A 57,671-nucleotide genomic window follows, 5' to 3' on the forward strand; every position below is an offset into this window, starting at 1 on the left:
GACATTGTGCATTACATTCACACTGAATTTGGTGTTCATTACCACTTAAATCATGTCTATAAAATTCTAAAGCAACTTGGCTTTAGTTGGATCACAAGCCGCTCTAAACACCCAAAACAATCATTACAGAGCCAAGAGGCTTTTAAAAAACTTCCAGCTGGAAACGATCCTTCACACACCAGGACACCTTCCTCTTGATCGGATCGACGTATGGTTTCAGGACGAAGCACGATTTGGCCAGCAAAATCAGACTACGCGCATTTGGGCTGAAACAGGTACTCGGCCACGGATTGTAAAACAACAGCAATTTGACTATGGATATTTATTTGGCGCGGTATGTCCAGTGACAGGCCAAACAGAAGCGTTAGTTAGCCCATTCGTAAATAAAGAAGCAATGACGCAGCATATGCGCCAGATATCACACGCGACACCTGTTGGAAGGCATGCTGTCGTGATAATAGATGGCGCAGGCTGGCACACATACGATACAGCTGCAGAATTTAAAAACCTAACCCTGATAAAGCTCCCATCTTATTCACCAGAGCTAAATCCAATAGAGCAAGTATGGAGCTGGATACGACAGCATTGTTTATCCAATAGAGTGTTTTCGGGCTATGACGAAATTGTCGATGAAGTTTCAAAGGCATGGAATCACTTTATTTCAATCCCGGATCGAGTAAGGAAAATGTGCAATCGGGAATGGATTAAATTGATTTAATCTTTATACGGAATGGTATTATTTCACCTCGCGCTAATTCGTCTTTTATCAATGAGCTTTACCTCTTCATTGTGCATGACGAATTACCACGCTGTTGGGTTTCGCTTCGCTCTACCCAACCTACGGCAGATTTCCAAACTTTACTCTTGCAACTTTCCCCTCGCTAACTTTACTCTTTCTAACTCACTCACACTGCTGTATCTCTTTTACATCACCGCGGCCATCGCTTAGATAGCATTGTTCTAGTAAAGAGCAATAGCAGATCTCGGTTTTGATGCTATTACGTTGCTTGTTTACTTTGTCCCATTGAGTTTCATTAAATCCCGTTTGCTTGAAACCAAAAAGTTTAAGTTTGCTGCCAGATGCCAGCAACCGGTTATCACTAGCACTCGTCATAATCCAGCCAAATGCTTCGAAAATATTTATATCGGGAGAATTATCTTGCAGAGTTTGTAGCTGTGTTTCATATGCTTGTGTATCAAAACAGCATGCAGAAATTACTTTATAGATATCTAAATATGATTGGTCGTTATAATGATACTTCACATACTTTACTATCGCAGGTCCTGAGCCTGAATTAGTGAGTACAAAGGTGATTTCAGATTGATTTTTTTCTTCATTAAAATTCCCCGTCATCACTTCGAGCCATGGCCAGGTTGCGGCTTTTACTTGTCGTTCTGCGGCGCTGGCTTGCAAGTAAGTGGCATAAAAGGAGGCTGCGGAGATAATAATGGCGCAGAGTGCGAGAAATAGGTTTAGCCGCTCGTTGGTAAACCATCCATTGCGCTGAGTGTTTTGCTGGGTGGTCTTTGTTTGCTCTTCAACGTTGGAGTCTTGCTCTGATTTAACGGTTGAACAGCTTGCGTCCTGTTGCTGATTATCCATAATTTTTAATTGTTGTTTTTATAGACTAATAAAGATACAACTTTAATTGGATAGATAAAAGAGACAGGGAGTAAAACTCCCTGATTTGGTATTAACTATTTGAGATAAATACGGTGAGCTTTTCACCCACTCTTAAGCTATCTCTTGAAAGGTTATTCCATTGTTTGAGTTTAGTGATACTGACTTTGTATTGCTTTGCTATCTTCCAAAGGCTATCGCCAGATTTCACCTTATATTCGATTTGCTGATCAGCCAATTGTGGCAATATCAGTTTTTGACCAATACGGATAGTGTTTGTTTTTAGGTTATTGAAGGTTTTCAGTTGGCTAACTGTTACTTTATAGTTTTTTGCAATCACACTTAAGCTATCACCGCGTTTAACAGTGTAATGTTGCCACTGGCTATAATCATTGCTCTTTTGATTAGCTAATAGAGTTTGATAACTTGCTTGCTGATCTTTGGGAACCACAATATGTGGCGCATCAATCACTGCTGGGTATCGGATAACACCATGGTTTAGCTCTTCAAGCTCTTGCCATTTCGCTTTGTCTGCCAAGATCACTGCACCAGTTACTGGTAAGGTCGCAATAGCCTGCTCATTCTTAATGGCAGGGAATATCATTTTTTGGTGCTTTAATAATTGTGCTGCGGCCAGTAACTTAGGCACGTATTGTTTGGTTTGCGATGGTAGTTTTAAGTTAAAGAAGTCCGTCGACTTACCTTGTTTTTTATTACGAGCAATTGCCTGTAATACACGCCCTTCACCAATATTGTAGGCAGCAATAGCATGATACCAATCGCCATCAAAGCGTTTATAAAGGTATTCCATAAAATCCAAAGCAGCGCGGGTGCTGTCGATCACATCTTGGCGACCATCATACCAAGGGGTAATTTTTACTTTAAAGTATTTGGCGATTGAGGGGGTGAGTTGCCATAAACCCGATGCATGTTTGTGCGAATAGGCACTGGCATCAAAATCGCTCTCTATAAGCGGCATTAGAGCGAGTTCTATTGGTAAGTCACGGTTTTCTACTTCTGTGACGATATGATACAAATACGGCGCTGCACGGCGGCTTATTTCTTCCATGTAATTAGGATGAGTAAGGTACCAAGCAATGCGCTTTTGCACATCTGGGTGACTTGAATCGCTAAACTGTAGTTGAATGCGAATACGCTGCCATACGTCATCAAGTTCACTTGGTTTGAGCGGTGTCACCGCGTCTACTTGTGCTGTTTTAGCTTCTGCAACCACAGTGCCTGGATTGGCTTTGATGATGGGCTTCTTTTCGGGAAGTGACTCAGGGGCAGTCTGACAGCCTGTTACAATAAAAGAAACAACAACAAGGCCTAAAAATCGATTTAAAAACACGTATTAAAATACTCCGTTAACTTAGGTGCGGGTAAACTAAAGCGCCTAAGCTTAACATAGGGTGAGCTAAAAATGACCATTAGATTAACAGCTCGCTAACTTACTCACCCAATTGAAATTAAAACGAAATACTAACTTGTAACCCAGCATAACCATGGTTTTGCGCTTCCCAATAGCGGCTGTCTATTTCTCGGGCTCTGGCATAAATCTCTATTCTGAATGGCTTTGAGTCCACGCCCATGCCCACACCAACATAGCCATCAATATTATTGTGGTCGTCATCATAGCGGTCTCTGTAGTCGTGGTCATCTCGGTCGTCGTATACAGCAAGCTCAATTAAATCTAACCCCACTTCGCCATAGACAAAAAAGTCACTGAAATAGCCAAATTTGATGCCGCTATCTAAGGTGAGAAATGTCTCCCGATCACCTTTTTTAGTAAATACTTCTGCTGAGCCCAGTGCCGTTGTAAATGCTGCGCCGAAATTACTGTAGTTATTTTTAGCCATAACTTCGATGCCGGCTGAGGTGATTGAATCAGTACTATTATGCTCTGACTTAACAAACAGGTTCATATTAGGGCTGTCATAAATACCAGCAAAGCTTGTAGCAGGAATGAAGGCAAGTGAAGAAAACAGTGCTAAGGCAAGGTATCGCATATTGGTTAGTCCATTAAACGTTAATGGGTTGATGATACCAAACAGCGCCTTAGCAAATTGTAAGTAAGTGTTCTAACTATGTAAGTTAGCCGAACACGCAGCGGAAGCAGGCTCCTTGCTGGCGTTTGATATATACCAGATCGCCGCCATGATTGAGCATGATCTGGCGTGATAAACTTAAGCCTATTCCTGAGCCTTGTTGCTTGGTGGTAAAAAATGGCACAAAAATCATCTCAATCACATGATCGCTGATACCTGTACCATTGTCACTGACCTCTAAATACAGTTGCTGATTAGCATTTTGTGCAATGCTTACCTCAATGCACTTTGCTGACTTTGAAGTATTTAACTGCTTAAGGACATCAAGGGCATTGGTAAGCAGGTTTATTATTACTTGTTCAACTTGGCCTCTATCTATCATTACTAACTGTTGGCTTTGCACCGATAAATTCAACGTAATATTAAGTTGCTTAGCTTGTTGTGAGTGCAGAGCGACAACTTGCTTGGCAAGATCTGCCAGAATATGTGGCTGTAAGTGTGGGGCGGGTAAGCTACTAACCTTTTTAAATTGCGCTATAAATTCCCCTAAATGCTCGGTTCGTGATGCGAGTGTTGTTAGGGCGAGTTGCAAGTCTTGTTTATCTTCCTGATCATCAAAACTAAGCTCAGTTGGCAGCAGCGCCGTACAAGTTTGTGCTAAAGAAGAGAGTGGCGTAATCGAATTAGCAATTTCATGGGTTAGTACTTTGGTAAGGCGCTTATAAGCTTGTTGCTCTTTTAATTGCAGCTGATCATGAATCGATTGCAAACTGATCACTTTACGAACTTTACCTTGGATTTCGGCAATACTGATCTGCACAGATAACGTATCGTGCTGCTCACCATTTTGCCATGGCACGGTATTACGGCTATTTTGTTTTGCGTCTTGAACGAGGTTTGCGATTACACCTAAATCATCGATGTGCTTTACAGCCTGCCCAAGCAAGCGACTGACCGCAGGGTTACTTTCAATAATATTGCCTTGTTCATCACATACTAATACTGCTAAATCGATATGAATTAATAGTGCTTGTAAGAACTGGGCTTGTTGCTCTGCATTAAAACGCGCAGCCTGAATTTGTTGTTTAACCTGCTCAAATTGCTGCTGCATAGGGTGTTGGTCGCCAAAGCCTAATGTGCTGTCTCCATTCGCTAAAGCGCGAAAAACCATATCTGCACGCCTTGTTTGGCGTTTAAATAAATTAAAAATTTGCGCGGCACATACTAAATTTAAAATAACTAAAAGTGCCGAAATTGCAGAAAACCCGCTTTGCTCTACTTGCCAAAACAAAGTAATTGATAAACCTATTAGTGCAGCTAATAGGCTGGCTAAGATAATAAAGTTTCGCATCGATTAAAGTCCGTATTTTTCTAAACGACGATACATGGCTCCGCGTGTTAGGCCGAGCGCTTTTGCTGCATGACTCACGTTCCCTTGAAAATGCTTTAAAGCTGCACGAACGGTTCTTTGCTCGATGATTTCGAGATCAAAAGTGTCGTAGTCAGTGGCGTTTGAAGAGAGCTCAGTTGTGCTAACAGCAGCATTTGGTGAGCTTATCACCGAGCTTATATCGAGCTCTGAGCCTTCTGATAGGATGACAGCTCGCTCAATTGCATGGGCAAGTTCACGGACATTGCCAGGCCAATGATACTGGCTTAAACGTGTCATATCAGATGCAGCAATCGAGAGCTCACGTTTGTATTTATGTGCAAAGTGCTGCAAGTAGTAGTTACACAGTAATGGAATGTCTTCACTGCGCTCACGCAGAGCTGGCAAACGGATCTCTACGGTATTAACACGGTACAGTAAGTCTTGCCTAAACTTGCCTTCAGTAACTGCTTGTTCGAGGTTTTCATTGGTTGCACAGATCAAACGAATATCAATATCGATGACTTTAGAGCCACCAACCGGTGTTATTTGCCTGTTTTGTAGTGCCGCAAGTAGTTTAACTTGTTGGTTAAGCGGTAAATTACCTAGCTCGTCTAAAAATAAACTACCACCATGGGCCAGCTCAAATCGGCCAATGCGATCTTCTTTCGCGCCAGTAAACGCCCCTTTTTTATGGCCAAATAGTTCGCTTTCAAACAGGCTTTCGGCTAGTGAGCCCATGTCTAGGCTTATGAAGGGTTGGCTTTGGCGCTGGCTTGCATTGTGGATTGCATGGGCAGTGAGTTCTTTACCTGTGCCACTTTCGCCACTAATCAATATGTTGGCATCTGTGTTGGCTGCTTTGTCGATAACCGAAAAAACCTGCTGCATGGCATCACTTTGGCCTAAAAACTCAAATGGTTGATTGCCGATTGACTGCTGCAAGGCTTGTTTTTGCTTTGTGAGTTTACCAACTTGCTGTTTGTCTTTAGCGTGTGAAAATGCCGCTGCAACAGCACCGAGTAATTGCTCATTTTGCCAAGGCTTGGCAATAAAGTCAGAGGCACCGGCCTTAATTGCTTCGACCGCTAGCTGAATATCGCTGTAGGCCGTCATAAGCAGTACCGCAATGTTAGCGTCTTGGCTCATGATTTTTTTTAGCCAGTAGAATCCTTCTTTGCCACTAATTGAGTCTTGCGTGAAGTTCATATCGAGTAACACTACATCTATGGCCTGATCCGCCTCATGCTGTGCGTTAATGATAGCTTCGATATCAAAGGGGTTATCTGTGGTTTTTACAACCTGATAATGCTGCTTTAAAAGTAATCGTGCGGCGATAAGTACGTCGGGGTTATCATCGACGATAAGAATTGATCCTGCTTGTTTCATAGCTATTTATTATTATTCCTTTATGGGAACACTAAGACTAATTGAAAATAGTAACAGTGTCCATTTATGGACGATATATGGGTTTTGAAGTGTTCTATAAACGGACACTTGATTATATGCATGTTTATTGGTTTTTATATAAGTTATTGTAATTTAATAAAAATAAAAGTTGGCACAAGAGTTGTTTTATCTATAGGTAATTAGCACCTAGATAACTTAAAGGCGTCAACATGGATAAGAAAATTACACGCTCAAATAACAAAGCATTTTTTAAGAAATCAGTAATTGCAGCAGCATGTTTAGCTGTTGCGGCAGCAGCTTATGGTTTCACGCAAACTGAGCAAACAGGTCGTAGTCAGCAAGTAACCGCGACAAGCTTAACGATTAGCACAGTACAACAAGGTGAATTTGTTGATGCTTTAAGTCTTCGTGGTCAGGTTATGCCTCGCACGACTATTTACCTCGACACCATTGCCGGAGGCCAAGTTGAAGAGCGACTTGTTGAGCAGGGTGAATTTGTTAAAAAAGGCCAACCACTTGTGCGTTTAAGCAATACCAATTTGCAGCTTGATGTAATGAGCCGTGAAGCACAGGTGACTGAGCAGCTTAACTTTTTACGTAACACGCAAATGAATATGGAAACCAGCCGTTTAAACTTACGCCGTGATTTGCTTGAAATCGATCTTAAAATCACACATTTATCGCGTCGCTTAAAACAGACTCAGCCGCTAGTGAAAACAGGTGTGTTAGCTCAAGAGCAATTATCTGAAATTCAAGAAGACTTAGCGTATTACAAAGCGCGTAAAGAACTAACCCTTGAGCGCCAAAAGCAAGAAAACAGCATTCGTGAAGTTCAGGTAGCCCAGCTAAAAGACAGTGCCGACATGTTAGAGAAAAACCTACAGTTTGCACGTAAGAACCTTGAAAACCTACTCGTAACAGCACCTGCTGATGGTTATTTAAGTGAACTTGATGTTGAAATTGGTGAATCAAAAGGCCGTGGTGCTCGCCTAGGGCAGATTGATATTCCTAATGAATACAAGCTAGTTGTGAGACTAGATGAGTTTTACCTGAGCCAAGTTCAAACAGGTATGCAAGTGCTTATTGAGCATGAACAAGGCGAAATTGCGGCAACAGTTAGCAAAATTGATAGTCGTGTTCAGCAATCACAGTTTCAGGTTGAAGTCGATTTACCCAATGGTACGAGCAACATAAAACGCGGACAAAGCCTTGATGTGCAGCTGATGCTAGGTGATAGCAAAGGCACTGCCTTATTACTTGAACGCGGCGCATTTTTTACCAGCTCAGGAGGTAACTGGGTTTATGTCATGGAAAAAGATGGCAATCGTGCAGTACGAAAAGACATTCGTCTTGGCAAAAAGAATCAAAACTATTATGAAGTGTTAAGTGGCCTAAGCGCCGGAGATCGCGTGATCACCTCTAGCTACAGCAACTTTGATAAAGCACAACAACTACAATTTTAAGGATAAAAACAATGATTAAATTAACTAACTTATCACGCGTGTTCCGTACTCAAGATGTTGAAACAACAGCGCTTAACAACATTAACTTACATGTAAACGAAGGCGAGTTTCTTGCCATTATGGGGCCATCTGGCTGTGGTAAATCAACATTACTCTCTATTTTAGGTATGTTGGATTCGCCATCAGCAGGCAGTTTTGAGTTTTTAGGCGAAGACATCGCAGGGTTTGGTGAAAAACAATTAGCGGCACTTAGAAAAGCGTCGATTGGTTTTGTTTTCCAAAGCTTTAATTTAATTGATGAATTAACAGTATTTGAAAACGTTGAGCTGCCATTACAGTATCAAAATATCTCAAAAAGTGAACGTAAACAGCGAGTAGAAGAAATTTTAAAACGTGTTGCAATCGACCATAGAGCAGATCACTTACCGCAACAGCTATCGGGCGGTCAGCAGCAACGTGTAGCGGTAGCCCGAGCTCTGGTGATTAATCCAAAACTTATCTTAGCGGATGAGCCTACGGGTAACCTTGATTCAAAAAATGGTGATGAAGTCATGGCGATGCTGCGTGAGCTAAATCGCGAAGGTACCACGGTAATTGTGGTTACTCACTCAGAAAAAGAAGGCAATTATGCTGACCGTTTAGTGCGCTTACTTGATGGCCAAGTGATGGTTGATAAAGCTAACCGTGTTCAACAAACAGCAGAGGTGGCATAACATGATTTTAAGTTATTTGATCACCGCGCTGCGTGCGTTTAAAAACCAAAAGCAGCACTTTATTTTAAATGTTCTGGGTTTAAGTGTGGGCTTAGCTGCGGCAATTCTAGTTGCTTTATTTGCAAAAAATGAGCTTTCGTACGATAGCCAACAGCCTCATGCGGAGCGTGTTTATCGCGTTGGCCAGGACTTCTCAAAACTTGGTTTAGCTGTGGTGCCTATTTTTAATTATGTGCAGTCAAAGCAGGCTGAAGATTACAGCCAAGTTGAAGAAGTGTTCGGATTAACTATGGTCGAGTTGACTCGTGAAGCCATGGTTGATGTGAGTTACCGCAACCAAGGCTATAAGTTAAATGCCTTATATGGTGCTACAGCAAATATTGAAAACTTTATTGCTCTGAAAACGCTGGCGGGTGACTTAACAACAGCAATGAGTACACCAGACAGCCTCGCTTTAAGTGAGTCAGAAGCTCTGCGCATTTTTGGTCGCACCGATGTGATTGGTGAAACACTAACGCATGAACAAGGACAGTACACGGTGCGTGCCGTGTTTGCGGACTTAAAAGATAACACTCACTTTGCCTTTAAAAACCTTGTTTATGTTAAGCATGATCCAAGCAAAATAGACATCAACAGTAGTTATGTTTATATGCGTGTAGCAGAGGGCACCGATACCGATGCATTAGCTAAAACCTTAACAGAGCGCTTTTTTAGCAACTCGATGCTGGAGCAAGTTAGTTTAGAGCTGCATCCATTACTTGATTTGCACCTAACTGCAAAATCACCGTTTGAGATGAAAGCAGGTGGTGCTAAACAAGTGGTGATGATCTGTGTTGGTTTAAGCGTGTTACTTATTCTTATTGCAGGTTTTAACTTTATTAATATGACCGTCGCTCAATCGACGAAACGTGCAAAAGAAGTGGGTGTGCGTAAAGCGCTTGGCGCAAGTAAAGGCCAGTTAGTAACGCAGTTTTTATCTGAATCTGTGTTGGTATCAATGCTTTCAATGGTGATTGCTTGTGCTTTAGTGGAGCTACTTTTACCAAGCTTTAATCAACTAGTAGACCGTGAATTGGTCGTGAATTATGCCTCTGAATTTGGCATTGCAATTATTGTGGTCGCAATTGCTGTGGGCATATTAGCTGGGCTTTATCCTGCATTCTTTATTTCGTCATTCAGTGCAAAACGCGTTTTAAGTGGAGACTTACAACGAGGTAATACTGCAATATGGGTTCGTAAGAGCTTACTAACCTTACAGGCTTCGCTAGCAATAGGTTTAATCATTGCCTCTATTACTTTGTTAAAGCAATTAACTTACTTACAAAGCTTACCTTTAGGCTATGAAACGACACAAAGATTGGTTATTTCAGAGCTACCAGTAGGCGAAGTATTCACGAAAGAAAAAAATGCCTTAGTTAACCGTATTAGTGCAATTCAAGGCGTACAGCAAACAACAGTTATTGATACCCGTTTAACTGTTTCAATCAATAATACACTTATGCCAACGTGGCCAAATGGTGAAGCATCTGGCAGCTTAACGCCTGTTGTAGGTGCAAGCTACGATGTTGTAAAAACGCTAGGGTTAAAACTGGTTGCTGGTCGTGACTTTAGCCGTGAATTTGCCGGTGATTGGGCAAGCCGTGCAAATGGAGTAACAAGTACGGGCACCATCGTGACTGAATCTGTCGCAAGGCAAGCGGGTTACACTAACATGAGTGACATTATTGGTAAGGTTATTAAAGACTCAGGTCGCGGCATAGATATGCGTGTTGTAGGTGTGGTTGAAGATGTAAAAGTAGGTAATGCTAAAGATGCCAACTCAAATATTATGTTCTTATGTGGCTTTAACTTTTTATCACCAGTATCAGAACTAATTTTAACGATTGATCAGCAAAACTTGCCTTATATTAAAGCTCAGATCGCTGAAGTATTAGCAAGCTCAGCCAATATCTATGAGCCAAAAATCAACTTACTCGCAGACAACTACAAAACTCTGTTAAAAGGTGATGAGCGAATTTCGAATGTCGTTTTAATTTTTACCGGTCTTGCTGTGTTCTTAACTTGTTTAGGTACCTTTGGTTTGGCTTCGTTTGCAACAGTGCGTCGTCAAAAAGAAGTGGCCGTTCGAAAAGTGCTAGGTGCATCACGCATCAGTATCGTAAATATCATTGCTAAAGAGTTCTTAGTGCTGGTGGCGGTAAGTATTGCTATTGCGTATCCAGTGACTTACTTGTTAGTTGGTGATTGGTTAGCAAACTTTAATGACCGTATTGAACAAGCTGTATGGGTGTATTTAGTTGCCGCCGCCGCGGTGGCAGCGATTACCTGGGTTACCGTTGCAAGTTTAGCCTTTAAGGCCGCAAGCACCAGACCATCACTTATCTTGCGATATGAATAACAGTTAACTAACTCCTAATTATAAGCCCTGCAATACAGCTGGGCTTTTTTAGTTTTAAATGCTTATTGAGGATGGCTGTCACCTACGTAGGGCTATTTTTTGTTGCCATAAATGACGACCTACGGTAGGACGTGCTTTAGCGCGTTAATCTACTATATTTAATATTCTACAATTTTATGAAAAAGGATTTTTCATAAGCTGGAGTCATTTAAAGAAAGGACGAGTTTCAATTCAATCAGGTGAATATTTCATAACATTCAACTGCCATAACCGAAAAGCATTGTTCACTGATCATAACTTAGCAAAAGTATTTTGTAGGTGTATTGAAAGAAATGAACTATTGCATCAATGCTGCTGGTTAACTTGGGTGCTTATGCCCGATCATTTTCATGGTTTATTAAGGCTTAGCGATAGTAGCTTGGGTAAAACAGTTGGTCATCTAAAAGGTCTTTCTGCTAGAGAGATAAACAAGATACGTTGTTTTTCGCAAACGGTGTGGCAACCTGCTTACTATGACCATGCACTACGTGAAGAAGAAAGTAGAATAGCTGTAGCCAGATATATCGCAGCAAACCCTTTGCGAAAAAAGCTTGTAGATAATTTAGGTAGTTATCCATATTGGAATTCTGTTTTCTTGTGATTGGTTGTCGCCATAAATGACGACCTACGTAGGACGTGCTTTAGCGCGTAAATATGTATTTTTGTCGCCATAAATGGCGACCTACGTAGGACGTGCTTTAGCGCGTAAGCATGTATTCTTTGTCGCCATAAATGACGACCTACGTAGGACGTGCTTTAGCGCGTTAATATGTATTCTTTGTCGCCATAAATGGCGACCTACGTAGGATGTGCTTTAGCGCGTTAATATGTATTCTTTGTCGCCATAAATGGCGACCTACGTAGGACGTGCTTTAGCGCGTCGGTATGAGAGTTAAAGGTCTTTAACCTTCACTGCGGGGTTACCTGCTACTAGAGTATTTGCCGTGACATTTTTGGTAACTATTGCCCCGGCGCCAATCACGGCATTATCAGCAACTTTAATACCCGCAAGTATAATAGCGCCTGCACCAATCCATACATTGTTGCCAATGCTAATCGGCGCTGCAAAATTAGCTTTTGCTAAACGCTCGGTTGGGTTTACAGCATGCGATACCGCGAGTATTTGCACATTAGGACCTATTAAGCAGTCATCGCCTATCGTAATTTGCGCATCAGATAGCGGTGCATCGAGCATAGTACAGTTAATATTTATGAAGGTTCGATCACCTATTTTAATACCACTGCCATAATCACAATGAAAACCCGCTTCTATAACAACCTGCTCTCCACAGTGAGCAAACATGCCTTTTAGTCGTTTTAAATTGCCTTTACTCGGGCTTTTTGCAAATAAACGGCAAATTTCATGGGCATTTTTTCGTTGTTCGAGTAAGGACTTATCGAGGCTATTAAACTCTTTCATGGGGCATGCTCATGGTTATATTTGCCAATAGCTTAGCGTGTTGGTCATGAAGATCAAAATTAAAGCTGTGTAGGTTAACGAGTATTCACTTGCCATTTATATTGTTTCGTTTAAAATCTCACAACTTTCGAAACGAAACTTATGTAATTCACTTTATGACAAAACGAAACACTCAACAACGTCGCCATACTATCTTAAGCCAAGTGAATGAACTTGGTGAAGTTGCTGTTGAAGCGTTAGCAGAGCAGTTTCAAACTTCTGAAGTGACGATACGTAAAGATCTGACAGCCCTTGAAAAAAGTGGCTTGTTGCTACGCCGTTACGGTGGCGCTATTGCATTGCCGCAAGAAATCGTTGCAAATAGCAACGAGAAAAGCGACTCGCTTCGCAAAATGGCAATCGCACAGGCGGCTGCAAAGCTTATTAAAGACCATAACCGCATCATCATTGATAGCGGTCGCACTACAGCGGCGATGATCCCTGAGCTTGCTAGTAAGCGCGGTTTAGTGGTGATGACAAATGCTATTAATGTCGCTAACCGGCTGCTTTCATTAGAAAATGAACCAACACTTTTGATGACCGGCGGAACTTGGGATCCACATTCAGAATCGTTTCAGGGCCAAGTTGCGGAGAATGTTCTACGCTCTTACGACTTTGACCAACTGTTTATTGGTGCCGATGGCATTGATATTGATAGAGGTACTACAACCTTCAATGAATTAGTGGGGCTTAGCCAAGTGATGGCTGAAGCTGCCCGAGAGGTAGTGGTGCTGGTTGAGTCAGAAAAAATTGGCCGAAGAATACCGAATTTAGAACTGCCTTGGCAGCGTGTTACCACAGTTATCACAGACAACAACCTAAGTGCAGATAAGCGCGAGGCGATAACAGCATGTGGTGTACAGCTGATCTGTGCAGAAATTGAATAACCCGTAATAAGACCGACAACACCTTATTACGCATCATTTATGACAACACATACCGCCCAAAGTAGAACGCTTTGGCATGTGCAAAAGGAGAAATTATGTGTGGAATCGTTGGGGCTATTGCAGAACGCCCAGTAAATAAAATTCTTGTTGAAGGCCTTAAACGCCTTGAATACCGTGGCTATGACTCAGCTGGTGTGGCTTTACTTAAAGGTACTGAGCTTAACACTGTAAAAGCAGTGGGTAAGGTTGCTAACCTTGAAGCGGCACTTAACGATGCAGCAGTTAATGGTACTACTGGTATCGCGCATACGCGCTGGGCAACTCATGGTGGCGTAACTGAAGCGAATGCTCACCCACATGTTTCGAATAGCGAAATTGCCCTTGTTCATAACGGTATTATCGAAAATCATGCCAGCCTACGTGATGCGCTTAAAGGCGACGGTTATGAGTTTTTATCAGAAACAGACACTGAAGTAATGGTGCACCTTATTCACCAACTTCGCCAACAACACGATACGCTTTTAGCTGCAGTACAGGCTGCTGTGAAGCAGTTTGAAGGTGCATTTGGTACGGTTGTTTTTGATAAAGCGAACGACAACGAAATCATCGTAGCGCGCTCAGGTAGCCCACTGGTGATTGGTTTAGGTCTTGGCGAAAACTTTATTGCCTCTGACCAACTTGCTCTATTACCTGTTACACGTACGTTTATTTACCTTGAAGAAGGTGATGTTGCTCGTATTACCCGTGACAGTGTAGAAATCTTTGATGCAAATGGTGATGCAGTTGAACGCGAAGTGATTGAATCAAACATTACGCAAGATGCATCAGGTAAAGGCGAATATCGTCACTACATGCTGAAAGAAATTTACGAGCAGCCGCTTGCTGTACGTAACACCCTTGATGGCCGTTTAGTTAATGACACTGTAGCGATTGATGCCTTTGGCGAAAGTGCTCAGCAAATCTTTAAAGACGTAAAACACGTGCAAATTATTGCCTGTGGTACTTCATACCACTCAGGTATGGTTGCGCGTTACTGGCTTGAACAGTTTGCAGGCGTGAGCTGTAACGTTGAGATTGCCTCTGAGTTCCGTTACCGCGAATCATTTGTACATGAAAACAGTTTACTTGTGACCATTTCACAGTCTGGTGAAACAGCCGATACGCTAGCTGCACTTCGTCTTGCAAAACAGCAAGGTTACATGGCGTCAATGACCATTTGTAACGTACCGGGTTCATCGTTAGTACGTGAATCAGATTTAGCCTTTATGACTAAAGCCGGTGCTGAAATTGGTGTTGCATCAACTAAAGCCTTCACCACACAACTTGTTGGCTTACTAATGCTAACGGCTTCGATTGCGCAAGAAAAAGGCTTAGAGCAAGGTGCGATTGTAAATGCAATTAAAACACTTCCTAACAAGTTAGAAGAAGCATTATTGCTTGCTGAGGGTATTGAAGATTTAGCTGAAGAATTCGCTGACAAGCACCACTCATTGTTTTTAGGTCGTGGTTCACAGTACCCAATCGCGATGGAAGGTGCGCTTAAGCTGAAAGAAATTTCATATATTCACGCCGAAGCATACGCAGCGGGTGAGCTTAAGCATGGTCCTCTTGCGTTGATTGATGCCGACATGCCAATCATTGTTGTGGCACCAAACAATGAACTACTAGAAAAGCTTAAATCAAACGTAGAAGAAGTACGTGCCCGTGGCGGTATTATCTATGTATTCGCAGACAAAGACTCAGCGTTTGAATCTGACGAAACAATGCGTGTAATCAACGTAAACCATGTAGATGACGTGATTGCTCCAGTTGTATATACAATTCCGTTACAGCTGCTTTCATACTATGTTGCGGTTATTAAAGGCACCGACGTAGACCAACCTCGAAACCTAGCAAAATCGGTAACGGTTGAGTAAGTTAAGAGTTTTATTTTTATTAAGGCGCAATATGCGCCTTTTTTTGTACCAGTAATTCTGTTAGCTTAAAAAATTACCAATATTTCTTAAGGATAAGTCGTGCGACTATTTAAGTTACTCTGTATTAGTGGTTTTTTACTCTGTACTAGTCTTGTAATGGCTGAACCAGCTGCAGATGATGCGGTTACACATTACAGCCAACATACGCATACTATCGAATCAAGTAATCTTAGTGAGCAACGCACTGTCGTTGTGCAATTGCCAAAAAGCTATCAAACACATCCAAACAAAAGATATCCCGTTATTTATCGTTTAGATGGGGCCGGTAATTTACCATTGATTAATGCTGTGCTTGAACGCTTACAACAAAATGATCAAGCGCCAGAGGTGATTGTAGTTGCGATTGAAAGCACTAATCGACTTCGGGATTTTTATCCTACAGTGAACAAAGAGCCACAAGGGCCTGTTGGCGAAGGCGGTGGTGCAGCAAAGTTTTTAGCTTTTGTAGAGCAAGAACTGATGCCTTTGGTTAATAAACAGTATCGTACTCATGATTATAGAGTTATTGCAGGAGCCTCAGCTGCGGGTGTATTTGCTCTTTATGCTATGCAGGCTGACCCTGAGTTATTTCAAGCGCACATTGCTTATAGCCCTGCGGTATGGTGGAACTATGGCGCCCCGGCTAAAAGTCTAAATACCTTTGTTACTAAAGCCAAAAGCATTAACAACTATGTTTATATGAATATCGGCGAAGAAGCCGGCATTATGCGCGAAAGATACGATGATATGCAGCAAACGATGCAAAATAGTAAGGTGCAAAATCTGCGCTTTAAGAGCGATGCCTTTGCAGGTGTTTCGCATAACCTAACCTCAGCCGCAGGGGCATTTAATGCGTACCATGGCTTATTTTTATCTAAACATATGCCTTTGAGTGCATTGGGCGATGATGTTTCATCAATTGATGCCTATTATCAACGTTTATCTCAGCAATGGGGCGAGCAAATAGCGCCACCAGACCGCGCTGTTAGGATGCTGGGTTACAGCTTAACGGATAACCAGCAATTTGAGCGGGCTATTGAGGTGTTTAAGTACAATATCAAAAACTACCCTAAATCAGCGTATGCACTGTCAGCTTTGTCATATGGCTATGAAATGCAAGGTAATGTTCGCCAAGCATTAGTTCAAATTGAGGCTGCAATCGCTGTTGCCGATGACTCTTATCCCTACCCAGATTACTTAAAAGAGACAAAAACGAGGTTACAAGGGCAGCTATAATTAAGCTGCCTTAAACAAATCAATGGTCTTGGTGATAATAGCTTAGGGTTTGTAGGGTAAGCGCAAATACATCTGCACTGTTATCACCATTAACGTTTTTAACCACAGTCACCGCGACAGTAATGCCCGGCACCGTTTTCGCACTCACCGCAGAAGGCGGCATCAATCGCTTTTGGTAGTTCAGCTGCGCTGCTAACATGAGCTGTATCCTTTTTGAGTAACCTTGCAGTCACTCTTGTTATTATTTTTAAGGCATTTTTAGATTGCTCAAATTTTCTCTAGATGACAACCCATAGGCGCTTAATTGCACATTTTTCACGTTGTGTTAGTTTGGATAAATATTAAACTGCACCAAAAATTTAGAACAAGTAATGTGTATTAGTTTGTATATACAAGTTTGAATATTAGATATTTAGTAAAAATAAACCCCGCATTGCTGCGGGGTTTTTTGCTTTTTAACAACCAGTTAAGAATTAAAAGTCAGTCGGTGCTGGTGGCACGGTGAGTGGCTTTTTCGGGTTGTCTTTTAGCTCTTTTAATAGCTCTTCTACGGCACGTTCAATCGATGGATCTTTACCTTGGTAGATTAACTCTGGGCGGTCAACAACCTTGATATCTGGAGTGACACCTTCGTTTTCGATGATCCAGTTGCCATCGTTATCTAAAATGCGGAATGTTGCCGCGATAACTTGGCCGCCATCGACAAGGCTTGGGTTACCCGAAATACCAATTAATCCACCCCAAGTACGGGTACCAATAAGCTTACCTAACCCCGCTTGGCGGAAGTAGTAAGGAATAGCATCACCGCCAGAACTTGAGTAACCATTGATCAGCATGGCTTTTGGACCATCATGAGCAAATTGTGGTGTTTTCGTAGGCTCAACACCGCGGCGCTTCCAGTAGTTAAGCGGTTTACGAGCAAGCCAAGTGATCATGTGCTCAGGAATAAAGCCACCGCCATTGTATCGGTCATCAATAATCATGGCGTCTTTGATGGTTTGCGGCATGTAGTTTTTGAACATGGCGCGGTTACCTTCGTAGGCTGTATTTGGTAAGTGAACATAACCAATACGGCCATTTGATAGCTTATCAACGTAGGCTGCACGAGAGTTAACCCAGTCTAAATAACGCAAACCTTGCTCGCTGGAGACAGGCTTAACGGTAACTTGCCATGCACCTTTGCTGCGCGGCTTACTGTTAAGAACTAACTCAACTTGCTCACCTTGAGTGTTCTCTAGTAGTTCGTAGAAGTTAGCTACGTCTTTTACTGAGCGGCCATTTACGGCAATGATGTAGTCGCCGTTATGTGCTTTTACCCCTGTTGTGCCAAGTGGTGAGCGGAAGTCTTCATGCCAGTTTTCACCTTGGAAGATTTGCTCAATTTTTACGTATCCAGATGGATCGCTGGCAAGTTTTGCACCCAATAAGCCGTGCTTTTTACGCTCTGCTTTTGGCATATCGCCCGACTGCACATAAATGTGGCCTGAGTTAATTTCACCTGCGATTTCACTGAGAATGTAATCTAGGTCACTACGGTGTGAGATTGCATCAGCCATAGGTTGATACTTGGCTAAAATTGCGTCCCAATCTTGGCCGTGATGGTTTTCATCGTAGAACCAATCACGTAATGTACGCCAGCCTTCAACATACATTTGCTGCCATTCAATTTGTGGCTCAATTTTTAAGGTCATGTTACTAAGATCTAGCTTATTCGCTGCTAGGTCTTGTTTTGCTTTAGGCTCAATTAAGCTGTAATCGTTACCCGCATGTACTAACAGGTGTTCACCGTTGCTCGAAATAGTATAACTACGAACCCCTTTAGCCACGGTTTCAAGCTCGCTGTCGTGAGCTGTGCCTATCAATTGTAGGCCACCATTAGCCAGTGTTAGCACGCCACCTTTTACTGCCGTTAAACCACGATAATCTCCAGCTGGCGCATTTAAAGCGGTTACACGCTGCATAAAGTCACTGCTTTGCAGGCTATTTTTCGCTTTCTTGTCGTCATCTTTTTGTTTATCGCTGACGATCGCTGTTTCATCACTTTGTAGTGCGATAAGTGGTTTGATGCTGTCATTTACGGCTGCGGCATAAATACGCGTTGCACGATTAAACATGTAGTCAAACTCGTAGCTGCTAAAGGCTAAGTTAAAGTCGCGCTCAGAACTAAAATACAGGTATTGACCATCAGGAGAGAAAGTTGGGTTTTGCTCATTGGTCATTTCATCCGTTAAGCGAGTCACTTTCTTTTTATCAACATTGTAGTGCCACAGTGAGGCATAGCGGTTTTCATTGTTTTTCACATACACAATGTCTTCGCTATTTGGCGACCAAGTATATTGGCGAATGCCTTCTTCATCGTAGATGCTGGTATCAATTTTGTGTTGTTTTCCTGACTTTGCATCTATCCACCAGAGTGTGTGGTTTTTATCTGCAAATAACAGTTTTGAGCTATCTGGTGACCAAATTGGCGTAAAACGCCAAATAGTGCCGTTGCTGGTTAGCTGCTTGGTGGCATTATTTTTACTGCGATCTTTTAAGTAAATTTCGTATTCGCCACTTTCATCGCTCATATAAGCAATATAACGGCCATTTGGCGACCAACTTGCGTCAATTTCGCGGCCTTTTGCTGTGTAAGATAAGTTACGTGTTGGGCCTTGTTTAACCGGTACGCTAAATAGCTCACCGCGGGCAGTAAAGAGTGCACGCTTACCATCATGAGAAATCGACATTGAGTCGATAAAGTCACTCACATTTTTTGTGTACGGCATTGCGTATTGACGCACACCAGCAATGTTAATGCTCAGCTTGCTGCTTTTTTGAGTTTTTGGATCAAAGCGGTAAAGGTAACCACCGTTTTCATAAACAACGGCATTTGGGCCAGCTGATGGCCACAGTACGTCAAAGTCTTTATGGTTGGTTAGTTTTTTCGGCTCAGCGCCTTTTTGGTATTGATACAGGTTAAGGGTGTAATCACGGTCAGATACAAAGTAAATGTTGTCGCCAACCCAAGTTGGTTGCTGATCGGTAGCGCGGTTACTGGTTAGCTGCTCTGAGGTATTGTTTTTTAGATCGTAAACCCAGACATCTTGTGCACGACCGCCACGGGTACGCTTCCAAGTACGAAATTCACGGTCAATTGGCGTGTAAACATATTTACTACCATCTGGCGAAAGCATGCCGCCACCGGTTTCTGGAATAGCCAGAGGCTGCTCAAGGCCACCGTCAGCAGGCACCATGTATGGACGACCCATACGTTTACCCCACGGTGTGCGGTTAGCACGAAATACCACATTTTTGCCATCTGGTGTCCAATCGAGAACACGATAATCAAAACCGCCGCGTGGTGGCATTGGGCCAACATCGTTGTAGTAAGTCAGTTGTTTTAAGCCAGAACCATCGCTGTTAATGACATAAATTTGGCGGCTGCCATTGTACTCGGCTGCAAAGGCAATGCGTTTACCGTCAGGTGAAAACTTAGGGAAGGTTTCAAAGCCAATATGGTCGGTTAAGCGTTTGCTCTCGCCAGTTTGCGTATTAGCAATGTAAATATCGCCACCGTACACAAAGGTAACGTTTTGGTTATGAATATCTGGAAAGCGCAGTAAGCGCGTGTCTTTAGTTTCGTAAGCTGATGCCCAAGGCGCCAGTGTCGCAGCCATGGCCAGTGCCAACGTTGTTAGTTTTTTCATGGGATTACATCCTATTTTGGGAACTGTTACATCATAACTATTCAGTTTTAAATAGCGATGCAGTTGCGATGAAAGTCTGTTACAAAATATGAATAAAAAAAGGTTGGCACTAAATGCCAACCTTTGCGAGCTATGTCATACCATAAAACATAACTTCTTAGTGGTCGTGATCGTCACTTTCTTCTGCAATACCTAACCAAGTGATAGCGCTTGGTGCAAAAGTCAGTTCAAGATCACCTTCAATTTCAAGATCTTCGATATGTACTTTTAGTACGTGCTGAGCGATAGGGTCAGCAACGTAAGCAAACTCACTATTTTGTGACACAGTCATGCTGAAGTTCATGCCCTCTGGCATCGTTGTTACGTCTTCTTCAGTGATATCTACTTTACCGGCAAGCTCCCAGTGCATGTGGCCGTCGTGCTCATGAGCTTCAAGCACGTTTAAAAAGCCTAAGCTATCAAGCACTAAAAAGTGCTCTCCGCTTGCTGAGAATGAGTAAGATACTGCACTTGCGCCTTCATCAAGCTGCCACTCAAGTACTTCCATTTCAGCTTCGCTTGGATTGATACTTACAAATACACCTGATGCAATTGCAATGAAGCTTTCGCTACCTTCATGGCCATATAATGTGCCAATACGTGTATCACCTAGCGCATCTATATTTGCGATTTTTTCTGCATGATATTCATCATCATGCTGGTGGGCTACCAGTACACCGTCACCACAACCAAATGCTACATAATCATGGTTTTGCGCTGCACCGTGTAAATCTGGGCAAGTAACTTCAAATGTTTGTTCAAGCTCATATTCACCGTCATGAAGGTGGAAAACACCCACTTGATCCGGCAGGATTTTAGCGTTTGAAGTGCTTTCGCTATCCGCACGACGCAATGTTGCAACTAGGTGCTCGCCACGAGGCTCTGCAACACCGTGCATATTGATGTCGTACTGAATACCTGCAAGCGTCTCTGTTTCGTTTGTAATATCGTTATCAGTTAACACTTCTACTGAGGCAACTGTACCTGCGTCGGCATTACCATCGTAAAACACGGCCATTTGGCCATCATGTTTAACGATGTGAGTAGGGCGGCTGCCAGTTGTTAGCTCGTAGTCACTAAATGCTGGACCTTGTTTATAGTCATGTAAATGCTCGCCATGATCTTCACGCCATAAACCGCCATCGATAAAACCTAAGTAATCTTGGTTACGGTTAGCAATAACCGCATAACGGTAGCTTGGTGAAACATTTAGTGAGCTTGATTCATGAGTAAGCGAAAACGTTTCTAGTAACGAGTCGTCATCTAAATCAAAAATATTCGCTTCGTTGCTATCTGCTGCTAAAACCGCTAAACGACCCATTGAGTCAATGGTATAGCCATCGTCATGATCGTGATCATGGTCATCACCACCGTCGTCTGGAACCTCAATAGGATCTTTCTCAACAATATTTGTTTCTGCATCACCACATGCGGTGATCAGGGTGCTACTAATTGCCAGTGCCAATAGTTTTAATCTAAATAAGTGTGTCATGTAAGTTTCCTTTATTTGTAATTTTGTTTTAGAAGTAGCCGCGAACACCAAGCGCAAAACTACGCCCTGGACGTGGTGCTATATCTTTTAAAAATGAGCTATGAACGCGGGCTTCTGTGTCCGTTAAGTTAGTGCCTTTTAGGTAAAGTGAGACGTCTTGGTTCAATACCGATAAGTCATAAGAAATACTGGCATCAACAAGGGTATAGCCGTCTGTTGTGGTTTCTTCTTGTGCTATGCGGTCTTGTTCTTGGTAGCGCGTAACGTGAATATTTGCCGTTAGGTTTTCGGTTTGATAGCTAAACTCAGTACCAAAACGCAGTGGTGGAGTACGCGGTAAATCTCCGCCGTCTTTTAGGCGCGCGCGGACATAATCAGAGAATAAGTCGACTTTAAATTCGTCGGTTAACTGCCAAGCAACTTGCGCTTCAAAACCATGTAAAACCACGTCATCTGTTTTAAATAAATAAACAGGTAGCTCAGATGAATGATCGTGCTCATCTTCGTGAGCATGTTCATCGCCATGGTCGTGATCATGGCCACTTTCTGCGTATAGGCCTGTGTTGACCTGGTAATAATAGTTATCTACTTGGTTGTAAAACGCATTGAAGATAAAGCCAATATCACCTTCGGTTTTACGGAATGTCAGGTCGATATTATTTGCTGTTTCTAAATCGATAGCCTCTTCTGATAGCTCAAAATGACCATCATGAGTGTCGAATAGCGCACCAACTTCATAAGTTGCAGTACCAATGTGTGGGCCAAAAGATAACAGCTCAGAAGCAGACGGAGCACGCTCAGAACGCGATACCGATAAACCTAGGTTATAACCCGGTGTAAAATCCCATACCACACCTGTTGATAAACTGACCGGTGTAAACTCTTGGGCGACATCAAATACACGTGTGTAGTTTGATTCTTCGTGTCCATGATCATGGTCGTGCTCATCACCGTCTTCATCATGTGCATGGGCGCCAATGTCTGGTAAAAGTACATTGTTAGCATCAATAGTAACTCGCTCAACACGGCCACCTAATTGCACTAAAAAATCGCCAAAATGCTTTTCTTCCATAATTGCAAAAGCAATACTTTCAGTAACAGACGGAGGGGTGAAGGCTTCAGAGCCTTGTGCTTCTACATCACTTTTTTTGTAATGAAAGCTAACGCCACCATTCCACTCATCAAATTGGCTATGCAGAATGTCAACGCGCAGCTCATTGGTTTCGTTTTTGAAGGTTGTGCCTACTACGCCGTGTTCGATTTCAGCGTGTTCGTAGTCAGTGTGGCCCGCACGTAAGTTAATTTTGCTTAGCCATTCACTGTCGATATTGTATTCACCAAGCAGCTGAACTTTGGTTTGTTCAAGATCAGCAAAAACGGCTTCTTCTTCGCTGTGCTCCTCTTCATGGTCATGTCCTTCATGCTCTTCTTCTTCACCATGAGTATGGCCAGGAATACCGTATTGGCGGTTAAACTGCTCAACCGCAACACCAAGGTAACCTTGCTCAAATAAATAGCTAGTGCCTAAAGTAAAGCCATCTGAGTCTTCATTACTGTTTTCTACTACGTATTTTGAGCTGTGCTCTGTGTCGTCAATATCGGCGGCAACAGGTACTTCGTAATCGTCTGATTCACGCCAGAATGCATCAGCATAAAAAGCAAATGACTCTGTCCCTGTGGTAGCATTAAACGAAGCAACTTTTTGCTCATCTACAGAGTTATGTTCTAGGTTCCACTCACCGCGTGTTGTGCTATCTGTTGGTACTCGACTATCAACTACGTTGACGACACCACCAATTGCACCGCTGCCATAAAATAGAGTTGCTGGGCCACGTAATACTTCTATTTGCTGCGCCGTTGATGCTTCAGATGCCACTGAGTGGTCAGGACCAACACGTGACACATCACTGACATCTAAGCCATTTTGCGTAATTAAAACACGTGGGCCGCTTAAACCACGGATCACAGGGGTACTGGCAACCTTGGCATGAAAGTTTGTGTTAACGCCCGGTAGTTTTTCGAGGCTATCGCCAAGCGTTGATGCTTGTTGGCGTCTTAATTGTTCGCCTGATAACACACTAACTGGTGAGGCAGATTCCATCGCTGACATATGAATCGGCGTTGCTTCAACATCAATCACTTCAATCGGTGAGCGCTTCAGATTAAAGGTTGCGCTATGGTCTTGGTCATTGGCAAGCGTGATATCACGGTGTAAGTGAGCATAACCTGGCGCTGAAATATGCAGCTCTTTTAAGCCGTTATTTAAGCCGCTGATTTCAAACTCACCTTTGTCGTTGGTTGTTACTTTTTGATCAGAGCCTTCAAGGTCAACAGTGGCATTTGCAACCGCTTTACCTTGGTTATTTAACACAACGCCTTTGATTGACTGCGCCAAGACACTGGCTGGTAATAACGTCGCTATGACGACAGCTATTTTTGATATGTTATTCATTAGTTACCACTCTTTTAGTACGTTATAATGTATCAATTGTGCTTTAATTGTTATAATGTATCAAGTGTGAATCGATGAATGAGTTTTATTCTTTTTTGTAACAGCATATTTATAGTGAGGTAAATGGAGTGGTTCGGGTTATGAAAGCAGCAAAATTAGCAGTGCTGTGCTTTATGGTTGGATGTATTTTTTCAGCTCAAGGGCATCAACACCATCACCATTCACATGGTGAGGGAGTGCTTTTTGTGGTTCATGATCAAGATAAGTGGCAGGTTAAGTTCATTTTACCGGCTGGAGATATTTTTGGCTTTGAACATCAACCCGAAACAGCTGAACAAAAGCAAGTCATTAAAAAAACATTAGCCCAATTAGCAAATTCAAAGCAGTTAGTAACATTTAACGCCGAATGTAAGCTTATTCATGCTAAATTTGAAAACCCATTTGAGCATCACACTCATCATGCACATCAAGACCTTGAAGTTGAATACTCGTTTAGCTGTGATAAGCCCGTTTCTAAAGTCACTGTGACTCTATTTGCATGGACTGAAGCCATATCTGTTATCGAGGCGCAGTGGATCACAGAGCAAGCGCAAGGTATAGCAGAGCTGACTGCAACAAAGCCTTATATTGAGTGGCCGCATGAATAAACAGCGATTAACCAGCACACTTAATAAAGCAAAGCAGGTTTGCCTTGAGCATGGCAGAAAATTCACCGTTCAGCGCAAGCAGATACTGCAAATATTACTAACCACAGACGTGCCGCTATCAGCATACGAGTTGGCCAGTTGCTACAAGCTGCGCACAAGCTCTAGTGTATCTGTTATGTCTGTTTATCGAATCTTGAGCTTTTTGGAGTCGGTAAACCTTGTTCGCAGGCTTAATAGTGCTAACAAATATATCGCTTACGGTACCGACAGTGAGGTTTTTAAGCGTGAGATTTCTTTGTTTTTGATTTGCCGTCATTGCCAAAAAGTTGAGACTTTAGCGGTTTCACAAAGTGATGTTGCAAAGCTTTTCCCTCACTTTGCTGATGTGGGCTTTACCTCACAAACAAAGCAATTTGAAATGATGGGGGTATGTAGTGAGTGCCAAGCTAAACTTGCTTGATGCACTTTTTATAATTCATGTGTTCTATTTTTTAGGAATTTTTCAGTGAAATTACAATTAATGATGGATAAGTTTGCCATCGGGTTATCAGCTATGTGTGCGATTCACTGCTTAGCTGTGCCAGTATTATTAGTTTTATTACCAAGTGCCGCTGCACTGGGTTTAGGTAACGAGCAATTTCATTTTTGGATGTTGGCAGCAGTGTTGCCAAGTAGCTTATTAGCGCTATTTTTAGGGTGTAAAAAACATAAACGATATCAATTATTTATACTGGGGGTTGTGGGTCTTGCTCTATTATTGTCGGCTGTAGTATTAGGCGAAAATATCATTGGTGAAGCTGGTGAGAAAGTGCTGACCTTATTAGGGTCGTTATTTGTAATTGCAGGGCATTGGCTTAACTTTCGCTTATGTAATACAAAAGTAGATGAACACTGCCCTTGTCCTAGCGAACAGCGATAGGTTGCAGAATAAAATTGAGTAATGAGTGTTTAACTGATGACTTTAATTAGAGAGCTTTTTAATCGGCAGATACTTGAATTAGTGCTGATGATAACGATTGCAGCGGTGATCACCGCCTTTATTCCCGCAATAGAAGCTTATAAGCAGGCCCTACATACAAGCTTGTCGGCCAATAAGTGATTGACCAACACGCTTGTTCAGTAAAACTGATTTACTTGTAGAATACTTCTACAGTCCCTTTTACTTTTAATAGTAAAGGTTGGCCGCGGCGATCAAGCGCTTTTGGTGAAGCGATTTTGATCCAGCCTTCGCTGATATTGTATTCTTCAACGTCAAAACGCTCTTTGCCGTTAAGTTTTACACCAATTTCATGCTCGAAAACTTCTTCCACATAAAATTTACTACGTGGGTTGATAGAAAGTTGGTTTGGTAATTCTGGTTTTTGTGTATCAGTCATAGTCGCGATCTGCATTGAATAAATTGTGCGCCATTGTAGGCAATAGCTGACATTGGCTCAAGTATCTACATGGCAATTTTATTGTTTACTCGCATGCTTGTTCTGAATGCTCAACGCACATGGCAACGGCTTCACTCTTTTGTCGAAGTCGTGTGTTAAGCAGTAGTCAAAATGACGGGTTAAAAATTAGCAATAAAATGCATTGTTATACTATAACCCATTTTTTATTTATGTTATTTTATAACAAATCATTTTGCTTAATTTCTACAATCAGACCTTATGAAGTACTCAACACTAAGTTTAGCTTTAGCTGCGACGTTTGCAGCGAATACCCATGCAGCTGATAACAGCGATATCGAAACAATCACCATTGAACACAAACAGGCGTTTCGTGGTGATATTCCAACAAAAGATTTACCGCAATCGATCACCACATTAAGTAAAGACATGATGACTGATAACGGTATCACTAAGTTTCGTGATGCACTGGATTTTTCTGCCAGCATTACTCGCAAGAATAATGGTGGCGCGCTGTGGGATAGCTATTCAATTCGTGGTTTGTCGGGTAACGAAAATATGCCGTCTGGGTACTTAGTTAACGGCTTTAGTGGTGGACGCGGCTTTGCAGGCCCGCGTGATGTATCAAACATTGAATATATCGAAGTATTAAAAGGGCCGGGCTCAGCATTGTATGGCCGTTCAGAGCCGGGTGGTACCGTAAACATTATTACTAAAAAGCCTCAGTTTTATCAGCAAGGGCAACTTCAAGCTGAGTTCGGTAGCGATGATCACAAGCGTATTCAAGGTGATTACACTAACGGTCTAAGCGATGATTTAGCATTTCGTATCAATGGCGCATGGCAAGATAGCGATAGCTTTAGAGATTATGTGCACCACGACAAATTCGTGATTACGCCTTCGCTTTATTATCAAATCAACGATAACTCATCGCTGACCTATGAGTTTGAGTATGTTGACCAACAGCAAATGTATGACCGCGGTATTGTGGTGTTAAATGGTGATTTTGATACCGTGCCTGAATCACGCTTTTTAGGTAACCCAAATGATGCACCAACCAAGGTACACTCACGCGGTCATCAATTAAATTACAGCAACGATCTAAACCAAGCTTGGAGCTTGTTATTAGGTGCCAGTTACCGTACTGCAACGCTAACGGGTTATTCGTCAGATGCTGAGCTGTCACCATCGCGCCAGTCATTATTTGATGATGGCAGAACCTTAACTCGCCAACACAGATACCGTGACTATGAGTCTGATGATTTATCGCTGCGCTTTGAATTAAGCGGCCACTTTGATGTTGCTGGTATCACCAACCATGTAATGATTGGTGTTGATGGTTACGACTATGAGCTGCGCACTGGGCTTTATCGCTACCGTGGTGGTAATGGCACTTACACCATTGATATTTATGAGCCAGAGTACAGCACTACTGAAGGCCCTGAAGTGGGCATGCAGTACGAAAATAACGAACAGCAAAATGCTTACGGTATTTACCTGCAAGACCAACTAGATCTAACCGATAACTTAAAAGTGATGTTAGGTCTGCGTTTTGATGAAATTGAACAAGATATTTTTGAGACTAAGTCTGGTGTGGCATCAAACAGCAAAGAAAACCGCATTAGTCCACGTTTTGGTGTGGTTTACGCACTTAATGACGACATTAACCTTTACTCAAGCTATTCAGAAGGCTTTTTACCACTGAGTGGCACCGATGCAGAAGGTAATCCATTCGGTTTTGAAGAAAGTGACTCGTTTGAAGTGGGTGTTAAATTTAGCTACGCCAATATCAGCGGTACGCTTGCTTATTTTGATGCAAGCAAGAGCAACATGCTGGTGGCAGATCCAGTAAATGTGGGTTATTCAATACCTGTAGGTAAAGCAAATAGCACAGGTTTTGAGTTAGATTTAACAGGTTCATTGGGTGACAATACCGAGTACACCCTATCTTATGCTTATGTTGATGCCGAGACTGCAACAGACAGTCTAAATGTTGATTGGTTAGTGCCAATTCCTAAGGGCAGTCCACTTGTGAACGTACCAAAGAATAACCTTTCGATTGGCTTAAACCATGATCTAAGTGTATTCGCACAAGACATAAAGATTGGTGGTCATTATCAATATGTGTCTGACCGTTTGGGCGATCCGGCTGATCTTACCTTCCGATTACCGAGTTACCAAACTGTTGGTTTATTTGCTAAATGGCGAGCGACTGAACGTACAACGGTATCACTGAATGTTGATAACGTGTTTGATGAGCAGTATATCGCCAGTTCTTACAATGCATTGTGGGCCTACCCAGGTGCGCCCACACAATTTAAACTTGGCGTAAGTTATGACTTCTGAGCAAGTTAAAAGCCGTATTCACAGTATCGACATCATGCGTGGTGTCGTTATTCTGCTGATGCTACTTGATCATGTGCGAGAGCGGTTTTTTTTGCACATGCAGGTGGCCGATCCCATGGTGGTTGATACCACTTCGCCAGGGCTTTTTTGGAGCCGCTTTGCTGCACACTTTTGTGCGCCAACCTTTATCTTCTTAACTGGTTTGTCGGCGTGGCTTTATAGTCATCCCGCAAGTGGCGTAGCGCGCTCAGCACGCAGCTTTTTAATCAAGCGAGGGCTTTTTTTAATCGCCCTTGAAGTGACCCTAATTTGTTTTTCGTGGATGGGTTACTACCACACTATTTGGCTGCAAGTGATGTGGGCGATAGGCCTTTGTATGCTGGTGTTAGCAGCATTGATTAAGCTGCCACGCAACCTATTGCTGGTGCTTGGTTTAGTTATTGTATTTGGCCATAACTTACTGACGCCAATCAGCTTTACGCCCGATGAGTTTGGTTACTCGCTGTGGACGATTTTGCATGATCGAGGCTATCTATCACAAGGTGGTTTAATCGACGTCAAAATTAGCTACCCAGTGCTGCCTTGGATTGGCGTAATTTTGTTGGGTTACTGTGCAGGTCCTTTATATGCGCATACTCAATCGGCGGATTCACGTAAACGAGCATTGCTGCTGTTAGCGCTGTTATGTGTGGGGTTATTTGCGCTGCTGCGTGGGTTTAATATCTATGGTGAAACCTTGCCATGGCAAACGTTTAGCACCACAACCGAAACCGTGATGTCGGTGTTTAATGTGACTAAGTACCCACCGTCACTGAGCTTTTTGTTGATCACGTTAGCAGGTATGTTTGTAGGCTTGTGGTTATTTGAAAGACCACTCAACCGCTTTACTAATGCGCTACGTGTATATGGCTCTGTGCCTATGTTCTTTTATATTTTCCACCTCTATGTACTGCTATTTATGTATCAAATAGGCATGCTGATCTGGGGGGCAAATCAAGGACAATATTTAGGAGTCAGTGATATATCCGGTATTTGGTTTATTACTTTATTGTTGGCAATAGGGCTATATTGGCCAACCAAGAAGTTTAGTGAATACAAGCGTAAGGCTAACAAGCCTTGGTTAAAGTATTTATAACGAAAAATGCCGATATGTTAAACATATCGGCATTACTTAACTATCCTAATTAACTCGTCCTTAGTTAATCTGAGATCTTTTACGACGAAGTGCCATCAGTGGTGCAACTGCTAGTAGTAACCAGCCGAATGAACCGCTTGATGATTTCTTGTCTTTTTCAATTTCTGTCTCTGGGATTACTGCCTCAGGGAAAGTACAGCTACCATTGTCAGTATTAGCGTTTTCATCATAGTTAGTTGCTGAGCTGTCAGTACAGCCAAGCTCTTCACCATCAGACATCACTGATAATACAAATGAGCTCATTGCTGCATCAGTTGGGTTAACGTTGTCGCTAACCTTTACTGTTACATCAATATCACCATGGAAGTGCGCCGCAGGTGTAATAGTCACAGTGCTACCTGAAGTGTGACCAGATACTTCATAAGTGAAGTTTTCACCTAACACCTCGATTTGGTTGCTCACTTGGTTTTCGTCAGCATAAAGCACGTCAAAACTAATCGTTTCGTTCTCTGCGACCGACATATCAGTTAAGCCTGCCATTTCTAGGTTACCGATAACTTCAAGCTCAAGGGTGATGGTTTCATCATCTGCACCTTCTAAGCCGTTCACTAAGGTTAGTTGGTGAGTTTGGTTTGCTGCTTGTTCACCAATATAAGCCTGGAATTTTACGTCAAACTTAGAGATTTCAGGGCCTGTGTAGTCAAGACACACAACTAGGTCGTCGTGTAAAACTTCATCCATATTATTAAAGCCTAGCTTGTTACCGATATTTAAATCGATGGGTATGTCACCACTTATGAAGGCTCTGCCATCAGCGGCTTTTAGGCCAATAGAGCCCTGAGCATCGGCTAGATTAATATTGTCATACGCAAATAGTAGCTCATACTCACCTGGTTCATAATCAATCCCCATTCGCATAAACATCTCTACATCAATAAGTTGACCTTCGGTGTTGCTGCGTTGAATGTTATCCCATTCAAGTACTAACCACTCACGTGAAACTGTGTAAGTAGGGGTGATACCCGCATTGGCATCATAATTACCATAACCACCGTCCACACGCTCTGGGATCATGTTGTCACCAACCCAGAAAGGAGCGATAAGGTATGGCGGCGGAGGCGGCTGAGTGTAACCTTCTGGTAGGTCAACATGAAATGGTGATGTGCGACCTTGCGAACCAAATGTGACTAAGCCTACGGGGTTGAGCTTTATAGCATCAAAATGATACTTATTAAAAAATGGAAATGACACATCTAGATCTGTGTTCATTAGTTCTTTAAACGAGTACTCAAACTCATTGTAATATTGACCTTCAACTCCCTCAAGTGTTCGCCAGCCAAGTTCTCTTAGCTCTAAATAGTGAGGATCAGGCGAATGAGCCGCGGTTAATGAGCACATTTCATCGGTGATATTGGTAGTAATATTATAATTTCGGCCTACATCTTTTGTGGTTTCTTGTATGCCTACTAACGAAAGCATATTGTTATCTAACACTGGTTCAACAGGCGTTGAGTGTGTTGCAACAAGGCTATCAGGTATAATATTGATCCCATTAGGGAATTCTGTATTGAGCGCAAATTGACGTGCTTCATCCTCATTATTGGCAATGACACTAATTTCAAAGTCGACTAAATCACCGACAAATGTTTTTTCTTTGCTCGCCGTAAAAGTAACGTCCTTATCAACTTGTTCGATAATCACAGGTACAAAACCAAGATTGCCAATATCTTCTGGATTACTACCGATATCAAAGCCACCGAAGTAGATATCTCCTACTTCCATATCAGGTAAATTGTATGCAAGGTCAAGCTCAAAGCTATCGTAACCTGCTACGCTACTTGGTCCTGTAACAGTAAGTGAGCCATTGTCAGAGGTTGTAATTGCGGTTGCAAATGAAACTTCTATTCCTTCATCTACTTCATTGTAATCGTAGTTTTGCAAGTTCATATACAGAGTAAAATATTCACCTGCTTCAGGGTCTACAATGTTACAGAAGTTTGTAAGTGTATAGCTGGTTGACATACATAGTGTTTCTTCAAATGAAGCAATGCCATCACCATTACTATCTTTACCCATAAACACCAATACGCGAGATTGTTCATTCATAACACTGGCGCTCAGCATTTTTGCGTCTTCTGGTACAGTGGTCCACTGAATGTGGTTGTTGTTTACAGCTTCACCGTCGACATCAACGCTATCGAATGGGTCGCCTGGTGTGGTGTCGTTGAATAGGTGTACGGTTTCAACTTGGCCTTTTACTAAGCCGTATGACTGTGTTGTTAAGTTGCTTATTTCACCCGTATTGAAAGGTCCCATTTTCATTGTTGCAGAGCGTCGGTGTGCGTCAATTTGAATAAATTCAGGTAAACCGGTGTCACCGGCAAATGTCCACACTGGCATCTCTAGAATCGGTGACTCAGGGTTATTAGAAGTCATGATGACTTGACCTTGATTGCCCGTGTAATCAATTAACTCTTGCGGCGTTGCTTGTTGGCTTGCTTCCACAGTAACAATGATACTTTGTGTTTCGCCAGCCCTGATATCAAAGCTGCTTGGCTCCACCGTTATTTTGCTGTTACCAATCCAATTTTCGGTATGTAGAGTCCAGCTTGCGTCTTCAGTTGCTGTAAAGGTTCTGATAAATGTACATTTAAAGCCGCAGTCATTATCAACCATGTAAGCCGTGTTTAACGCTTTTTCGCGGCCACCAAGACTTGGGTTTGCAGCAGCCATGTTAGCAATACTTTCATCAAGCAATAAGCCTGTTTTATCTGCTCGCTCAACTTGCATTTTACCCGCACCCATTTCAGCAAGTGCTGCATCAAAGCCATCGTCTGCATAATTGTTTAAGTATTGAGCAACTCCTAGCTGATTATTTGCAGTTAACATCAATGCAGATTGAATTTGCATTGGCGACCAGTCAGGATGAGATTGTTTTAACAATGCTGCCGCGCCAGCAACGTGTGGGCTCGCCATTGATGTACCAGACATAGATTGCCAATCTGAAGTTGCAGGGTTATTTGTAAACGGTTGATCGTCTGATGATGGTGCGTAAATATCGACCCCAGGGGCTGCTACATCAACGAGTAAAGTATCAAAGCCAAAGTATGATGGACCACGACCAGAGAAATAAGCAATGCGGTCTTTATCCACTGCGTCTACGGTGCCCTCGGTTGCTTCAATGGTGCCTACGTGGCTGTCGCCTACGCTCAACCATTCTAGTAAGCTTGTACCATCAACATTTTTAATATGTATTGTAGGGATTGGGTAGGAAATAAAAGGAATAGTATAGCGATCATAAAAGGCACTTTGGTTATACACGATGAGGCCTTCAGCACCGCCCGCTTGTACATTTAATGATTTAGAATATAACGGATAAGAGCTGCGCTTACATACCACAATGACATCTTGTGCGCTTTCGTCAATAGCGGTTGCAGGATCATCAACTAAATCAAATGTACCTTCAGGGAATGGTTTGTCACAGTTAGCAAGTGCATAGCTAGAACTTTCATTCGGATTTTCAAAATCAGTCGCAGCAACAATTAAACCTGTTAACTCGTTAAAGTTGACACCAGCACCTTCAAAAGGACCTGGCGCTGAATTATCACCACCAGTTAAGTTTTTAAGTTGTTTATTGCCAAAGTTAACTTTGCTTGCAGGACTATATGCTGCAACAGTGGTAACCCAAGGAGAAGAGTGATCGGCCGTTGAATACTCAGGGCCGCTGTTACCTGCCGCTACAGCGACAAATACACCACTTTCGGCTGCATTCATGAACGCTTGCTCAATTGGATCGCTCCATGGATCTTCTTCAAGACCGCCTAATGAAGCATTAAGTACATCAACATTATCAATGGCAGCTTGTTCAACGGCAGCTAAAATAGCGCTTGTTGGACAGCCTGCGTATGGGTCGCCAGAATTACCCGGCCAACATACTTGATATGAAATGATATTGGCATGGGGTGCCATACCAGATACTTGCGGGAAAGTTACATTGGTTTCTAAACCTGATGATTGGCTTTCATACTCAGTCAGTTTGTAAGGAATATCGTATAGGATATTACCCGCTGCTGTACCAGCAACGTGTGAGCCATGGCTATGATAGTCTTCACCATTTTCTGGGCGAGTCTCTTCAAATACCGAATCCACATAAGCTGCGGTGATCTCAGGATAAGAATAAACACCAATTAGCTTGTCGTTACACAGATCAGCAAATTCAGCGGTTGCACAGTCACCTAGGTACTTGTCGCCTAGTGGGTTGGTGTGAGTGTAGCCATCGCCGCCTACTGCTGCGAATGATGGGTGATCGGTATTGATACCTGTATCTATGATACCTACAACCGTGCCTTCACCTTTGTTGCTGCTAGGATGGCTAGCACTTGCGCTCCAAAGTGCAGAAGCACCTGTTTGCTCAATGGTATTAAAGGTATTTAGGCTGTAGATTTTTGAGCGAGTGATTTTCTTCACGCCAGCCACTTTAGCTAGGCGCTTCGCTTCATCTTGTGTCATTTTGGTGGTGAAACCGTTTAATGTCACATTAAATGTGCGCTCAACATTTAGTTGTAAGCCTTGTTGACTCATTGCTGTATTAACAACTGATTGGCGCTTACTTGCTAGGTGATTAGCGTAGCTTGCAATAACAGGCTGCGTCATATTAAGCGTTGAGCGCGTTGATGCTTGTTGCGTCTGCATTACCACATCTTTAGTGCTCGCAAGCCCTTTAACACCACCTTGGTAAGTCGAAATTGGTGCATCGTCTAGTTGCACGATATAAGTTTGAATACCACTAACATCTTTCTCTGGTGTGAAAACGCGGCTTTGTTTTTTAACTGTGTTGTTAACCTTTTCTTCCCACACAAATTCATTGCTAACGGTTTGTTTTGGCGCATAGCCTGCCGGCTGTTCTGGCCATACTTGGTCATTTAGCGCAGCAGCAGACGTACCTACACCTAAGTAAAGTGCAGATGCGACCATCACTGATACTTTTTTCATATTGAACATGTGATCTAACTTCCCATGGATTTTATTTTTTTGGGGCAATTCCTAGCGGAATAGCAAGTTGGCTTGTAGTTATGTGAATTGAAATACAAACTAAATGTTATGGTATAACAAATCTTTTTTAGCCAACAAACGAGCGGTTTTGGCGAAAAGCTATAAATATTGGGTTTTTCGCTTAAAAACCTTGCTGAATAGTTAAATATGTATGTGTTTTCATCAATAAAGCGTGAATAAATGGTTCACTTTGATACAGATTGATACATTTCTATAAAGGAAAGATGGGCCTAAATAGGATACTTGCTCTTGCTCCGCTTAAGGTTTGTGCGTTATCTAAGCTAAATTTTGCGTTATTCCATAGGCACAGTTGCTTAACGATTAATAAGCCTAGGCCAACACCTTGGTAGCCTGTTTGGTGCACCGAAGCGGTTTTTGAAAATGGCTGCATAAGGCTAACGCGCTTGTGTTCTGGGATCCCCGGACCATCATCTTCAATCACTAACAAAGTGCCGTTTTTGCATTGTGAAAGCTTGATAAGAATTTGCGTTTTAGCAAAGCGAACCGCATTCCCGAGTAAGTTTTGCAATAAGCGTTGAAAGCTTTGTTTATCAACGCAAATTGTTGTTAATTCGCAGTCAAGACGAATAGCCAAAGGGCTATAGCTTTGAAACTTTGTAATGCAGGGCTGTAATAGCTCCTCTGGGCAGTAGTCTTTCACTAACAAGGTGGGCTCGCATTGTTCGAGCTCGGCATAGGTTAAAAACTCTTCGACTAAAAGCTCAAGTTCAATAATGTCTTGCAACACACTGTGTCGGTAAGCATTGTTATCAACGACTGCTTCGAGGGCGAATTTAGCTCGCGATATAGGCGTTAAAAAGTCATGGGAAACAGCATTGATTAATTCACGCTGGCTTTGATTACGGTTATGAAGCGCTAATGCCATGTTATCGAAAGTATCGCCAATGCTCTTTAGCAGGCTAAAACGTGTGAAGTGCACTTGTGCTGTAAAGTCGGCGTTAGATATTTTACTACTGGCTTTGCGTAGCTTATTTAAGTCAAACAGCAGTGGACCTGTAAAAATCACCACAGCTAAGGCAAGGCTAGAGTAAAACAGTAGGCTCACTAAAGACTGATAACCCTGATCAGCAGGCTGGCTGTAGGGGCCAATACTTAATAAGGTGTGCCTGTCATCAGCTAACTTATGAAAGTAAAGGTTGCTATTGGCATCGTTAACACTAATTACCTGACCTGCTAAAAGTGATGCCTGTAATTGTTCACCAAGGTAAAAGTTTGCAAGAGGTGTGTGTTTAATATCAGGGTTATTGGGCGCAAGACTCAATATACTCTCTGCTAATTGCTGCTCTGTACTGTAACTCGGTGGGGTTGGAAAATAGGTTTCTAGTAACCAAGCGGCACTCCCTAGACAAATTGCTAGCGTTAAATACAAATAGCAAAATAGGCGTAGCAAACTGCATTACCCCCATGCTTGTGGAGAAAAAATATATCCTTTGCCCCAAACGGTTACAATTTTTTGTGCTGGCACCGCTTCGTCACCGAGCTTTTTGCGTAAGCGGCTAATGCGGCCATCGATAGTGCGGCTTTGACCATCGTATTTACGGCCAATGGTGCCATCAAATAATTGGTCTCGACTGACCAACTGACCCGCTGATTGAGCTAGTTGGATCAGTATTTCGAACTCTGCACTGGTTAGTTCAAGTGGTTGGCTATACAAGTAAGCTTCGCGCTGAATGGTATTAATGCTTAAAGAACCAAAGCGAATGTTATGGGCGTTGTGAGTGGTACTTGTTGGCTTTACAGCTAGGCTGCGGCGAATGGTATTGTTAATTCGCGCTAATAAAATTGACGGGGAAACGGGTTTGGTTAGGTAATCATCGGCGCCTAGTTCAAGGCCAGTGATATGATCGACTTGGCTCTGCCTTGCAGTCATAAAAATAATGGGTGTATCTTGGGCTTGTTTTAGCTCTTTAAATACCTCAAAACCATCTTCTGAACCTAATCCGATATCTAGCAAAATTAAATCGTATTTCTTACTACTTGCTTGGTAACAAGCATGGCAACCACTGTCAAAATGTTCAATGATATAACCATGATTACTTAAATAATTAGAAACTAGCTGGGCAAGTTTTAAATCATCTTCAATGTATAAAATAGTATGCTGGCTCATCAAAAAATACTCCATGCGATATCACGACGACGTTTTTTTACGTGCTGGTGGAATAAACTAATTTCAGTGCTTTCTAAGGGTTCGAGCTGTTCGCTGAGTAGCTCTAACACAATGTTGCGATTGTTTTGCACTGTGATTGCAAAGTTCTGTCCTTGGCTTGGTTTATGGCAGAATAGTCTAATTTGTTGATCAGTAACGCGAATGCACACTGTTTTGCTGACTTCGGTGTACCAATTAATCGAGACATCCATCACACAGTCTTGCTCTACCGTCACACAGTTTTCTGGTGATACTTCAATGTAGCCTGCTTTTGCGAATGTGCTGTCGATATATACGAGGCTACAGATAAGTAAAAATGAGAGAAGCTTGCTAAGTAACATCATTAGAAATTCCATGCAAAGCCAGCATAAAAAGACAGTAAGTTGCTGTCATTGATAAGGGGGCTATCGGCGATACCTGATGATAAGCGTTGGTATTTTATATCGCTTATAAATTGCCATTGTTGATTAAACTGATATTGGTAACTGGCTTTTAGATTGTATTTTTGACTAGAGTGACCTAAAAAAGGGCTAAATCCAGCGCCCATTTCTTGCAAAGCACTACCATAGTAGTAATCCACTAAACCAGCACTTAAATGCTGTAACTCTACGCCGAGCAAAACCAGATGTTGATCAAATAAAAACAAGCGCTGTGCAGACAATGCGCCTTGTAACCCTTTGTGATAGTTGGTGAGTTCCATTGACCAATACGCGCTAAAACGCCAGTTTTGCCAGTCAACGATTGCTTCAATACCGCTCATGGCCGACAGTTTACGTTTTGATATTTTAGTAATATCACCGCGGCGTTTTATCACCACTGGTGTTTCGACACCTGAACCGGGTGGTGGTGGCGTCATTGAGGGGCGACCGCTAGCTGTTCTAACCGCGGCTAATATAGCTGAATGCTTAGTAAAATATAGGCCATCCTCATTAAGTTGGGTGAATAACGACACTTGATAGTTATCGCCCCACACGGGGGTCCAAGCAAACTGAGTATTTGCAAATGAAAAGTCACCGGCAAATACCTCAATACGCGGTAGGGCATAAAGAGGAATATCGTCTTTTTTATAAACTGGGTTGGCGAGCTGACCATAGCCTAAGCTTACTCCAAGGCTTACTCCTTCATCTGCTAAATACGCAGAATCAGTGCTACTTGCCATTGGTGAAAGGCAAAATGCACTAATTAGAAATAAAACTCGTAGCCCAAGTGAGCAACTACCTAGAACAGTCACAAATAAACAACCTTAATGAAAAGAGTATTTAACATTAAGGTGTTAATGCAGGCTTGAACAATGAAATAATGTACCAAATTGTAGCAAGGTGAAACTCGAACAAGTGTAAATTAAATGTTCTAAAATAGTTAAATTGATATTAATTTCGTATTTTTAATGCGACTTTATTCCTGTAAGTTGTTTGTACCACTTTTGGTTAATAAATAAGGATAAATATATGAAAAAGGTATTAACAGCATTAGGTTTATTGCTTTCAGGCGCATTCTCTGTTCATGCAAGTGCGGATTCAATGGAGTGTTATGTCGATACGCAAGCGTATGACAAATATACACCAAACCGTTGTTTTGCATTGGTTTATGGGCAAACAAATGCAACAGCTGTATTTCGTGTAGTTGGCGATGGTTCAGCAATTGATAGTGTTATTTGGTCTAATGCGGCATCATCATGTGGTACATCAGGAACATCATGCTCATTCCAAATTCGAGCATTTAGATCTTATAAAGCTGAAGCGACTATTTTATATACGGATGGTCGCTGGAGTAAGGTCGCTGCAACTGCTTCATTCGAAGATGGTCGATAGCTTTTAATATTCGGCAATATCAATCACGCAATAATAATTAATCATTTCGATAGGTTAAAGTAGTCGCTATCTGCGTTAAAAATGTGTTATTTACAACTGCATGGATGCAGAGTAATTGCCTAGAAATAGATCACTTAATTAAGCGAATTGATATAAAAAGGTTGGTTATTGGCCAACCTTTCTCGTTTTTACAGTTTGCATGACATTTATTGAGTTGCCATTTTAGCTTCTTTTTGCGATATTATTTATATTATAATATTAACAGGAAGCTAATAAGATGACTCTGCCTAGTTCTCAATCTGCAAATGCTATTCGCATACTTGCTGTCGATGCCGTTCAACAAGCTAACTCTGGCCACCCTGGTGCGCCGATGGGTATGGCTGATATTGCAGCGGTATTGTGGCAAAACTTTCACCGCCATAACCCATTAAACCCAGACTGGTCTAACCGTGACCGCTTTGTGTTATCAAATGGCCATGGTTCAATGCTTCAATATGCATTGTTACACCTTAGCGGTTACGACGTAAGCATTGAAGATATTAAGCAATTCCGTCAGCTTCACTCTAAAACACCGGGTCACCCAGAATATGGATACACACCGGGTGTTGAAACAACGACAGGCCCATTAGGTTCTGGTATTGCTAACGCAGTTGGTATGGCAATCGCTGAAAAAACCTTAGCAGCGCAATTCAATAAGCCACAATTTGATATTGTTGATCACTTCACTTACTGCTTTATGGGTGATGGCTGTCTAATGGAAGGTATCTCGCACGAAGCATGTTCGCTGGCAGGTACGTTAGGTCTAGGCAAGCTAATCGCATTTTGGGATGACAATGGCATCTCTATCGATGGTGAAGTAGAAGGTTGGTTCACCGACGATACGCCTGCACGTTTTGAAGCTTACGGTTGGCAAGTTATCCGTGATGTTGATGGTCACGATATGAATGCAATTGCGGGTGCAATCGAAGCGGCACAAAGCAACACGACGCAACCAACACTAATCTGTTGTAAAACAGTGATTGGTTTTGGCTCGCCAAATAAATCAGGTAGCCACGACTGTCACGGTGCACCACTGGGTCACGACGAAATCGCCGCTGTACGTGAGCAGCTAAACTGGCCGCACCCTGCATTTGAAGTTCCACAAGAGGTTTATAACGAGTGGAATACCCAAGCAAAAGGCCAAGAGCTTGAAGGTGCATGGCAGCAAAAATTTGCAGCATATAGCAAAGCACACCCTGAACTTGCAAAAGAATATACACGTCGTGTTCTTGAAAAAGCATTACCAGCTAACTTCGCTGAATTAGCTGATGAGTACATTGCTAAATGCCAAGCCGACATGCAAAACATTGCGACACGTAAAGCATCACAAAATGCGATCACCTTCTTTGCTAACCAGCTTCCTGAACTAATGGGTGGCTCTGCTGACCTTGCTGGTTCTAACTTAACCTTATGGCCAGAAGCAAAAGGTTTACAAGATGCAGCTGATGGTAACTACGTGTTCTATGGCGTACGTGAGTTTGGTATGAGCGCAATCATGAATGGTATTGCATTACATGGTGGTTTCATTCCATTTGGCGCAACCTTCTTAATGTTTATGGAATACGCACGTAATGCTGTACGTATGGCAGCATTGATGAAAGCACAGAGCATTTTTGTGTATACCCATGACTCAATCGGTCAAGGTGAAGATGGTCCAACTCACCAGCCAATCGAGCAAATAGCTAACCTTCGCATGACACCAAATATGACTGCATGGCGTCCGTGTGATGAAACTGAAACTGCGGTAGCTTGGCGCCAAGCGTTATTAAAAGAAACAGGCCCAAGTTCACTGATCTTCAGCCGTCAGGGTACAAAAGCGATGGCACGTGATGCACAGCAAGTTGCTGACATTGCTAAAGGGGGTTATGTACTTGTTGATAGCGAACAAGCTGCAGAGCTTATCCTTATTGCAACGGGTTCAGAGGTAGAACTAGCTGTGAATGCTGCTGCTGAATTAACAGCACAAGGCAAGCAAGTTCGCGTGGTATCTATGCCATCAACGAATCAGTTTGATAGCCAAGATAAAGCATACCGTCAAAGCGTGCTACCAGCGGGTACACCAAAGATTGCTGTTGAAGCGGCACACCGTGACTTCTGGTTCAAGTATGTTGGCCAAGATGGTGATGTACTAGGCATGGACACATTTGGTGAGTCAGCGCCTGGTGCCGTATTGCTTGAGCACTTTGGATTCACAGTGGCAAACCTAGTTGCAAAAGCAAACGCATTACTTGCTGAATAATCTGACTGGCGAAAAATTATCGTAATCGCAACACGATAAGCCTGCCTTTGTGATGATGTGTAGGTAATAAAAAAGCCCGCAAACTTTGGTTTGCGGGCTTTTTGCTGCTTAAACAATCGGTTTAAACTAATTCGCTTAAGATTGACTCTAGTTTCTCTTGGTCAATTGCGAACTGACGAATACCTTGGCTTAGCTTTTCAGTTGCCATAGCATCTTCATTCATTTCCCAGCGGAAAGCTTGCTCAGTCATGGCTGCTGGCGCTTCAGCTTTTTCTGTTGCTGGTAATAGTTTTTGAGTTAAAGGTGCGTCAGTTGCAGCTAGTTCAGCAAGTAATTTAGGGCTGATAGTTAAACGGTCACAACCTGCTAATTCTTGGATTTCACCGATGTTACGGAAGCTTGCGCCCATTACAATCGTTTCGTAGCCGTGCTTTTTGAAGTAGTTATAGATATGCGTTACTGACTTAACGCCCGGATCGTTAGCACCGTCGAAATCAGCGCTTGCATCTTGTGCTTTGTACCAGTCAAGAATACGACCAACGAATGGTGAAATTAGGTAAGCGCCTACTTCGGCACAAGCACGTGCTTGAGCAAATGCAAATACCAGCGTTAGGTTACAACGGATACCTTGCGCTTCAAGTACTTTAGCCGCTTGAATACCTTCCCATGTTGAAGCAATTTTGATTAACACGCGCGATGTGTCGATACCTTGCTCTTTATATAGAGCAACAAGCTCAAGTGCTTTATCAATGGTTGCTTGAGTATCAAATGATAAACGCGCATCCACTTCTGTTGAAACTAAACCCGGCACTTGCTCCATTAATTTAGAGCCAATTAATACCGCTAGCTTGTCAGCTGCTTTTGTTACAACTTCAGCTGCGTCACTGCTTTGTGCTTTTGCCCATGATACGGCTTCGGCAGCAAGTGGGCGATATTTCTCAATTTGAATCGCGTTTAAGATTAGTGATGGGTTCGTTGTTGCATCTTGCGGTTTATATTCGTTGATTGCTTCAAAATCACCCGTATCAGCAACAACGGTTGTCACTGCTTTAAGTTGTTCTAATTGACTAGACATAGTTTTCCCATTCTTATCATACAAAAGTTAATGTAGTGGCTTTAACCTATTATTTGTGCTGAAAAAACAATCTAATCTTCCAGAGAAACTGCGCAATAAATCGCCCGCCAGCAGCAAATAATCCTGTTAATAATATTTTTATAATACCTTTACAATCTGGTATTGTTGATATTATCATACAAATAAAGATAATGACTAACAATGTTAGTAAGCAATTAGTGAAAGGTAATTATGTCTCGTTATACGTTGGGATTAGACTACGGGTCAGACTCGGTAAGAGCATTACTCGTTGATGTTGCGACTGGTGAAGAACTTGCCAGCCATTTAGTAAACTACCCGCGCTGGGCACAAGGCTTATATTGTGACCCAAGTAAGGATCAGTTTCGTCAGCATCCACAAGACTATATTGATAGCCTTGTAGAAGTAGTTAATGGTCTATGGTCACAAGTTCCAGCGGGTACTGCAGACAAAGTAGTGGGTATGAGCTTTGATACAACTGGCTCAACGCCTGTGGCAATTAATAGCCAAGGTACACCACTGGCATTAACTGAAGAATTTGCAGAAAACCCAAATGCAATGTTCATTTTGTGGAAAGACCATACGTCTATTAAAGAAGCAAATGAAATCACTGCAGCTGCCACTAACAACGATGTGAACTACCTTTCACATATGGGCGGTATCTACTCTTCTGAGTGGTACTGGGCCAAAGCATTACATATTTTCCGCGTTGATAGCAGTGTAAAAGCAGCCACTTATTCATGGGTTGAACACTGCGATTGGATGACCGCGCTAATGTGTGGCACAACACACCCTGAAGTATTAAAGCTAGGGCGTTGTGCAACGGGCCACAAACAAATGTGGAACGAGCAGTGGGGCGGTTTCCCACCAAACAGTTTCTTCAGCAATATCGATCCACTATTAGATGGTGTTGTTGATACGTTAAATGCAACGACAGAGCCAAGCGACCAAGTTGCTGGCAACTTAACTGCTGAGTGGGCCGAGAAGCTAGGTTTACCACAAGGTATCGTAATTGGTTACGGTGCATTTGACTGTCACATGGGCGCAGTAGCAGCCAATGTTCGTCCTGGCGTTCTAACTAAAGTAATGGGTACCTCAACCTGTGACATCACAGTAACGTCTAAAGAGCAACTAGGTGATACTTGCGTTAAAGGTATTTGTGGTCAAGTTGATGGCTCAGTGATCCCTGGAATGGTTGGCTTAGAAGCTGGTCAATCTGCGTTTGGTGATTTATACGCATGGTTCAAAAACCTAGTACTTTGGCCAACTCGCCAACTGACAAATCTATCTGACGCTGAACAAGCGTTAGTTAACAAGCTAGAAGATTCAATCTTAGTTGATCTATCAAAAGCGGCGGCAGCACTGCCTGTAACAAGCAACGATGTAACTGCGCTTGATTGGGTAAATGGTCGTCGTACGCCAGATGCTGACCAAAGCGTTGCCATGGCATTAACAGGCTTAAAAATGGGCACTGATGCACCTAAGTTCTTCAAAGCGCTTGTTGAAGCAACAGCCTTTGGCGCACGTGCTATCACTGAGCGTTTCCGTAGTGAAGGCGTGCCAATCGAGTCTGTGGTCGTTATCGGCGGTATTTCTAAAAAATCAGACTACGTAATGCAAACCTGTGCTGATGTTTGGAACTGTCCAATCGACGTTTTAGAAAGTGAGCAAAGCTGTGCATTGGGTGCGGCAATTATGGCTGCGGTTGCTGCAGGTGAGCACGCAACAGTGGCAGATGCTCAAAAAGTAATGGCGTCGTCAGTATGTCATCAGTACTTACCAAACCCTGAGCGCGTTGCTGTGTATGACGAGCTTTATGCTAACTACCAAGCACTTGCAAGCTATGTAAACGGAGACAAAGCATGAGTTTTACTGAACTAAAACGTGAAGTCTATGAAGCGAACATGGAGCTGCAACGTCGTGGCTTAGTGATTTATACCTTTGGTAACGTATCGCAAATCGACCGCGACAAAGGCGTAATTGCGATTAAACCAAGTGGTGTATCGTACGACCAAATGAAAGCCGACGACATGGTGATCGTCGACCTTGAAAACAACATTGTTGAAGGGTCTATGCGTCCGTCTTCTGACACTAAAACGCATGTTCATTTATATCGCCACTTCGATGCAATTGGCGGTGTAACACACACGCATTCGACCTATGCAACTGCATGGGCGCAAGCAAAACAAAGCATTCCTTGCCTTGGCACAACTCACGCTGACTATGTACACGGTGACATCACCTGTACTCGTGAGCTAACCGATGAGCAAGTGAATGGCGATTATGAATTAGAAACCGGTATTCAAATTACTGATGCGTATCAAGACCGCGATCCGAAAGCTGCACCTATGGTGATTGTTGCGGGTCATGCGCCTTTCACGTGGGGTAAAGATGCCGCTCAGTCTGTATACCATGCCGCGCTACTCGAAGAGATTGCACGCATGGCGTATTTAACACGCACTTTAGATCCACACGCAGCTGAACTTAAAAAAGCAGTGATGGATAAACATTATCTACGTAAGCACGGTAAAAACGCGTATTACGGTCAGAGCAAATAGCAAGAATTTAGAGGATTATTAACATGACGACGATGACGAAAGAAGTCTGGTTTGTTACCGGCTCACAACATCTTTATGGTCCTAAGGTGTTAGAAACGGTTGCCAAAGACAGCGAAGCAATTGTAGCGGGCTTAAACAGCGAAGCGAACCTACCAGTAAACTTGGTATGTAAGCCTACCGTTAAGTCACCTGAAGAAATTCACGCTGTTTGCCAAGCGGCAAATACGGATCCTAACTGTGTTGGTTTAGTATTATGGATGCACACTTTCTCTCCTGCGAAAATGTGGATTGCCGGTCTAAGCGAATTACGTAAGCCTTGGTTACACCTTCATACTCAGTTCAATGCAGCCCTTCCTTGGTCTGACATCAACATGAACTACATGAATACGCACCAAAGTGCACACGGTGACCGTGAGTTCGGTTTCATCGGTACTGTAATGCGTAAAGAGCGTAAAGTTGTTGCAGGTCACTGGCAACGTGCTGACGTACAACAGCAACTAGATGACTGGTGTCGTGCGGCAAAAGGTTGGGCAGAAAGCCAAACACTTAAAGTTGCGCGTTTTGGCGACAACATGCGTCAAGTTGCGGTGACTGAAGGTAACAAAGTTTCAGCGCAAATTACCTTTGGTTATGAAGTACATGCGTTTGGTGTCGCTGAGCTTGTAAAAGTGGTTGATACAATCACAGAAGACGAAATCGATGCACAATTAGAGCTTTATAAGCAAGACTACGTGATCGCTGACGAAACTCTACAAGACGATTACGCAGTGAAAATGCTACGCAACGAAGCTCGCTTAGAGCTTGGTATGGAGCGTTTCTTAGAGAAAGGCGGCTTTAAAGCATTCACAAACTGTTTTGAAGACTTATCAGGTCTTTCTGGTCTTCCGGGTCTTGCTACACAGCGCCTAATGTCGAAAGGCTATGGTTACGGTGGTGAGGGTGACTGGAAAACAGCTGCTATGGTTCGCATCATGAAAGTAATGGGTGAAGGCCGTGAAGGTGGTTGTTCATTCATGGAAGACTACACTTACAACATGGGTGAGACTGACCAAGTACTTGGCGCACACATGTTAGAAGTGTGTCCTTCAATTGCAGCGCAAAAACCACGTCTTGAAGTTCACCAGCACACTATTGGTGTGAAATGTGATGTAGGTCGTTTATTGTTTACTGCAAAACCAGGTGCTGCAATCAACGTATCACCAATTGATATGGGTAACCGTTTCCGTATTCTAATTAACGAAGTAGACACAGTGGCTCCGCCAGCTGATTTACCTCACTTACCTGTTGCTTCAGCGCTTTGGGAACCAAAACCAAATCTATCTGTAGCATCAGCTGCATGGATCCACGCCGGTGGTGCACACCACACTGCATACAGCCAAGCAGTAACAACCGATATGATTATCGATTTTGCTGAAATGGCTGGCGTTGAAACGATGATCATCGATAACGATACGACGATCCGTGGTTTCAAAACAGAGCTTCGTCATAACGCAGCTTACTACATGCTAAAACGTGGCCTGTAAGAATTAGTACTTTATGTACTAGAACGTGCTGTGTGTGAGCACGTTCACCCCAAATTTTGTTGTCGATTAAGCCAGTGATGAGCCACGCTCTTCGCTGGCTTATGCTATTGTGAAGCGAAACTTTTTAGGAGTAGATATGATCGATTTAAGCGCCTACCAAGGCATTATTTTTGATATGGATGGCACCTTAATTGACTCAATGGGCAGTCACTTACAGGCATGGCAGAAAGCTTGCGAAGCCTATGGGTATCCATTTGATTACGACTACATGTATAGCTTAGGCGGCATTCCGACCGTTAAAACAATTGAAATGCTTAACGAAAAATTTGGTTTAGATCATGACCCTCTGGTTGTGGCAAAAGATAAACACAAGTTTTGGGTTGATTTGCAACATCATCCACTGGTGATTGACGAAACCGTCGCAGTACTTGAAAAGTACCATGGTGTATTGCCAATGGGCGTGGGCACGGGGGCTGATCGCGAACATGCAATTGATCATCTAACAGATACGAATTTAATTAATAAAATTGGTGCCTTAGTGACTGCCAGTGATGTTAGTAAAGGCAAGCCGAACCCAGAAACATTCTTAAAAGTGGCAGCGCTTTTAGGTGTTGAACCAAGTAAATGTGTGGTGTTTGAAGACACGCAAATTGGCTACCAAGCCGCCAAAAGTGCGGGGATGGATTGCATCATGGTGAAAGACGGCAAAATCCAACTTTAGCGATTAAATTTGCAATGACACCTGTATTTGTATTATAAAACTATAAATACAATTACAAAAAGGTTATTCATATGTCATTGCAATGTGTTTTCCAAGGTTTAAAAACAACTCATCAAACAGCCAGTTCGAACACGAAAAAGTCGCGCGGGCTTTATGCATTGTTGGTGACATGTGGGATTGCCCTTACACCAGCGTGTGCTCATCAAGGAGACAATATGACGACTTCCCCTTCAGCATCAATGACGGCCTATGGCGTACTTGCTGATCAGACCCCAGTTAATCAAGTAACGTTGACTAACAGCAATGGTATTAGCGTTGATGTAATTAACTACGGCGGCATTATCACGCGTATTGAAACGCCAGATGCAAAAGGCGAAATGGGTAATATTGTACTGGGTTTAGATAACCTAGAAGCATACACAAAGGCGACAACTTACTACGGTGCAATCATCGGTCGTTTTGGTAACCGTATCGCAAACGGTAAATTCACCTTAAATGGCACTGAATACCAATTAGCAACCAACGACGGTGACAACCACTTACATGGTGGTGTGCAAGGCTTTGATAAGAAAGTATGGAACATGACACCGTTCACGACGCAAAACAGCGCAGGTGTTACCTTAAGTTTAGTGAGCCCTGATGGTGACCAAGGTTACCCGGGTGAAGTGACGACAGAAGTGACTTACACGCTAACGAATAACAACACGTTAGATATGCAGTTTATTGCTACGACAAGCAAGCCTACCATCATCAATATGACGCAACACAGCTACTTTAACCTAGCGGGTAAAGGCGACATTCTTGATCACCAAATGCAAATTAACGCAAAAGCAATTACGCCTGTGGATGGCGGCTTGATCCCAACTGGTGAGTTGATGGATGTGGCTGGCACACCGTTTGACTTCCGTAAAGCTAAAGCAATTGGTCAAGATATCAAAGCAAGTAACGAACAACTGAAACTTGGTAAAGGTTATGACCATAACTTTGTGCTTAAAGACACGCCAAGCAATGAACTTATTGAAGCAGCGACGGTTTACGAAGCAAACTCTGGCCGTACGTTAACAGTTTACACAGAAGAGCCTGCAGTACAGCTTTATTCAGGTAACTTCTTAGACGGTAGTACTCAGCAAGTGTCTGGCTTAGTGCATAATTTTAGAAGTGGTTTTTGTTTAGAGCCACAGCATTTCCCTGATGCACCTAATCAGCCAACGTTCCCAAGCACAACATTACTGCCAGGTGACGTGTATTCAACACGCATCGTGTACGAATTTGGTACAAAATAAAGGAACACAAACGTGAAAACAACAAAGCTTAAAAACGCAATGCAAAAGGCTGGTTTAGCTAGCCTATTTGCCTTGTCGTTTGGCGCTCTGACGGGCTGTCAGACTACGGCTGAAGACAACACAGCCAAAGCAGATGTCGCAGCCACAGCAAAAGCGCCAATCCAAGATAATGGTATTTTTACTAATCCTCTTTTCCCAAATGGCGCCGATCCATGGCTTGAGTATTGGGATGGTAACTATTACCTAACTACAACAACGTGGACTTCTGAGTTAGTGATGCGTAAATCACCAACATTAGCGGGCCTTGCTGATGCAACACCTATCAATGTTTGGTCTGATTCGAACCCTGAGCGTTGCTGTAACTTCTGGGCGTTTGAATTCCATCGTCTAAAAGGGCCAAACGGCTACCGTTGGTACATGATGTACACGGCGGGTACTGATGGCACTTTAGATAACCAACACTTAAACGTATTAGAAAGTGCTGGTGACGATCCTATGGGTCCATATGAATACAAGGGCGCATTAATGCCTAACGTATGGAACATCGACGGAAACTACCTAACGTACAAAGATAAGTTGTATGTGATCTACTCACAATGGCAGGGTGATCAGCAATTAAACATTATTGCTGAAATGGAAAACCCATGGACTCCGAAGAAGAACTCACCGCATACGGTGATCACGCGTCCTGAGCTAGATTGGGAAATCAGTGGTCGTAAAGTAACTGAAGGTGCTGAAATTTTACAGCACAATGGCCGTACGTTTATGACGTACTCAGCGAGCTTCTGTAATACTCCTGATTACAAACTAGGTATGCTTGAGCTTGTTGGTGACGATCCGCTTAAAGCGAGCAGCTGGAAAAAATACGACAAGCCAGTATTTGAGCGTACAGAAGAAGTGTTTGGCCCAGGTCACAACGGCTTTTTCACATCGCCAGACGGCACAGAAGACTGGTTAGTTTATCACGGTAATGATTCGGTAGAGCACGGTTGTAGTGCGACTCGTTCATTACGTGCGCAAAAATTTACTTGGAACGACGATGGCACGCCAAGCTTTGGTAAACCATTAACACCAGGCGTTGAAGTAGCTCCGCCATCAGGTGAATACGGTCCACTGGTAACGCGAGTACAAGGTCAGCGCTATCAAATAGTGAATGCAACAAGCGGCTTATGTTTAGATATCGCAGCTGATCCACAAGATGCACGTGCAGTACAACGTCAGTGTGCAAGCACCAATGGTCAATGGGTTATTGATGCAACAACAGATGGTTTTGTTCGTTTAGCGAACCGTGAAGACAGCAAGTTCTTAGAGCTTGAAAGCTGTAATGATGCAGATAACGCTAAAGTACAATCTGCAGCATGGCGCAATAACTTCTGTCAGCAATGGAAAGTAGCACCAAGCACAGATGGTAATGTATCTATTACTAACCGTTACACAGGCAAACCATTAGCGGTTGCTGGTTGTTCTGCTGCACAAAACCAAGCGGTTTTACAGCAAAGTGACGCAACAGCGTGTGGTGATTGGCAATTACGCCCTATGGGCAGTGTTGTCGTATTAAGCCAACAAAGTGGTAAAGCACTTAGCGTGGCTGGTACGGTTAAAGCAGGTACCAATGTTGAGCAACAAGCTTACACGCATAAAGATGCACAACAATGGTTCTTCACACCAACAGATACAGGCTATGTAAGCCTTAAACAAAGCGCTGACAGCGATTTCTGTGCTGCGGTGGCTGATAACGCCTTAGTACCAGGTGCCAACGTAGAGATGGCGTCTTGTTCAGCGAAAACGGCACAGTGGCGCATTGCTCCAGTAGAAGGTGGTGGTGTGATGCTTATCAACCGCTACACAAAACAAGCGCTTGGCTTAAGTAACTGTGGTTTAGCTGAAAACACTAACTTCGCACAACAACCTGATTTAGGTAATAAGTGCCAAGTGTTCCATTTGCGTGAACCAAATTAAGTTATAAGTAAAAAATCGACTCAACCAAAGCCACTTCATTTATGAGTGGCTTTTTTGTGGCTGTCAGCCTTCAGCTGTCAGTTTTTAGCTGAGCGGTGGGGTATGTTGGTGATATGTTTGTCTGCTCGTAGGGTATTGCTTTCATGACGTGCCAAGCAAGCGTGACGCCTACCATATTACTTGCCCTACTCATTCTTCGGGTAGGTTGGTTTGAGCGAAGCGAAACCCAACATAATCCATCTCAACCTTTACAAACTCCTAATTAATAAAATAACCTAAAGGTTGCCACTGGCCATTATTTTTACTCAAACTGATTGTTTCCATGGCACTGTCTTGATTAATGAATTCGGTTTTAAATTTAATAACTAAATACTCGCCATCAGGTAATCCCGAAAGTGATGAATACTCTGAAGTGGAAAAGTAAGTTCTAGACATCACTCTACCAAGAGGAACTCGCGCGTAATCTAATGCTTTAAGCCATTTTGTTTGTGGAGTCTTTGCTTTAAATTGTGGATCAGTTTGTTCCCAGCTTTTTATATATTCAGCATTGTCCACTAAAGTTAACCATGATCTTGCGGTAAGAATTGGGTTTGTTTCATCGGCTGTGGCAAAAAAGCACATCCAAAGACATGTCATTAATAAAAACCTTTGTAGCGTAAATCCATTTACAGAAAGTAATAAAATTTGACGCATAACACGCCCTCACTTCGTTGACAGGGGGAGTCCATAGTACGATTGAGTTGGCTAATTTCTATACTAATAAAGTATTGCTCAGCGGGGTTTTGATAAGGTTAAGCTTTGATTTAATTCTAGGAGAGCTTTAATTTCGAACTTATTAGAAGGTTAAATCTTTTGTTTTCTTAATGTTATGGCTTTGATTTTAAAGTTAAATGTTTAACTTTTCTCTATTGTGGTAGTGTGCCTAGATGACAGATGAGATAACTGATTTTAGCCGCAAAGGAAGTTTCGTATTTCCGCACTCGATATTTCAGAGCCCGCATATTCACTGGGTTTTGACTCGCTTTTGGGTGTTATATGAGGAGTGAGCAAGGGGAAAGTTGCAAGAGCAAATCTTGAGACTTAAAGCTCAAAGCCTTCATCAAACTAACACACTCATTAGCACTCCGGGATCGCTAATACCAGCTTCTTTTAGCGCATCGCTAATTGATTGGCTAAGAGACATTATTTGCGTTTGGATTTCCATAACCATCTTGGTCTGTGTTTCAACTTGCACTTTTACAGTTTCATCTTCTTGGTTTTTGAGTGCTTGCAGTTTGGCTAATTGCTCTTTGGCAAGTTCGAGTTGTTCTTTGAGCTTTTCAAGTTGTTCAACCATTTTGCGAATATGTGCGGGGAGTTCGCTAGATACTTCTTCTTTTTGAGCGGGCTCTACTTCACGACCAGAGAGTTTATTCATCTCTTGGTTGCTGAGTTTGTAGCCTACTTTTGAGTTGGTATTACTAACTGCTGTATCTGCGTTTGAGATAGTTAGCGCACTTGCTAATGAGTTAATAGCCATAATGAGAGCGATAAAAGTGAATGATATGTATGTATCGGCAAAAGGTACTAAAGCTTTAGAAAAAAGCCGGGTTTTCACCCGGCCTTTCCAGACAACAAATAGTTGAGGTGAGGCAGCTCACCTCACTTTGTTACTCTTGTGCAGGTGCAGCATCAAAGAGTGCTTTTATTTCTTCAGCGCTAATCGCACCGTTGAAAATTTTCAGTTCATCGATAGCACCGTGGTATGGCGTATCCCAGTAGTTAACACCTAGAGCAAACTCATTTGTTTCACCAGGAACCGTGAATACACGTGGGAAGCCATCGGTTTCTAGCTGTAGTTCACCATTAACATACATCTTCAGTACATCACCGTTCGTACCATCAACAGTGAATGCAACATGTGTCCATTCTTTTGCTGGAATACGGCTATCTAGTTCTGCATTATCGAAGAAGGCACCGTTATTTGCCCATAAACGCGTTAGCGCTGTGTCAGCCATCGATGGTACATAACTTAACCATGCGTTTGCACTTGCGCCGGCAAAGAACGCTGTTGTGTAATCTGTGAAGCTTTCTGGTTTAAGCCACATAGATACTGAGTAGTCATTAGTTGTGATTAGGTTATCCGGTAAACGAACACCTGAACCTTCCAGGAATACAGCTTGACCAATAACACCGTCAACATAACTTACGCTACCGCCTGTATTATTGATGAAACCACCCGTTGATTTACCCGCCGCATACGCACCGTTTAATGCACTTAAGTCACCTTCGAAGCTGTATTCAGCAGGAGCAAGTGATTTTAAGGTTACATCGAATGACTTAGTATCAGTAAAGTCTTTGTACTTAATGGTTGCAGTTAATGTTACAACTTGGTCGCCAGCAGAGGCGCTAGGTTGAGTTACAACAGCTGTACCATTAACCGGTTTTAAGTACTCTTCGTTGTTTGACGTCCAGCTAATACCAGATACAAATGGACCTACTCGTGGTAATTCAAAGCTATCACGTACTGCAGAAACATCACCTAAATCAAGCGCACTCTTAATGAATGCTGGGAAGTTATCTGGGTTGGTTTGGTTTGTCATTGCTGCAGCATTAATATTAAAACTATTTAAGGCATAGTCATATACAATGAATTCATCAATTTGACCTTGGAAAGGTAAATCCCAACCGTAGTTCACACCCAGCGCAAAGTTACTAGATTCATGGCTGAACATATCGGGGCGAGGCATAGAGCCAACTAATACCCCATTCGAGTAATAGTTCATAATCCCTTCATCATAGCTAATGGCTACATGAGTCCATTCGCTTTGAGTCGCTTTTTGCGTATGGACTGTTTGACCCCATAGTTCTTCACCATTATCGCCAAGATAAAAACTCCAAATTAATGGGTTTTCGGTGAAATGAGCAGCTCCGCCAGGTATGTAGCTAATCCAACGATTGGCATTTTCTGCTGCAAAGAATAATGGTGTGTAAGGATTGAGTGTGTCTGGTTTTGACCAAAAAGAAACCGTAAAACTGTCAGAGTTAATGATATCATTAGGTAAACGAACACCCGTTGCACCATCAAAATTAAACGCTTTACCTGTTTGACCTTCAGCGTAGGCTGCTGTACCAGCACCCACATTTAATAGGTTGTTATCTGTTACACCCGCATCATCCAGGTTACCTAAACCATCACTGAGTGAATCTTCAAATGCATAGTGTGCAATCGCATTTTTAAACTCAGGGCGTGCTTCAAGGTTTACATTAAATGTTTTGGTTGTGCTCTCGCCGTTTAATGAGATATTAGCCGTTAACGTAACCGCTTTATCACCGCGATCTGGGGTTGGAATGAATACTGAGCCTTCACTGGTGATGTAGTATTCATCACTACTTTCCCAGTTAATTACAGCACCGTCTTTACCTTTAGTTGGTAATGAGTAACCTTCGTCAGCAATTGATAATTCAGTTTTGATATCAAGTGCTTCATGAACAGTGCTCAGCACGTTTGTAGTTGCGGTAATTTCATCACGTTTACTTGCCCAAATGGTTGCACCTTCGCTTGATGTTGCTGATACAGTGACAACCATCGCTTTAGTTGCATCATCCCATTGCCATTTAGCGACACCAAAGTACGTACCAGAATCTAACTCAAGCTTAATATTTGAGTCATCAATCATGTACCAGATACCTGGATCATCACCGGTTACTGAGTGATCTTCATTTAGTGCAATATGCATTGAACGAATAGCATCTGTATTTACATCGTTACCATGATTGATAAATTTGTAATAACCGTAAAGTTCATCTGCCACAACCATGTTGTCGCCTTCAAGCGGTACGTAGCGCTGCGGTGAAGCCATAGGCCAACCTAATGAGTTAATGAACATTTCATGTACGCGAACTTGGTGCGCTTCTGTATTTTCAGGGAACTCAGTAGACGTTTGTGGAAAACGCGTATGCGTGATTAATAAATGACGTCCTGTCGCTTCATCGTAGTAAGCAGAGTTATGGCCCGGTGATTGGTAGCCCCATGCAGGTGCTGTTTCGCCAAGCTCTTGTGTATACTCAAAGCCGCCCATTAGTTTTTCACCAACTTCTAAGCCGCCTAATGTTGAAATATCGTTACCTGCGTTGTCTAGGTAAGGGCCATCCGGTGTTTTTGAACGAGCTACACGGATATTGTAACCACCGTTTAAGTCAAGGCCACCAGTAGAATAAAATAAGTAGTAATATTCACTTTCTGGACTGTACATTACGAAAGCACCTTCGATGAAGCGCCCTGCACCACCAAGAAGGTGTTTTCCATAGCCTTGACCAGCTTCTGGCATACCCGCTTCTTCGTCCATAGCCAGTATAAAAATACCACCATGATGAGAACCGTACACCATCCACAGTTTGCCGTCTGTATCATAGAATGCCGCTGGGTCGATCACATTCGGATCTATGCCACCATCATAGGTCGTTTGCCCGTTATCTAGAGGGTATGCAGCAAACTCAGCTTCATTGCGATAGCCGCTACGTAAGAAAATGCCTTTGTTTGTATAAGGGCCTTCAATATTGTCGGCTTCAGCTAATCCTAAATAACCTCTATCCCAACAAATTTGATCATTAGTTGTGTCAGTCGTTTTGGTATTGTCTTGTCCGCAGCTATTATAGTAGAACCAAAATTTACCATTTGGTGATTGAATTACATCGGCTGCCCAGTTACTAGGGTAACCATCGGTCCACTCAACGCCTTCGGCTATTTCTGCTAAGTAATTGTAATCAAACAACGGGCTTTCATTGACCTGTAATACATCTTGCCCGTCTACTTTTACTACTGAAGGCGAGGAAACCATTTCCCAGTTCAAGAGATCAGTTGATTTAGCGGCAGCAAGGTGTGAACCAAAAATATAGTAAGTGTCGTCAACTTTAACGACAGAAGGATCGTGCACGGTTACATTGGTAACCATTACGCTACCAGATTCAGTGTATTCAACACTGCTGCTTACTGTCGGTTTTGCACTTTGCGGGTCGGCAACCGCTGCTGCTGTGTCAAGCTTAGTACCATCTTCTTTGCCACAACCTGTAACAGCCAAAGAGCAGGCTATGACCATGGCTAATTTATTTAATTTCATTTTATGTGTCCTCTTGAAACTGGGATTCATTTTTTTATTCGATTGTTGTCAATAAAATTGCCGCGTGCCTATATCAAACTAATAAGAACGTAGTATTGTAATTTTATAGTATGATTTAAAATGTGCAAATACTTTTGCAAAGGTAATTGGTATGTAAACATGAAGTATCAGTGTTTACAATATGTACAGTGTGATTTTAATTTTCTCAAGTTGTCATTTTTGGCGTTTTTTTCGGTGTTTTTGCGCTATTAGGGAAGTTTTTTACTTATCTGAAAGAGAGGATTTTCCGTTAAATTTGTTTATTTGTATTACATTTAAGCATTAAAAAGGCTCTTAAAGAGCCCTTTTTGATATTACTTGTCTTGTTTACTTAGACCTTCAGTGGTCATGATAATACGTTTAAGTGTGCCATCTTCGTTGTAGTATAGTGGCTCAATCGCCACTGAACGACGAAAACGCCCGCCACTTGGTTTGCCATCAATCGGTGGTACAGCACCAGTATGGTAAATAAAGTAGTCTTTACCTTTGTACTCGATGATTGATTGGTGGTTGGTTTCGCTGTTACCTGCGATTTCATTCAAAATACCTTTATATTCCCACGGCCCATGAATGCTTTTACTCATGGCATAACAGATCTTCTCAGGGAACTCACATGCGTACGATACATAGTAGTTGTCGTTTTTCTTATGAACCCATAACGCTTCGGTAAAGTTTGGTAAGTCTAGCGTTTTAATTTCACCATCAAGAGACAGTAAGTCGTCGCTTAGCTTTACGTATTTTGGCATTAGGTTACCAAAGAACATGTAAGTATCGCCGTTTTCTTCAGTAAAAATTGCAGGGTCGATGTCGTCCCAATCATTTGGCGTATGCTTGGTCATGTCATCGGTAACTAATGCATGGCCAATCGCGTCTTTAAATGGGCCTGTTGGTGATTTAGACGTCGCAACACCAATTGCAAAACCTGGTTTTGTGTCGTTGTGACGAACGGTTGTAAAGAAATAGAAAGTGCCATCACGCTCAATCATGTGTGAAGCCCATGCTTCGCCTTTAGCCCATTTAAAGTCGGTTGCTTTCATGATTGGGCCGTGTTTTTTCCAGTTCACCATGTCTGTTGATGAAAAGACTAACCAGTCGTGCATTTCAAAAAACACATCATTATTTGGTGCTTCATCATGGCCTGTATAAAGGTATACGGTGTCATTGTGAACAAGTGCTGCTGGATCTGCAGTAAATACATCGGTGAATAATGGGTTTTGTGCAACGGCTAAGCTGCTCGAAAAAAGCAATGGCAGCGCTAACGCTTTCAATTTCTTCATGAGTGTCCTCTGTGATTAATAATTGTTGTTCGAACTGCAGCTTTTGTACTTAGAGCTCGCTCTAAATGACCAGATAATACACAGTGTATGCCTGATTATACTGAGTAACTGATTGTTTACATCGAAACAAACCAGTAAAAGTGCAGCAAAAAATAACTCTATATTGTATTATTGTATTTTTATCATAGTAGCATCAAAAGACGCCAGGTAAATAACTTGTTAGCCCTTTTTTGTTGCTCTGGATGAATTAAAGGCAAATTAAAAAAGCAAACAAATAATTGCTAACTTACTGATAATAATAGGCCTACATAAATTCAGAAAATAAAAACGCAGCCCTTTTTTAATTTGTAACGTGTTATAATTTCAACGTTTTTTGTAAACACTATGGCACTAATTTTAATTTGGCTTTTTGAGTTGACTGTTAAATAATCATACAATATGATTAAAGTTCAGGCAGCAATGTATTAACATAATAAAATGTAGACACACTCGCGCACCGTTTTGACAACACACGATGCACAATGCAGTGGTCACTCTTCGGTAACTGAATGGGGAAAGTTCAGCGGACCGATATAACTATAATTTGGAGAACACCGCTTATGTTTAAAAGAACACACATAGCCAGTGCTGTAGTTATGGCATTTACCTGTCAATTTGCTTTTGCACAGGAGGAAGCACCAAACACTCCTGAGAATAACGTCGATGAGATGGAAGTTATTCAAGTATCAGGTATTCGCGGCAGTTTAAACAAAGCGCTAGATGAAAAACGTGCAAGCGTTCAAATCGTGGATGCAATTGTTGCTGAAGATATTGGTAAATTCCCTGATAACAACGTAGTTGAAGCACTACAACGTGTGACAGGTGTACAAACAACAGGCCGTGGTGCTGGTGAAGTAAGTGCGGTTTCAATCCGTGGTCTTACTGATGTTAATACCACAGTGAATGGCCGTGCTATCTTTACAGGTGCGGGTCGTGATGTGGCGCTGCAAGACATACCTGCAAGTTTACTTTCGGGTGTA

The 57,671-nt window shown here is 42.5% G+C and carries 43 protein-coding genes and 1 pseudogene (1 of these 44 running past the window's edge); 23 read left to right on the forward strand and 21 right to left on the reverse strand.

The window, feature by feature from the left end:
* Positions 1–718 (forward strand): annotated as a pseudogene (locus tag AOG27_RS06655) (IS630 family transposase); the annotation flags it as partial.
* Between the two features lie 183 nt (positions 719–901).
* Here the strand turns inward: AOG27_RS06655 and AOG27_RS06660 are convergent.
* The 5 genes from AOG27_RS06660 to AOG27_RS06680 form a co-directional block, all read right to left on the reverse strand.
* Positions 902–1,603 carry a hypothetical protein gene (locus AOG27_RS06660; RefSeq protein ID WP_054552241.1) on the reverse strand — a complete coding sequence of 234 codons (702 nt, stop codon included), beginning with the start codon at positions 1,601–1,603 and terminating at the stop codon, positions 902–904.
* Between the two features lie 91 nt (positions 1,604–1,694).
* The gene (locus tag AOG27_RS06665) at positions 1,695–2,972 is read right to left on the reverse strand and encodes a LysM peptidoglycan-binding domain-containing protein (RefSeq protein ID WP_054552242.1); all 1,278 of its coding nucleotides are present in this window, start codon (positions 2,970–2,972) and stop codon (positions 1,695–1,697) included.
* 118 nt (positions 2,973–3,090) lie between these two features.
* The gene (locus AOG27_RS06670) at positions 3,091–3,630 is read right to left on the reverse strand and encodes a hypothetical protein (RefSeq protein ID WP_082389218.1); all 540 of its coding nucleotides are present in this window, start codon (positions 3,628–3,630) and stop codon (positions 3,091–3,093) included.
* Positions 3,631–3,715: 85 nt separating this feature from the next.
* Complete coding sequence (locus AOG27_RS06675) at positions 3,716–5,020, reverse strand: sensor histidine kinase (protein WP_054552243.1); 1,305 nt, start codon at positions 5,018–5,020, stop codon at positions 3,716–3,718.
* A gap of 3 nt (positions 5,021–5,023) precedes the next feature.
* Complete coding sequence (locus AOG27_RS06680; protein WP_054552244.1) at positions 5,024–6,427, reverse strand: sigma-54-dependent transcriptional regulator; 1,404 nt, start codon at positions 6,425–6,427, stop codon at positions 5,024–5,026.
* A 230-nt stretch (positions 6,428–6,657) separates the two neighbouring features.
* Between AOG27_RS06680 and AOG27_RS06685 the strand changes: the two genes are divergently transcribed.
* The 4 genes from AOG27_RS06685 (at position 6,658) to AOG27_RS21195 (ending at position 11,662) form a co-directional block, all read left to right on the forward strand.
* Complete coding sequence (locus AOG27_RS06685; protein WP_054552245.1) at positions 6,658–7,911, forward strand: efflux RND transporter periplasmic adaptor subunit; 1,254 nt, start codon at positions 6,658–6,660, stop codon at positions 7,909–7,911.
* An 11-nt stretch (positions 7,912–7,922) separates the two neighbouring features.
* Positions 7,923–8,624 carry an ABC transporter ATP-binding protein gene (locus AOG27_RS06690; RefSeq protein ID WP_054552246.1) on the forward strand — a complete coding sequence of 234 codons (702 nt, stop codon included), beginning with the start codon at positions 7,923–7,925 and terminating at the stop codon, positions 8,622–8,624.
* A gap of 1 nt (position 8,625) precedes the next feature.
* Entirely contained in the window at positions 8,626–11,022 is a 2,397-nt protein-coding gene (locus tag AOG27_RS06695; RefSeq protein ID WP_054552247.1) for an ABC transporter permease, read from the forward strand.
* A gap of 193 nt (positions 11,023–11,215) precedes the next feature.
* Positions 11,216–11,662: an REP-associated tyrosine transposase gene (locus AOG27_RS21195; RefSeq protein WP_082389219.1), complete on the forward strand. Its 447-nt coding sequence runs from the start codon at positions 11,216–11,218 to the stop codon at positions 11,660–11,662.
* 291 nt (positions 11,663–11,953) lie between these two features.
* Here AOG27_RS21195 and AOG27_RS06705 read toward each other — a convergent pair whose 3' ends face one another.
* Positions 11,954–12,481 (reverse strand): sugar O-acetyltransferase, encoded by a 528-nt coding sequence (locus AOG27_RS06705; protein ID WP_054552249.1) that lies wholly within the window; start codon positions 12,479–12,481, stop codon positions 11,954–11,956.
* A gap of 155 nt (positions 12,482–12,636) precedes the next feature.
* Between AOG27_RS06705 and AOG27_RS06710 the strand changes: the two genes are divergently transcribed.
* The 3 genes from AOG27_RS06710 to AOG27_RS06720 all read left to right on the forward strand — a co-directional run bounded on the left by AOG27_RS06710 (position 12,637) and on the right by AOG27_RS06720 (position 16,598).
* Positions 12,637–13,407, forward strand: coding sequence for a DeoR/GlpR family DNA-binding transcription regulator (locus AOG27_RS06710; RefSeq protein ID WP_054552250.1), 771 nt, complete (start codon positions 12,637–12,639; stop codon positions 13,405–13,407).
* 95 nt (positions 13,408–13,502) lie between these two features.
* Positions 13,503–15,323 carry a glutamine--fructose-6-phosphate transaminase (isomerizing) gene (glmS, locus tag AOG27_RS06715; RefSeq protein WP_054552251.1) on the forward strand — a complete coding sequence of 607 codons (1,821 nt, stop codon included), beginning with the start codon at positions 13,503–13,505 and terminating at the stop codon, positions 15,321–15,323.
* 156 nt (positions 15,324–15,479) lie between these two features.
* Entirely contained in the window at positions 15,480–16,598 is a 1,119-nt protein-coding gene (locus AOG27_RS06720) for an alpha/beta hydrolase (protein ID WP_152967128.1), read from the forward strand.
* Between the two features lie 19 nt (positions 16,599–16,617).
* On the opposite strand, the gene AOG27_RS06725 is transcribed toward AOG27_RS06720, so the two are convergent.
* The 4 genes from AOG27_RS06725 to AOG27_RS06740 all read right to left on the reverse strand — a co-directional run bounded on the left by AOG27_RS06725 (position 16,618) and on the right by AOG27_RS06740 (position 24,270).
* Complete coding sequence (locus tag AOG27_RS06725) at positions 16,618–16,797, reverse strand: hypothetical protein (protein WP_054552253.1); 180 nt, start codon at positions 16,795–16,797, stop codon at positions 16,618–16,620.
* Positions 16,798–17,071: 274 nt separating this feature from the next.
* A complete protein-coding gene (locus AOG27_RS06730) occupies positions 17,072–20,287 on the reverse strand; it encodes a S41 family peptidase (RefSeq protein ID WP_082389220.1) in 3,216 nt (1,071 codons plus the stop codon).
* A 157-nt stretch (positions 20,288–20,444) separates the two neighbouring features.
* Entirely contained in the window at positions 20,445–21,818 is a 1,374-nt protein-coding gene (locus AOG27_RS06735) for a hypothetical protein (RefSeq protein WP_054552254.1), read from the reverse strand.
* Between the two features lie 28 nt (positions 21,819–21,846).
* Entirely contained in the window at positions 21,847–24,270 is a 2,424-nt protein-coding gene (locus AOG27_RS06740) for a TonB-dependent receptor (RefSeq protein ID WP_054552255.1), read from the reverse strand.
* 140 nt (positions 24,271–24,410) lie between these two features.
* Between AOG27_RS06740 and AOG27_RS06745 the strand changes: the two genes are divergently transcribed.
* Genes AOG27_RS06745 through AOG27_RS21505 form a run of 4 tightly spaced genes read left to right on the forward strand, consistent with a single transcriptional unit; the run spans position 24,411 to position 26,016 of the window.
* Positions 24,411–24,917 carry a ZrgA family zinc uptake protein gene (locus AOG27_RS06745; protein ID WP_054552256.1) on the forward strand — a complete coding sequence of 169 codons (507 nt, stop codon included), beginning with the start codon at positions 24,411–24,413 and terminating at the stop codon, positions 24,915–24,917.
* On the forward strand, positions 24,910–25,377 hold the full coding sequence (locus tag AOG27_RS06750; RefSeq protein WP_054552257.1) for a Fur family transcriptional regulator: 468 nt from the start codon (positions 24,910–24,912) through the stop codon (positions 25,375–25,377). The genes AOG27_RS06745 and AOG27_RS06750 overlap by 8 nt, the downstream gene beginning before the upstream one ends.
* 60 nt (positions 25,378–25,437) lie before the next feature.
* Complete coding sequence (locus AOG27_RS06755) at positions 25,438–25,836, forward strand: MerC domain-containing protein (protein ID WP_054552550.1); 399 nt, start codon at positions 25,438–25,440, stop codon at positions 25,834–25,836.
* A 36-nt stretch (positions 25,837–25,872) separates the two neighbouring features.
* The gene (locus AOG27_RS21505; protein WP_161804344.1) at positions 25,873–26,016 is read left to right on the forward strand and encodes a hypothetical protein; all 144 of its coding nucleotides are present in this window, start codon (positions 25,873–25,875) and stop codon (positions 26,014–26,016) included.
* Between the two features lie 31 nt (positions 26,017–26,047).
* Here the strand turns inward: AOG27_RS21505 and AOG27_RS06760 are convergent, their stop codons facing one another.
* Complete coding sequence (locus AOG27_RS06760) at positions 26,048–26,293, reverse strand: DUF3297 family protein (protein ID WP_171040424.1); 246 nt, start codon at positions 26,291–26,293, stop codon at positions 26,048–26,050.
* Positions 26,294–26,572: 279 nt separating this feature from the next.
* Between AOG27_RS06760 and AOG27_RS06765 the strand changes: the two genes are divergently transcribed.
* Positions 26,573–28,657, forward strand: coding sequence for a TonB-dependent siderophore receptor (locus tag AOG27_RS06765; protein ID WP_054552259.1), 2,085 nt, complete (start codon positions 26,573–26,575; stop codon positions 28,655–28,657).
* Positions 28,647–29,792: a DUF1624 domain-containing protein gene (locus tag AOG27_RS06770; protein WP_054552260.1), complete on the forward strand. Its 1,146-nt coding sequence runs from the start codon at positions 28,647–28,649 to the stop codon at positions 29,790–29,792. Before AOG27_RS06765 ends, AOG27_RS06770 begins: the two co-directional genes overlap by 11 nt.
* A gap of 60 nt (positions 29,793–29,852) precedes the next feature.
* Here the strand turns inward: AOG27_RS06770 and AOG27_RS21905 are convergent, their stop codons facing one another.
* The 5 genes from AOG27_RS21905 to AOG27_RS06795 form a co-directional block, all read right to left on the reverse strand.
* Positions 29,853–34,793 (reverse strand): S8 family serine peptidase, encoded by a 4,941-nt coding sequence (locus tag AOG27_RS21905; RefSeq protein ID WP_054552261.1) that lies wholly within the window; start codon positions 34,791–34,793, stop codon positions 29,853–29,855.
* A 262-nt stretch (positions 34,794–35,055) separates the two neighbouring features.
* Positions 35,056–36,255: an ATP-binding protein gene (locus AOG27_RS06780; RefSeq protein WP_152967121.1), complete on the reverse strand. Its 1,200-nt coding sequence runs from the start codon at positions 36,253–36,255 to the stop codon at positions 35,056–35,058.
* 6 nt (positions 36,256–36,261) lie between these two features.
* Positions 36,262–36,972, reverse strand: a complete 711-nt coding sequence (locus AOG27_RS06785) for a response regulator transcription factor (protein ID WP_054552263.1) — start codon at positions 36,970–36,972, stop codon at positions 36,262–36,264.
* Complete coding sequence (locus tag AOG27_RS06790) at positions 36,972–37,355, reverse strand: DUF3019 domain-containing protein (protein ID WP_054552264.1); 384 nt, start codon at positions 37,353–37,355, stop codon at positions 36,972–36,974. Before AOG27_RS06790 ends, AOG27_RS06785 begins: the two co-directional genes overlap by 1 nt.
* Positions 37,355–38,242, reverse strand: a complete 888-nt coding sequence (locus tag AOG27_RS06795) for a MipA/OmpV family protein (protein ID WP_054552265.1) — start codon at positions 38,240–38,242, stop codon at positions 37,355–37,357. The genes AOG27_RS06790 and AOG27_RS06795 overlap by 1 nt, the downstream gene beginning before the upstream one ends.
* A 217-nt stretch (positions 38,243–38,459) precedes the next feature.
* Between AOG27_RS06795 and AOG27_RS06800 the strand changes: the two genes are divergently transcribed.
* Together AOG27_RS06800 and tkt are read left to right on the forward strand one after the other, a co-directional pair.
* Entirely contained in the window at positions 38,460–38,822 is a 363-nt protein-coding gene (locus AOG27_RS06800) for a hypothetical protein (protein WP_054552266.1), read from the forward strand.
* A gap of 277 nt (positions 38,823–39,099) precedes the next feature.
* Positions 39,100–41,100, forward strand: a complete 2,001-nt coding sequence (gene tkt / locus AOG27_RS06805) for a transketolase (RefSeq protein WP_054552267.1) — start codon at positions 39,100–39,102, stop codon at positions 41,098–41,100.
* A 121-nt stretch (positions 41,101–41,221) separates the two neighbouring features.
* On the opposite strand, the gene tal is transcribed toward tkt, so the two are convergent.
* Complete coding sequence (gene tal, locus AOG27_RS06810) at positions 41,222–42,175, reverse strand: transaldolase (protein WP_054552268.1); 954 nt, start codon at positions 42,173–42,175, stop codon at positions 41,222–41,224.
* Positions 42,176–42,406: 231 nt separating this feature from the next.
* On the opposite strand from tal, the gene AOG27_RS06815 reads away from it, so the two are divergent.
* From AOG27_RS06815 to AOG27_RS06840, 6 genes are all read left to right on the forward strand, one after another.
* The gene (locus AOG27_RS06815; protein WP_054552269.1) at positions 42,407–44,059 is read left to right on the forward strand and encodes a ribulokinase; all 1,653 of its coding nucleotides are present in this window, start codon (positions 42,407–42,409) and stop codon (positions 44,057–44,059) included.
* Positions 44,056–44,751 carry an L-ribulose-5-phosphate 4-epimerase gene (locus AOG27_RS06820; protein WP_054552270.1) on the forward strand — a complete coding sequence of 232 codons (696 nt, stop codon included), beginning with the start codon at positions 44,056–44,058 and terminating at the stop codon, positions 44,749–44,751. The genes AOG27_RS06815 and AOG27_RS06820 overlap by 4 nt, the downstream gene beginning before the upstream one ends.
* Positions 44,752–44,774: 23 nt before the next feature.
* The gene (gene araA, locus AOG27_RS06825) at positions 44,775–46,274 is read left to right on the forward strand and encodes an L-arabinose isomerase (protein ID WP_054552271.1); all 1,500 of its coding nucleotides are present in this window, start codon (positions 44,775–44,777) and stop codon (positions 46,272–46,274) included.
* Positions 46,275–46,410: 136 nt separating this feature from the next.
* Positions 46,411–46,995: an HAD family hydrolase gene (locus AOG27_RS06830; protein ID WP_054552272.1), complete on the forward strand. Its 585-nt coding sequence runs from the start codon at positions 46,411–46,413 to the stop codon at positions 46,993–46,995.
* Positions 46,996–47,066: 71 nt separating this feature from the next.
* Positions 47,067–48,278 (forward strand): aldose epimerase family protein, encoded by a 1,212-nt coding sequence (locus tag AOG27_RS06835; RefSeq protein ID WP_054552273.1) that lies wholly within the window; start codon positions 47,067–47,069, stop codon positions 48,276–48,278.
* A 12-nt stretch (positions 48,279–48,290) separates the two neighbouring features.
* Complete coding sequence (locus tag AOG27_RS06840) at positions 48,291–50,237, forward strand: RICIN domain-containing protein (RefSeq protein WP_235523681.1); 1,947 nt, start codon at positions 48,291–48,293, stop codon at positions 50,235–50,237.
* 258 nt (positions 50,238–50,495) lie between these two features.
* On the opposite strand, the gene AOG27_RS06845 is transcribed toward AOG27_RS06840, so the two are convergent.
* From AOG27_RS06845 to AOG27_RS06860, 4 genes are all read right to left on the reverse strand, one after another.
* A complete protein-coding gene (locus AOG27_RS06845) occupies positions 50,496–50,930 on the reverse strand; it encodes a DUF4019 domain-containing protein (protein ID WP_082389222.1) in 435 nt (144 codons plus the stop codon).
* A gap of 406 nt (positions 50,931–51,336) precedes the next feature.
* Positions 51,337–51,756, reverse strand: coding sequence for a hypothetical protein (locus tag AOG27_RS06850; RefSeq protein ID WP_054552552.1), 420 nt, complete (start codon positions 51,754–51,756; stop codon positions 51,337–51,339).
* A 130-nt stretch (positions 51,757–51,886) separates the two neighbouring features.
* The gene (locus AOG27_RS06855) at positions 51,887–55,336 is read right to left on the reverse strand and encodes a LamG-like jellyroll fold domain-containing protein (protein ID WP_054552275.1); all 3,450 of its coding nucleotides are present in this window, start codon (positions 55,334–55,336) and stop codon (positions 51,887–51,889) included.
* 353 nt (positions 55,337–55,689) lie between these two features.
* A complete protein-coding gene (locus AOG27_RS06860) occupies positions 55,690–56,652 on the reverse strand; it encodes a glycoside hydrolase family 43 protein (protein WP_054552276.1) in 963 nt (320 codons plus the stop codon).
* 599 nt (positions 56,653–57,251) lie between these two features.
* Between AOG27_RS06860 and AOG27_RS06865 the strand changes: the two genes are divergently transcribed.
* Positions 57,252–57,671 carry the start of a TonB-dependent receptor gene (locus AOG27_RS06865; protein WP_054552277.1) on the forward strand. It continues 2,397 nt past the right edge of the window, so 420 of the gene's 2,817 nt are visible here — the first part of the coding sequence; it begins with the start codon at positions 57,252–57,254; the stop codon falls past the right edge of the window.

Origin of the sequence: Pseudoalteromonas lipolytica (assembly GCF_001306915.1) — a bacterium.
Lineage (GTDB): Bacteria > Pseudomonadota > Gammaproteobacteria > Enterobacterales > Alteromonadaceae > Pseudoalteromonas > Pseudoalteromonas simplex.

Excerpts from the sequence above, each read along its gene's own strand:
- AOG27_RS06660 (WP_054552241.1), bottom strand. The coding sequence starts at position 1,603 with ATGGATAATCAGCAACAGGACGCAAGCTGTTCAACCGTTAAATCAGAG.
- AOG27_RS06670 (WP_082389218.1), bottom strand. The coding sequence starts at position 3,630 with ATGCGATACCTTGCCTTAGCACTGTTTTCTTCACTTGCCTTCATTCCT.
- AOG27_RS06675 (WP_054552243.1), bottom strand. The coding sequence starts at position 5,020 with ATGCGAAACTTTATTATCTTAGCCAGCCTATTAGCTGCACTAATAGGT.
- AOG27_RS06680 (WP_054552244.1), bottom strand. The coding sequence starts at position 6,427 with ATGAAACAAGCAGGATCAATTCTTATCGTCGATGATAACCCCGACGTA.
- AOG27_RS06685 (WP_054552245.1), top strand. The coding sequence starts at position 6,658 with ATGGATAAGAAAATTACACGCTCAAATAACAAAGCATTTTTTAAGAAA.
- AOG27_RS06690 (WP_054552246.1), top strand. The coding sequence starts at position 7,923 with ATGATTAAATTAACTAACTTATCACGCGTGTTCCGTACTCAAGATGTT.
- AOG27_RS06695 (WP_054552247.1), top strand. The coding sequence starts at position 8,626 with ATGATTTTAAGTTATTTGATCACCGCGCTGCGTGCGTTTAAAAACCAA.
- AOG27_RS06705 (WP_054552249.1), bottom strand. The coding sequence starts at position 12,481 with ATGAAAGAGTTTAATAGCCTCGATAAGTCCTTACTCGAACAACGAAAA.
- AOG27_RS06710 (WP_054552250.1), top strand. The coding sequence starts at position 12,637 with ATGACAAAACGAAACACTCAACAACGTCGCCATACTATCTTAAGCCAA.
- glmS (WP_054552251.1), top strand. The coding sequence starts at position 13,503 with ATGTGTGGAATCGTTGGGGCTATTGCAGAACGCCCAGTAAATAAAATT.
- AOG27_RS06720 (WP_152967128.1), top strand. The coding sequence starts at position 15,480 with ATGGCTGAACCAGCTGCAGATGATGCGGTTACACATTACAGCCAACAT.
- AOG27_RS06725 (WP_054552253.1), bottom strand. The coding sequence starts at position 16,797 with ATGTTAGCAGCGCAGCTGAACTACCAAAAGCGATTGATGCCGCCTTCT.
- AOG27_RS06730 (WP_082389220.1), bottom strand. The coding sequence starts at position 20,287 with ATGAAAAAACTAACAACGTTGGCACTGGCCATGGCTGCGACACTGGCG.
- AOG27_RS06735 (WP_054552254.1), bottom strand. The coding sequence starts at position 21,818 with ATGACACACTTATTTAGATTAAAACTATTGGCACTGGCAATTAGTAGC.
- AOG27_RS06740 (WP_054552255.1), bottom strand. The coding sequence starts at position 24,270 with ATGAATAACATATCAAAAATAGCTGTCGTCATAGCGACGTTATTACCA.
- AOG27_RS06745 (WP_054552256.1), top strand. The coding sequence starts at position 24,411 with ATGAAAGCAGCAAAATTAGCAGTGCTGTGCTTTATGGTTGGATGTATT.
- AOG27_RS06750 (WP_054552257.1), top strand. The coding sequence starts at position 24,910 with ATGAATAAACAGCGATTAACCAGCACACTTAATAAAGCAAAGCAGGTT.
- AOG27_RS06755 (WP_054552550.1), top strand. The coding sequence starts at position 25,438 with ATGATGGATAAGTTTGCCATCGGGTTATCAGCTATGTGTGCGATTCAC.
- AOG27_RS21505 (WP_161804344.1), top strand. The coding sequence starts at position 25,873 with ATGACTTTAATTAGAGAGCTTTTTAATCGGCAGATACTTGAATTAGTG.
- AOG27_RS06760 (WP_171040424.1), bottom strand. The coding sequence starts at position 26,293 with ATGACTGATACACAAAAACCAGAATTACCAAACCAACTTTCTATCAAC.
- AOG27_RS06765 (WP_054552259.1), top strand. The coding sequence starts at position 26,573 with ATGAAGTACTCAACACTAAGTTTAGCTTTAGCTGCGACGTTTGCAGCG.
- AOG27_RS06770 (WP_054552260.1), top strand. The coding sequence starts at position 28,647 with ATGACTTCTGAGCAAGTTAAAAGCCGTATTCACAGTATCGACATCATG.
- AOG27_RS21905 (WP_054552261.1), bottom strand. The coding sequence starts at position 34,793 with ATGTTCAATATGAAAAAAGTATCAGTGATGGTCGCATCTGCACTTTAC.
- AOG27_RS06785 (WP_054552263.1), bottom strand. The coding sequence starts at position 36,972 with ATGAGCCAGCATACTATTTTATACATTGAAGATGATTTAAAACTTGCC.
- AOG27_RS06790 (WP_054552264.1), bottom strand. The coding sequence starts at position 37,355 with ATGATGTTACTTAGCAAGCTTCTCTCATTTTTACTTATCTGTAGCCTC.
- AOG27_RS06800 (WP_054552266.1), top strand. The coding sequence starts at position 38,460 with ATGAAAAAGGTATTAACAGCATTAGGTTTATTGCTTTCAGGCGCATTC.
- tkt (WP_054552267.1), top strand. The coding sequence starts at position 39,100 with ATGACTCTGCCTAGTTCTCAATCTGCAAATGCTATTCGCATACTTGCT.
- tal (WP_054552268.1), bottom strand. The coding sequence starts at position 42,175 with ATGTCTAGTCAATTAGAACAACTTAAAGCAGTGACAACCGTTGTTGCT.
- AOG27_RS06815 (WP_054552269.1), top strand. The coding sequence starts at position 42,407 with ATGTCTCGTTATACGTTGGGATTAGACTACGGGTCAGACTCGGTAAGA.
- AOG27_RS06820 (WP_054552270.1), top strand. The coding sequence starts at position 44,056 with ATGAGTTTTACTGAACTAAAACGTGAAGTCTATGAAGCGAACATGGAG.
- araA (WP_054552271.1), top strand. The coding sequence starts at position 44,775 with ATGACGACGATGACGAAAGAAGTCTGGTTTGTTACCGGCTCACAACAT.
- AOG27_RS06830 (WP_054552272.1), top strand. The coding sequence starts at position 46,411 with ATGATCGATTTAAGCGCCTACCAAGGCATTATTTTTGATATGGATGGC.
- AOG27_RS06835 (WP_054552273.1), top strand. The coding sequence starts at position 47,067 with ATGTCATTGCAATGTGTTTTCCAAGGTTTAAAAACAACTCATCAAACA.
- AOG27_RS06845 (WP_082389222.1), bottom strand. The coding sequence starts at position 50,930 with ATGCGTCAAATTTTATTACTTTCTGTAAATGGATTTACGCTACAAAGG.
- AOG27_RS06850 (WP_054552552.1), bottom strand. The coding sequence starts at position 51,756 with ATGGCTATTAACTCATTAGCAAGTGCGCTAACTATCTCAAACGCAGAT.
- AOG27_RS06855 (WP_054552275.1), bottom strand. The coding sequence starts at position 55,336 with ATGAAATTAAATAAATTAGCCATGGTCATAGCCTGCTCTTTGGCTGTT.
- AOG27_RS06860 (WP_054552276.1), bottom strand. The coding sequence starts at position 56,652 with ATGAAGAAATTGAAAGCGTTAGCGCTGCCATTGCTTTTTTCGAGCAGC.